Source organism: Streptomyces sp. NPDC058464 (genome assembly GCF_042721035.1).
Lineage (GTDB): Bacteria > Actinomycetota > Actinomycetes > Streptomycetales > Streptomycetaceae > Streptomyces.
In genome coordinates this window covers 1-54,022 of the sequence record NZ_JBHXMA010000046.1, presented here as the reverse complement: position 1 = coordinate 54,022, position 54,022 = coordinate 1, and the positions used below count along the sequence as shown (strand labels likewise).

53 protein-coding genes and 1 pseudogene (1 of these 54 cut by a window edge) are annotated in these 54,022 nt (G+C 71.2%); 23 read left to right on the top strand and 31 right to left on the bottom strand.

Annotation, left to right across the window (positions count from 1 at the left end; genetic code table 11):
* On the top strand, window positions 1-711 hold the 3' portion of the coding sequence (locus ACFWPQ_RS42170) for a zinc-binding dehydrogenase (protein WP_384047505.1). The gene continues 318 nt to the left of window position 1, outside the view; the window shows 711 of its 1,029 coding nt (coding positions 319-1,029); the start codon falls outside the window, past its left edge; the stop codon is at window positions 709-711.
* Between the two features lie 348 nt (window positions 712-1,059).
* Here ACFWPQ_RS42170 and ACFWPQ_RS42165 read toward each other — a convergent pair whose 3' ends face one another.
* Window positions 1,060-1,857, bottom strand: a complete 798-nt coding sequence (locus tag ACFWPQ_RS42165) for a sensor histidine kinase (RefSeq protein WP_384047502.1) — start codon at window positions 1,855-1,857, stop codon at window positions 1,060-1,062.
* Here ACFWPQ_RS42165 and ACFWPQ_RS42160 point away from each other — a divergent pair.
* Window positions 1,850-1,987, top strand: a complete 138-nt coding sequence (locus ACFWPQ_RS42160; protein WP_384047499.1) for a hypothetical protein — start codon at window positions 1,850-1,852, stop codon at window positions 1,985-1,987. The genes ACFWPQ_RS42165 and ACFWPQ_RS42160 overlap by 8 nt on opposite strands.
* Before the next feature lie 77 nt (window positions 1,988-2,064).
* On the opposite strand, the gene ACFWPQ_RS42155 is transcribed toward ACFWPQ_RS42160, so the two are convergent.
* Window positions 2,065-2,760 (bottom strand): GntR family transcriptional regulator, encoded by a 696-nt coding sequence (locus ACFWPQ_RS42155; protein WP_384047496.1) that lies wholly within the window; start codon window positions 2,758-2,760, stop codon window positions 2,065-2,067.
* A gap of 481 nt (window positions 2,761-3,241) precedes the next feature.
* Here ACFWPQ_RS42155 and ACFWPQ_RS42150 point away from each other — a divergent pair, with 481 nt between their 5' ends.
* The 5 genes from ACFWPQ_RS42150 (at window position 3,242) to ACFWPQ_RS42130 (ending at window position 10,051) form a co-directional block, all read left to right on the top strand.
* The gene (locus ACFWPQ_RS42150) at window positions 3,242-4,159 is read left to right on the top strand and encodes a flavin reductase (protein WP_384047493.1); all 918 of its coding nucleotides are present in this window, start codon (window positions 3,242-3,244) and stop codon (window positions 4,157-4,159) included.
* Window positions 4,160-4,191: 32 nt separating this feature from the next.
* On the top strand, window positions 4,192-5,619 hold the full coding sequence (locus ACFWPQ_RS42145) for a purine-cytosine permease family protein (RefSeq protein ID WP_384047490.1): 1,428 nt from the start codon (window positions 4,192-4,194) through the stop codon (window positions 5,617-5,619).
* A gap of 497 nt (window positions 5,620-6,116) precedes the next feature.
* Complete coding sequence (locus ACFWPQ_RS42140) at window positions 6,117-6,758, top strand: hypothetical protein (RefSeq protein ID WP_384047487.1); 642 nt, start codon at window positions 6,117-6,119, stop codon at window positions 6,756-6,758.
* A gap of 207 nt (window positions 6,759-6,965) precedes the next feature.
* Window positions 6,966-7,715, top strand: a complete 750-nt coding sequence (locus ACFWPQ_RS42135) for a glycine betaine ABC transporter substrate-binding protein (RefSeq protein WP_384047484.1) — start codon at window positions 6,966-6,968, stop codon at window positions 7,713-7,715.
* Window positions 7,716-8,014: 299 nt separating this feature from the next.
* Window positions 8,015-10,051, top strand: a complete 2,037-nt coding sequence (locus ACFWPQ_RS42130) for an alginate lyase family protein (RefSeq protein ID WP_384047481.1) — start codon at window positions 8,015-8,017, stop codon at window positions 10,049-10,051.
* 228 nt (window positions 10,052-10,279) lie between these two features.
* Here the strand turns inward: ACFWPQ_RS42130 and ACFWPQ_RS42125 are convergent.
* A pseudogene (locus tag ACFWPQ_RS42125) lies at window positions 10,280-10,654 on the bottom strand (MarR family winged helix-turn-helix transcriptional regulator); the annotation flags it as partial.
* A 37-nt stretch (window positions 10,655-10,691) separates the two neighbouring features.
* Here ACFWPQ_RS42125 and ACFWPQ_RS42120 point away from each other — a divergent pair.
* From ACFWPQ_RS42120 to ACFWPQ_RS42110, 3 genes are all read left to right on the top strand, one after another.
* Complete coding sequence (locus tag ACFWPQ_RS42120; protein WP_384047478.1) at window positions 10,692-11,060, top strand: VOC family protein; 369 nt, start codon at window positions 10,692-10,694, stop codon at window positions 11,058-11,060.
* Between the two features lie 313 nt (window positions 11,061-11,373).
* On the top strand, window positions 11,374-12,876 hold the full coding sequence (locus tag ACFWPQ_RS42115) for a metallophosphoesterase family protein (RefSeq protein WP_384047475.1): 1,503 nt from the start codon (window positions 11,374-11,376) through the stop codon (window positions 12,874-12,876).
* A gap of 77 nt (window positions 12,877-12,953) precedes the next feature.
* Complete coding sequence (locus tag ACFWPQ_RS42110) at window positions 12,954-13,988, top strand: LLM class flavin-dependent oxidoreductase (protein WP_384047472.1); 1,035 nt, start codon at window positions 12,954-12,956, stop codon at window positions 13,986-13,988.
* A gap of 1 nt (window position 13,989) precedes the next feature.
* On the opposite strand, the gene ACFWPQ_RS42105 is transcribed toward ACFWPQ_RS42110, so the two are convergent.
* Window positions 13,990-14,949 (bottom strand): TauD/TfdA dioxygenase family protein, encoded by a 960-nt coding sequence (locus ACFWPQ_RS42105; protein ID WP_384047469.1) that lies wholly within the window; start codon window positions 14,947-14,949, stop codon window positions 13,990-13,992.
* A gap of 255 nt (window positions 14,950-15,204) precedes the next feature.
* On the opposite strand from ACFWPQ_RS42105, the gene ACFWPQ_RS42100 reads away from it, so the two are divergent.
* On the top strand, window positions 15,205-16,488 hold the full coding sequence (locus tag ACFWPQ_RS42100; protein WP_384047466.1) for a hypothetical protein: 1,284 nt from the start codon (window positions 15,205-15,207) through the stop codon (window positions 16,486-16,488).
* On the opposite strand, the gene ACFWPQ_RS42095 is transcribed toward ACFWPQ_RS42100, so the two are convergent.
* Both ACFWPQ_RS42095 and ACFWPQ_RS42090 read right to left on the bottom strand, forming a co-directional pair.
* Window positions 16,472-18,211, bottom strand: a complete 1,740-nt coding sequence (locus ACFWPQ_RS42095) for an asparagine synthase-related protein (RefSeq protein ID WP_384047463.1) — start codon at window positions 18,209-18,211, stop codon at window positions 16,472-16,474. The genes ACFWPQ_RS42100 and ACFWPQ_RS42095 overlap by 17 nt on opposite strands.
* Before the next feature lie 80 nt (window positions 18,212-18,291).
* Window positions 18,292-18,915, bottom strand: coding sequence for a lasso peptide biosynthesis B2 protein (locus tag ACFWPQ_RS42090; protein ID WP_384047461.1), 624 nt, complete (start codon window positions 18,913-18,915; stop codon window positions 18,292-18,294).
* Window positions 18,916-19,186: 271 nt separating this feature from the next.
* On the opposite strand from ACFWPQ_RS42090, the gene ACFWPQ_RS42085 reads away from it, so the two are divergent.
* On the top strand, window positions 19,187-20,017 hold the full coding sequence (locus ACFWPQ_RS42085; protein WP_384047458.1) for an aldo/keto reductase: 831 nt from the start codon (window positions 19,187-19,189) through the stop codon (window positions 20,015-20,017).
* 140 nt (window positions 20,018-20,157) lie between these two features.
* Window positions 20,158-20,592, top strand: coding sequence for a cupin domain-containing protein (locus ACFWPQ_RS42080; RefSeq protein ID WP_361298537.1), 435 nt, complete (start codon window positions 20,158-20,160; stop codon window positions 20,590-20,592).
* A 13-nt stretch (window positions 20,593-20,605) separates the two neighbouring features.
* On the opposite strand, the gene ACFWPQ_RS42075 is transcribed toward ACFWPQ_RS42080, so the two are convergent.
* The 6 genes from ACFWPQ_RS42075 to ACFWPQ_RS42050 form a co-directional block, all read right to left on the bottom strand.
* Complete coding sequence (locus ACFWPQ_RS42075) at window positions 20,606-22,966, bottom strand: SpoIIE family protein phosphatase (RefSeq protein WP_384047455.1); 2,361 nt, start codon at window positions 22,964-22,966, stop codon at window positions 20,606-20,608.
* A 58-nt stretch (window positions 22,967-23,024) separates the two neighbouring features.
* Window positions 23,025-23,492: a peroxiredoxin gene (locus tag ACFWPQ_RS42070; RefSeq protein ID WP_384047452.1), complete on the bottom strand. Its 468-nt coding sequence runs from the start codon at window positions 23,490-23,492 to the stop codon at window positions 23,025-23,027.
* Complete coding sequence (locus ACFWPQ_RS42065; protein WP_384047449.1) at window positions 23,493-23,870, bottom strand: DoxX family protein; 378 nt, start codon at window positions 23,868-23,870, stop codon at window positions 23,493-23,495. It lies immediately after the preceding gene.
* Window positions 23,871-23,984: 114 nt separating this feature from the next.
* Window positions 23,985-24,521: a MarR family winged helix-turn-helix transcriptional regulator gene (locus ACFWPQ_RS42060; protein WP_384047446.1), complete on the bottom strand. Its 537-nt coding sequence runs from the start codon at window positions 24,519-24,521 to the stop codon at window positions 23,985-23,987.
* Window positions 24,522-24,560: 39 nt separating this feature from the next.
* Window positions 24,561-25,337: a polysaccharide deacetylase family protein gene (locus ACFWPQ_RS42055; protein WP_384047443.1), complete on the bottom strand. Its 777-nt coding sequence runs from the start codon at window positions 25,335-25,337 to the stop codon at window positions 24,561-24,563.
* Between the two features lie 61 nt (window positions 25,338-25,398).
* On the bottom strand, window positions 25,399-26,850 hold the full coding sequence (locus ACFWPQ_RS42050) for a glycosyltransferase (protein ID WP_384047440.1): 1,452 nt from the start codon (window positions 26,848-26,850) through the stop codon (window positions 25,399-25,401).
* A 193-nt stretch (window positions 26,851-27,043) separates the two neighbouring features.
* Between ACFWPQ_RS42050 and ACFWPQ_RS42045 the strand changes: the two genes are divergently transcribed.
* The 3 genes from ACFWPQ_RS42045 to ACFWPQ_RS42035 all read left to right on the top strand — a co-directional run bounded on the left by ACFWPQ_RS42045 (window position 27,044) and on the right by ACFWPQ_RS42035 (window position 29,538).
* The gene (locus ACFWPQ_RS42045; protein ID WP_361298555.1) at window positions 27,044-27,457 is read left to right on the top strand and encodes a BlaI/MecI/CopY family transcriptional regulator; all 414 of its coding nucleotides are present in this window, start codon (window positions 27,044-27,046) and stop codon (window positions 27,455-27,457) included.
* Window positions 27,458-27,461: 4 nt separating this feature from the next.
* A complete protein-coding gene (locus ACFWPQ_RS42040; protein ID WP_384047436.1) occupies window positions 27,462-28,472 on the top strand; it encodes a M56 family metallopeptidase in 1,011 nt (336 codons plus the stop codon).
* Between the two features lie 139 nt (window positions 28,473-28,611).
* Window positions 28,612-29,538 (top strand): alpha/beta hydrolase fold domain-containing protein, encoded by a 927-nt coding sequence (locus ACFWPQ_RS42035; protein WP_384047433.1) that lies wholly within the window; start codon window positions 28,612-28,614, stop codon window positions 29,536-29,538.
* A 22-nt stretch (window positions 29,539-29,560) separates the two neighbouring features.
* On the opposite strand, the gene ACFWPQ_RS42030 is transcribed toward ACFWPQ_RS42035, so the two are convergent.
* From ACFWPQ_RS42030 to ACFWPQ_RS42005, 6 genes are all read right to left on the bottom strand, one after another.
* Window positions 29,561-30,793, bottom strand: coding sequence for an alpha/beta hydrolase family protein (locus ACFWPQ_RS42030; RefSeq protein WP_384047430.1), 1,233 nt, complete (start codon window positions 30,791-30,793; stop codon window positions 29,561-29,563).
* A gap of 75 nt (window positions 30,794-30,868) precedes the next feature.
* Window positions 30,869-31,930 carry an Ldh family oxidoreductase gene (locus ACFWPQ_RS42025; protein ID WP_384047427.1) on the bottom strand — a complete coding sequence of 354 codons (1,062 nt, stop codon included), beginning with the start codon at window positions 31,928-31,930 and terminating at the stop codon, window positions 30,869-30,871.
* Window positions 31,931-31,950: 20 nt separating this feature from the next.
* Complete coding sequence (locus ACFWPQ_RS42020) at window positions 31,951-33,651, bottom strand: thiamine pyrophosphate-dependent enzyme (RefSeq protein ID WP_384047424.1); 1,701 nt, start codon at window positions 33,649-33,651, stop codon at window positions 31,951-31,953.
* 13 nt (window positions 33,652-33,664) lie between these two features.
* Window positions 33,665-34,525: an amidohydrolase family protein gene (locus tag ACFWPQ_RS42015; protein ID WP_384047421.1), complete on the bottom strand. Its 861-nt coding sequence runs from the start codon at window positions 34,523-34,525 to the stop codon at window positions 33,665-33,667.
* Between the two features lie 140 nt (window positions 34,526-34,665).
* Window positions 34,666-35,865 (bottom strand): L-2-hydroxyglutarate oxidase, encoded by a 1,200-nt coding sequence (gene lhgO / locus ACFWPQ_RS42010; protein WP_384047418.1) that lies wholly within the window; start codon window positions 35,863-35,865, stop codon window positions 34,666-34,668.
* Window positions 35,858-37,318, bottom strand: a complete 1,461-nt coding sequence (locus ACFWPQ_RS42005; RefSeq protein WP_384047415.1) for an aldehyde dehydrogenase family protein — start codon at window positions 37,316-37,318, stop codon at window positions 35,858-35,860. The genes lhgO and ACFWPQ_RS42005 overlap by 8 nt, the downstream gene beginning before the upstream one ends.
* 189 nt (window positions 37,319-37,507) lie before the next feature.
* Here ACFWPQ_RS42005 and ACFWPQ_RS42000 point away from each other — a divergent pair, with 189 nt between their 5' ends.
* Window positions 37,508-37,795, top strand: a complete 288-nt coding sequence (locus ACFWPQ_RS42000; RefSeq protein WP_384047413.1) for a putative quinol monooxygenase — start codon at window positions 37,508-37,510, stop codon at window positions 37,793-37,795.
* Window positions 37,796-38,189: 394 nt separating this feature from the next.
* Here the strand turns inward: ACFWPQ_RS42000 and ACFWPQ_RS41995 are convergent, their stop codons facing one another.
* A complete protein-coding gene (locus ACFWPQ_RS41995; protein WP_384047410.1) occupies window positions 38,190-39,176 on the bottom strand; it encodes a helix-turn-helix domain-containing protein in 987 nt (328 codons plus the stop codon).
* A 56-nt stretch (window positions 39,177-39,232) separates the two neighbouring features.
* Here ACFWPQ_RS41995 and ACFWPQ_RS41990 point away from each other — a divergent pair, with 56 nt between their 5' ends.
* Both ACFWPQ_RS41990 and ACFWPQ_RS41985 read left to right on the top strand, forming a co-directional pair.
* Window positions 39,233-39,628 (top strand): SDR family oxidoreductase, encoded by a 396-nt coding sequence (locus ACFWPQ_RS41990; RefSeq protein WP_384047407.1) that lies wholly within the window; start codon window positions 39,233-39,235, stop codon window positions 39,626-39,628.
* Window positions 39,629-39,636: 8 nt separating this feature from the next.
* Window positions 39,637-40,899, top strand: coding sequence for an MFS transporter (locus ACFWPQ_RS41985; RefSeq protein WP_384047404.1), 1,263 nt, complete (start codon window positions 39,637-39,639; stop codon window positions 40,897-40,899).
* On the opposite strand, the gene ACFWPQ_RS41980 is transcribed toward ACFWPQ_RS41985, so the two are convergent.
* Window positions 40,817-41,119, bottom strand: a complete 303-nt coding sequence (locus ACFWPQ_RS41980) for a Tn3 family transposase (RefSeq protein WP_384047401.1) — start codon at window positions 41,117-41,119, stop codon at window positions 40,817-40,819. The two genes, ACFWPQ_RS41985 and ACFWPQ_RS41980, sit on opposite strands and share 83 nt — an antisense overlap.
* Before the next feature lie 21 nt (window positions 41,120-41,140).
* The gene (locus ACFWPQ_RS41975; protein ID WP_384047399.1) at window positions 41,141-41,911 is read right to left on the bottom strand and encodes a methyltransferase domain-containing protein; all 771 of its coding nucleotides are present in this window, start codon (window positions 41,909-41,911) and stop codon (window positions 41,141-41,143) included.
* Window positions 41,912-41,939: 28 nt separating this feature from the next.
* On the opposite strand from ACFWPQ_RS41975, the gene ACFWPQ_RS41970 reads away from it, so the two are divergent.
* Complete coding sequence (locus tag ACFWPQ_RS41970; RefSeq protein ID WP_384047396.1) at window positions 41,940-42,452, top strand: MerR family transcriptional regulator; 513 nt, start codon at window positions 41,940-41,942, stop codon at window positions 42,450-42,452.
* 191 nt (window positions 42,453-42,643) lie between these two features.
* Here ACFWPQ_RS41970 and ACFWPQ_RS41965 read toward each other — a convergent pair whose 3' ends face one another.
* From ACFWPQ_RS41965 to ACFWPQ_RS41925, 9 genes are all read right to left on the bottom strand, one after another.
* Window positions 42,644-43,648 (bottom strand): methionine synthase II (cobalamin-independent)-like protein, encoded by a 1,005-nt coding sequence (locus ACFWPQ_RS41965; RefSeq protein WP_384047394.1) that lies wholly within the window; start codon window positions 43,646-43,648, stop codon window positions 42,644-42,646.
* Window positions 43,649-43,652: 4 nt separating this feature from the next.
* Window positions 43,653-44,117: a heme-binding protein gene (locus ACFWPQ_RS41960; protein WP_384047391.1), complete on the bottom strand. Its 465-nt coding sequence runs from the start codon at window positions 44,115-44,117 to the stop codon at window positions 43,653-43,655.
* Window positions 44,114-44,899 (bottom strand): alpha/beta fold hydrolase, encoded by a 786-nt coding sequence (locus tag ACFWPQ_RS41955; protein WP_384047388.1) that lies wholly within the window; start codon window positions 44,897-44,899, stop codon window positions 44,114-44,116. The genes ACFWPQ_RS41960 and ACFWPQ_RS41955 overlap by 4 nt, the downstream gene beginning before the upstream one ends.
* 25 nt (window positions 44,900-44,924) lie before the next feature.
* Window positions 44,925-45,296, bottom strand: coding sequence for a VOC family protein (locus ACFWPQ_RS41950; protein WP_217548338.1), 372 nt, complete (start codon window positions 45,294-45,296; stop codon window positions 44,925-44,927).
* Window positions 45,293-46,063, bottom strand: coding sequence for a fumarylacetoacetate hydrolase family protein (locus ACFWPQ_RS41945; protein ID WP_384047385.1), 771 nt, complete (start codon window positions 46,061-46,063; stop codon window positions 45,293-45,295). The genes ACFWPQ_RS41950 and ACFWPQ_RS41945 overlap by 4 nt, the downstream gene beginning before the upstream one ends.
* The gene (locus tag ACFWPQ_RS41940) at window positions 46,060-47,508 is read right to left on the bottom strand and encodes an NAD-dependent succinate-semialdehyde dehydrogenase (RefSeq protein WP_384047383.1); all 1,449 of its coding nucleotides are present in this window, start codon (window positions 47,506-47,508) and stop codon (window positions 46,060-46,062) included. Before ACFWPQ_RS41940 ends, ACFWPQ_RS41945 begins: the two co-directional genes overlap by 4 nt.
* A gap of 32 nt (window positions 47,509-47,540) precedes the next feature.
* Window positions 47,541-48,461 carry a VOC family protein gene (locus ACFWPQ_RS41935; protein WP_384047380.1) on the bottom strand — a complete coding sequence of 307 codons (921 nt, stop codon included), beginning with the start codon at window positions 48,459-48,461 and terminating at the stop codon, window positions 47,541-47,543.
* A 140-nt stretch (window positions 48,462-48,601) separates the two neighbouring features.
* Window positions 48,602-49,513: a LysR family transcriptional regulator gene (locus tag ACFWPQ_RS41930; RefSeq protein ID WP_384047377.1), complete on the bottom strand. Its 912-nt coding sequence runs from the start codon at window positions 49,511-49,513 to the stop codon at window positions 48,602-48,604.
* Between the two features lie 111 nt (window positions 49,514-49,624).
* Window positions 49,625-50,188 (bottom strand): carboxymuconolactone decarboxylase family protein, encoded by a 564-nt coding sequence (locus ACFWPQ_RS41925; protein WP_384047567.1) that lies wholly within the window; start codon window positions 50,186-50,188, stop codon window positions 49,625-49,627.
* 217 nt (window positions 50,189-50,405) lie between these two features.
* Here ACFWPQ_RS41925 and ACFWPQ_RS41920 point away from each other — a divergent pair, with 217 nt between their 5' ends.
* The 3 genes from ACFWPQ_RS41920 to ACFWPQ_RS41910 all read left to right on the top strand — a co-directional run bounded on the left by ACFWPQ_RS41920 (window position 50,406) and on the right by ACFWPQ_RS41910 (window position 52,322).
* Window positions 50,406-50,810 carry a cupin domain-containing protein gene (locus ACFWPQ_RS41920; protein WP_384047374.1) on the top strand — a complete coding sequence of 135 codons (405 nt, stop codon included), beginning with the start codon at window positions 50,406-50,408 and terminating at the stop codon, window positions 50,808-50,810.
* A 130-nt stretch (window positions 50,811-50,940) separates the two neighbouring features.
* The gene (locus tag ACFWPQ_RS41915) at window positions 50,941-51,363 is read left to right on the top strand and encodes an SH3 domain-containing protein (protein ID WP_384047371.1); all 423 of its coding nucleotides are present in this window, start codon (window positions 50,941-50,943) and stop codon (window positions 51,361-51,363) included.
* 194 nt (window positions 51,364-51,557) lie between these two features.
* Window positions 51,558-52,322, top strand: coding sequence for a DUF2690 domain-containing protein (locus ACFWPQ_RS41910; protein ID WP_384047368.1), 765 nt, complete (start codon window positions 51,558-51,560; stop codon window positions 52,320-52,322).
* A gap of 55 nt (window positions 52,323-52,377) precedes the next feature.
* On the opposite strand, the gene ACFWPQ_RS41905 is transcribed toward ACFWPQ_RS41910, so the two are convergent.
* Window positions 52,378-53,703: an MFS transporter gene (locus ACFWPQ_RS41905; RefSeq protein WP_384047365.1), complete on the bottom strand. Its 1,326-nt coding sequence runs from the start codon at window positions 53,701-53,703 to the stop codon at window positions 52,378-52,380.
* Window positions 53,704-54,022 lie beyond the last annotated feature (319 nt).

Genomic DNA, 54,022 nt, shown 5'->3' with positions numbered 1-54,022 from the left:
CCCCACATGGCGATGTACGGCGCTCCGCTCGGCGGCAGCTGGGGCGGGCTCTTCTCCGACCTGGTCCGTGTGCCGTACGCGGACGCCATGCTGGTTCCGCTGCCGGACGGCCTGGACCCGGTCGCCATGGCCTCGGCCAGCGACAACTGGTCGCTGGCCTGGCGGCTGGTCGCTCCCCACCTGAAGAACAAGCCGGGAGCCCGTGTCCTGGTCGTCGCCCGCGGCAGCATCGGCCTCTACGTCTGCGACATCGCCCGCGCGCTTGGCGCCTCCGACGTGCTGTACGTCGATCCGGACCCGGAGCACCGAGAGATCGCCCGCGGTTACGGGGCGGCCACCGCCGAAACCCTGGAGCCGATCCCGCACGGCTTCGACCTCGCCGTGGAAGCGACGGGGCGCGTCGACCAGCTCGCCCTCGCCCTCAAGTGCCTGGTTCCGGAAGGGTTCTGCGAGTCCGCCGGCAACCACTTCCGACCCGGCGAGCTGCCCCTGCTCGACATGTATCTCACCGGCGTCACGATGCGCATCGCCCGCGACAACGTCCGGGGCCACATTCCCGACGCCCTCGATCTGGCACTCTCGGGCAAGGTCGACCCCGCACGGGTCGTCTCCCATGTCATCGATTGGGAGGACCTGCCCGAAGCGCTGCCCGAGCGCCGCCTCAAGCCCGTCTTCGTACGGGCCGACACCACGTCCCACGCGCCCGGCTGATGCCCCGGCCGAACCATGCACCGGCGCCCGGCGTACCCCGGAATCCCCATGAAGTGTCTGTTTTCATCCGACACCCTGCGCGGTGTCGCCCACACGGTACGGGGACTCGTCGCGCAACTGACGGGACGCCGCCGGGCGCGTGCGGAATCCCCGAGGCGGCCGACTTCCCGGGCGGGACACGTGTGTACGGCCCCGTCACCGGCGCCGGGAGTCCGCTCGCACCACCGATGAGTGTGACTCGGACGGCGGGGCCGTATGAGCGCCACAGCCGGACGAACTGATGGGCTCGGCGCGCGTCCCACGTGGGCGGCCGGATCGTCACCGAGGCCGATGCGATGAGGTCGCTGGTCACCGGCAGGGTGTCGGCGCGGCCGAAGCGTCCTCTGCTGCGGGGAGGGTGAGGACGAGGCACGCCCCCGAGCCCGTCGGCTGAAGCGCCAGAACGAGTCGGCCGACTTGACGGGTCGCCAGATCACGGGCGATGGCGAGGCCGAGACCGGTGCCGTGCGCCGCACGCGTGCGGGATTCGTCCAGGCGAGTGAATCGCTCGAATATCCGTTCCCGATCCGTCGCCGGGACGCCGATTCCGTCATCGCGGACGGTGCACACGACCGAAGGACACCTGGCCCGGTCCCGGGCCACGGTCAGCAGTACTCGGCCGGCGGCGTGGCGCATGGCGTTGTCGAGCAGGTTCCGCAGGATCCGTTCGACGTCGCCGGGGGCCGCGAACACCGTCGCGGTGTCCGGTCCGTCGGCCAGGAGATCCACCCTCGGGGAGCCGCCGGTGAGCTCCTTGTACTCCTCACCGAGCCGGCTCGCCAGTGCCGCCAGATCGATCCGTTCCGCGGGGGCCGCGGGAGCACCCGCGTCGAGCCGGGCGAGCAGCAGCAGTTCCTCCGCCAGGCCGCTCAGCCGCCGTGCCTGCCGGAGGGCCGAGGACACGACAGCGGGCCAGTCGGTCCGGTCGGGGTAGACGACGGCCACCTCCAGTCCCGCGAGCAGGGTGGCGAGCGGGCTGCGCAGTTCGTGCGCGGCGGCCGCGACGAACCGTCGCTGCGCGGCGGCCGCTTCCTCCAGCCGCTGCAGAGTGGCGTTGATGGTCAACGCCAGTTCCGCCACCTCGTCACCGGTGTCGGGTATGTCCACCCGTTCACGGGGGTCCGTCGCGGTCACCGACGCGGTGCGTACCCTGATCGCCTCGACCGCGAGGGCGATGATCGTCAGGCGCCGGTGGCCCGCTCTCGCCGGCGACCGGCCCGCCGAGCAGGGCGAGTAGTGCCTGGAGACGGCCCGTCGTTGGCACGTGCATCACGGATCCCGGCGCGGGCCGCCGGACTCCGGCGGAGGGTCCCTTCAGCTCTGCTGCCGGCGTTCGTCCATCCCTGCCAGCAGTGCCTGGTGGCTGCGCCGGACGTGTTCGCGCATGACACGTTCGGCACCGTCGCCGTCCTTGGCGAGGATCAGGTCGAGCACGTGGTGGTGTTCGTGGTCGGACTCGCTGAGGCGGCCCGGCTGGGACAGCGAGGTGCGGACCAGCCGTGCGTAGGCGAGCTGGTTCATCAGGGTGCGGTAGTGCGCCTCCAGCTTGGTGTTGTCGGCTCCCGCGACGATCAGGTCGTGGAAGTCGTGGACGAGCCGCGCGTACCGTTCGGCATCGCCCGCGCGCACCGCCTCGTCCGCCTCGCGCATGTTGTCCTCGAGGTGGCCCACCTCGGGCACGTTCCCCCGGAAAGCGAGCAGCCGGGCCGCCGCGCCCTCCAGCAGCTCCTTCATCTGGAAGAGCTCGGTGATCTCCCGTCGCGAGGGGACCGCGACGAAGGTGCCGACCCGCGGCCGTACCTCCACCAGCCCCTCGATCTGCAACTGCTTGAGAGCCTCGCGGATCGGAGTCCGGCTGACCCCGAACGTCTCCGACAGCGCCATCTCGGACAGGCTGGACCGCGGCGGCAGCTCGCCGGTGATGATCATCTGGCGTAGCTCTTCGGCGACCCGGGCCTGCATGCTGGTCTGCTGCAGTGGTTTCCGAACACGTCCTTTGGGATGTTGCATGGTACGTGAAGGTAATGTGCCGGGTGCGCTGCGTCAACCGCTGGACATGGCACTAGTGCTGCCATGCAAGCTTCCCGGCCACGAGCGCAGGTGGAAAGGGCAGCGGTCGGTTCCTCGCCTGTGTTGACCCACACGCTCTTCAGCCATGTGCCCTCCTGGATGACCTCGGTGGCGTGCCCGGCACCCGTTCCGTCGCCCTGGGAGCCGGACCGAGGGCGGACGCGCCGAGCCGACCGGGCGCTCCGAGATTACGGAATGACGTGAACCGCATAGAATGTCCCTTTCGCTTCGGCTCTGCCATGCAAGCGAGGCTAGGAGTGTGGATCGGACCAGTCAAGGGTTCACCTCGTCGAAACAAGCATGACCTGTGTATTTGACGCGCCCACCTGGATGGATCGGGCTTTTGTGTCGAGGGTGTTGACACGGTAGTGCGGTGTACTTACCGTCCTCTGCCATGCAAGAGCTGACCGATAGGACGGCTATGACCCACACTCTTGACCGCACCTCCCTCCTCCGCTTCGCCTGGCGGGCCGCCTGGGACCAGGGGAGGGTCGACGCCCTGGACGATCTCCTCAGTCCCACCTACGTCCGCCGCCGCGGGCCCGCCGGCGCCACCCAGAACCGCGACCAGTTCAAGGACTCCATCCATGCGGTGCGGCAGGCCTTCCCCGATCTGCGCACCGAGATCGAGGAGGTCGTCGAGGACGGCGACCGGCTGGCGGTCCGCTGGCGCAGCACCGGACGCCACACCGGCCCGTTCCTCGGCGTGCCGCCCACCAGGAGGCCCGTCGAGGTGTCGGGCGCGACCTTCGCCCGCTTCGACGGGCCGGCCGTCGTCGAGGAGTGGGTGACCTTCGACTCCCGTCAGATGCTCGAAGCGCTCGGGATCATCACCACCGCGCCGCAGGCCGCCGTCGATCCGGACCTGGTGCGCGGGGTGCACCGCAAGTTCACCACCGGCGTCACCGTGGTCACCACGGACGACGACGGCATGCCCCGCGGGCTGGCCTGCAACGCCTTCTCCAGCATCTCCCTGGATCCGCCGATGGTGCTGGTCTGTGTCCAGCGCGGCTCCGCCACCCATCCCGCCCTGCACCGGGCGAGCCATCTGGGCATCAGCGTCCTCGCCGCCGACCAGCTCGACGTCGCGAAGGTCTTCGCTGCGAAGGGTGACGACAAGTTCGCCCGGATCTCCTGGACGCCTGGTGCTTTCGGCGCCCCGCTGATCGACGGCTCCTGCGCCCAGCTGGAAGTGGAGATCGGCGAGCGCCTGGAGGCAGGCAGCCACACCGTGTTCACCGGCCGGGTGGTCTCCGCCCGCCACGACGACCTCGCCCCGCTGGTCTACGGCGGCGGCGGCTTCTTCGACATCTCGCACACGGCGCCGTTGCCGTGGTGACCTTCCTCCCATAGCAAGAGCAGGAGCACCGCATGACAGATGGAACGCCGGCGCCGGTGTACGGCAGCGCGGTCACGAAGGTCGAGCCGTTCGGTGTCGACCACATCCCCGACAACGAGCGTCACGGCAGGCCCAGTTCGCAGTTCTTCGTCTGGTTCGCCGCCGGCCTCAACTTCCCGATCATCCTGCTCGGCTTCAGCGCGGCCTGGTTCGGACTGAGCTTCGCCTCCGCCGTCACCGCCATCGTGACCGGCGCCGCACTCGGCTCCGTCCTGATGGGCGTCATGTCCCGGATGGGCGTACGCCTCGGCGTGCCCCAGCAGATCCAGGCCCGCGGCCCCCTCGGCTTCTTCGGCAACTTCCTGCCCGTCGCCTACATCAACGTCTTCGCCGGCATCGGCTGGGCAGCCGTCACCGTCATCCTCGGCGGCAAGGCCATCGCCGAACTCACCCACCTGCCCTACTGGCTGTGCGCGGCCGCCCTCACCGCCGTCGAACTGGTCGTGTCCATCTACGGCTACAACATGATCAACTACCTGCAGAAGGTCCTCACCTACGTCCTCACCCCCCTGTTCCTGCTGATCACCGTGGTCGCCGTGATACGCGGCGGCAGCTTCTTCCACGCCGACCCGCACGCCTCCGGATACATCGGCGCCACCGGCGGCTGGATCACCTTCGGCGGCTGGTTCCTCTCCTTCCTCGTCGCCTGGGCCCCCTTCGCCTCCGACTACTCCCGCTACCTCCCCGACACCCCCCAGGTCATCACCCGCACCGCCTGGTACACCGGACTCGGCAACTTCGTCACCATCTGCTGGCTCGGCATCCTCGGCGTCATCGTGGGCGGCAGCGCCACCAGCTCCGACTCCATCACCGCCCTCCACGAACTCGCCGGCCCCTTCGCCGTCCCCGCCCTCATCGCCGTCGGCCTCTCCGCCCTCGCCCAGAACTTCCTCAACGTCTACGGCGGCGCCATCTCCGTCCAGACCCTCAAGATCCCCGTCACCCGCGCCCAGGCCGTCACCGCCATCTGCCTCCTCGCCTACACCATCAGCCTGTGGGGCAACTCCGGCACCGAAGCCAAGTTCAAGGTCTTCCTCAACCTCACCGCCTACTTCATCGCCCCCTTCGCCGCCGTCCTCCTCCTCGACTACTACCTCGCCGGCCGCTCCGACCCCACCCGCATCGCCGAACTCTACGACCGCCACCGCATCCTCGACTGGGGCTTCATCGCCTGGGCCGGCGGCGTCGCCGCCTCCGTCCCCTTCTGGCAGTCCAGCTTCTACACCGGCCCCTTCTCCAAGGCATATCCCGGCGCCGGAGACCTCAGCATGTTCATCGCCGCAGCCGCCGGCACCCTCCTCTACCTCCTCACCTACCGACTCAAACCCCTCTGGACACGCGACGGCGCAGCCTCACCTGTGCCGTCCACCCAGAGCCCAACGGCCTTCACAGGGTCCTGACCGGGAGCCTGTCGAGCACACAACCATCTCTTATCAGTGAAGAAGAGTTACCGGGGTCTTTCCTTTAGGGAAAGACCCCGGTAACTCGTTTTACCCACCTCTGCATGGCCGCCCACTGAGGCATCAGGAAACCAAAGCAGACCAACCCTGCCGATGCGTGACGGGAGTTGTTCAGCCCTGCGACCTGGTTGCTGAACAATCCCGCTCTCCCCAGGCTGGTCCCGCAGCGGAACGCCGCACGCCCAGACTCCGGGCAGGCGACAGTCCTGGGCACGCGAAAAGGGGCGGCCCCTCACACGCGGGGAACCAGCCGATTTCGACGGACCATAAGTCCGAGCAGCATCACCGGCGGACCGGTCGAATTCAATTCGATCAGTTCACCCACTTTTAATTCCCGCTTCACCCGGCAGTCCCAAACCGTCCGGGACGGACTGCCGGCATCAATGGCCAGTCAACTGGCCGCACACTTCCGGCATCCACCTCATTGGAGTGAGTCGATGCAATTCGTGCGCAACAAGAGAAGCTCTGCCAAGGGTGCCCTGCGCGCCGCGGGCGTGGTCGGTGCCCTCGCCCTGGGAGCCTCTCTCATGGCGGTCCCGCAGTCCTACGCCGACAGCAGCCCCAGCGTGTCGGAGCTCCTGAACGCCTGCAGCTGGGCCGATCTGTGCCAGTTCCACCCGCAGAGCTACACGGCCTACGTCGGTCCCAAGCACCAGGTCGGCACCACCGCCTACAACTGCGCGAGCCAGACCAACCAGCACCGGATCGACTGGTCGGACACGACCGGTGCCACCAACTCGGTCGGCGTCTCGATCAGCGCGAGCGTGAAGTTCTGGGAGGTCTACGAGGCCTCGGTCACCGCGTCCTACGGCCACACGTGGGAGTCGTCGCACACCACCACCGAGAGCGACACCGTCAACATCCCGTCCGGCTACAAGGGCTGGATCGAGCGCGGCACCAGCAAGCAGCAGGCCACGGGCTGGTACGAGATCCACTTCGGCAAGCGCTACTACGGCCACTACTACTGGTACATCAACAACTACAAGTCCTCCGCCTTCAACACCGACAACCCCAACGGCGGTTACGTCAACTTCAAGGACGCGAAGATGTCGTCGTCCGAGCGCAGCGCGCACTGCTGAGTTCTCCCCCGATCCGCGGGCGGCGCGCCTCGACACTCTGCCGAGGAGCGTCGCCCGCCCCGTCAGAAGTGGTCCGCAGTGATCTCAGGAATCCGCCTCCGGCTTCTCGCCGCGACAGCAGCAGCCTGCTCCCTGGTGCTCACCGGCTGCTCCAACGTGAACCCAACCGGTCCTCAGGCCGGTTCCGCGGACGGCCCGGGACCGATCGTGATCGGCACCGACACCTCCGCCGGCAGCCGCGTCGTGGCGGCGCTCTACGACGAGCTCCTGACCAGGGCGGGAGCCACCGTGCGGATGACGCACACCCGTTATACGAGCGCCGCCGACACCGCTCGGGCCGTCACGACGGGCCGGCTCGGTCTCGCACCGGCGTACGAGACCACCGCCCTCCGTGCCCTGCGGGCCACTCAGTTCGTGTCCGGCGACATGGCGGCGACCCTGAGCATGGCCCTGCCCCCGGGGGTCATCGCCCTCTCCCCGGCGAAGGCGCAGCGCGGTCTGGTCCTCGCGGTCACCCGGGCCACCGCCCGCAAGCGCACCCTGCACACGCTCGCCGACCTGGCCGGGGTCCATGGCCGTCTCACCCTCGGCGGCCCCGCCGCCCACGACACGGACGCGCCCTCCACCGCCGAACTCCACCAGGCCTACGGCGCCGACCTCACCGCGACCGGTACGTCGACGACTGCCGACGTGCTCGTCCTGCACGGTACCGATCCCGCGCTGACCCGCGACAACCTGGTCGTCCTGACGGATCCGAAGGGTGTCGTACCGCCCGAACACGTCTTCCCGCTGATCGCCGCCTCCTACGCGGACCTGACCGCCAGAAAGGCGCTGGCTCGACTCAACTCGCGACTCACTACACAGCAGTTGACCATCCTGACCGCCTCCGTCGCCGATGGCGTGTCCCCCACGCGTGCGGCAGACGGCTGGCTGCGCGACAACGGCCTGCTCCCCTGAGGACATCCACCGGGATCCGCAAACGCCCCGCGGCGGCAGAACCCGACCGTGGGACTGCATCCGGGCGTCCCGTCCCTACGGATGCGCTCGTCGCAGCACCAGTTGGCGGATTCAAACAGGTCCACCGAGCACTGAAAGTTTCATGGGCCGCCGGCAGTTGCCAAAGCGACCTGCGCATCCATGATCATGGAACTCTCCGCAGGACAGCGGGTATCGAGTGAGAGAGCGCGACGGTGCTTCACATACAGAACAGGCGCGGGCACAGGGCGTCGAAGCGGGTGCGGCGGGTTCTGACGACGGTGGCTGCCGTCGTCGGAGCGGGAGCGGTGGCTCTCGGCGGAGCCGTGGCCTGGGCCGGGCTCAGCACCACGGACGGCACGTCCAAGTCGACGAAGGCCACGTCGACGGTGGACGTGGCACCGGCGCGGTTCAGCCACCCTGGCATCACTTTCGACAAGGCCGATCTGGCCGGGCTGAAGCACAACGTCAAGCGAGCCCCGTGGAAGGGCGCCTACGCGTCGCTGCTGTCGGACTCCCGCTCGTCCCTCTCGTACACCATGCAGGGCCCGTACGCGGAGGTGGGCCGTAACCCGGACGTGCACCGGGGCGCGTACGAGAACGACATGCAGGCCGTCTACAACCTCACCCTGCGGGGCTACATCTCGGGCGACAGCGCGTACAGCGCGAAGGCGACGAAGATCATGACGGCCTGGTGCGCGACCCAGACGAAGTGGTCGGGCGCGGAGGCGGCCTTCACCATCGGCGACTACTCGATCCTGGGCATCGCCGCCGCCGACACCCTGCGCGGCACGTACTCGGGCTGGACCAAGGCGGACACCCGCCTCTGCCAGAAGAACTTCAACGACGTCTACTGGCCCCAGCTCGGTGTCGGCCTTGGAGCCAACGGCGCCGGCAGCCACCTGCTGAACGCCAACCAGGGCTCGTTGCAGCTCCAGGGCGCCATGGCGATCGCCGTCTTCGACGACGACCGGGTGAAGTTCGGCGAGGTGGTCGACGCCTATCTCACCGAGCCGATGGGCGGACTGTCCGACACGCTGCCCAACGGCGAGGTGGGTGACACCGGGCGCGACGGCGGCCACGCGTACGGCCAGTGGATGCACCTCGCCGCGGTCGCCGAGACCGCGTGGAAGCAGGGCGTCGACCTCTATTCGGCGAAGGGCGACCGGCTGTTGAAGGCCGCCGAGTACTTCAGCCGCTACAACCTCGGCGGCAACCCCGAGTTCACCCGCTTCGGCTCCGGCTACGCCCTCTATTCCAGCATCGCCTCCGACGACGACGGCACCCGCTGGGTGTCCAACGCCGGTGCTCCTGGCCTGGACCTCGTCTACAACGCCTACGTGGTGCGCATGCATCGCACGGCGCCCTACACCGCGCGGCTGCGCGCGAAGGTCGGCCAGATCGCCAACTCCATGATCTACGACCGCACCGGCGACGCCTCCCGCGCCACCCGGACCCCCACCGCCTGGACCGCGCCCACGGCTTCGCAAGCCGTCAACACACCGAAGAGCGCGGACGTCGGCAATGTCGGCTCCCCTGGCAGCACCACCCACCGAGACGGCTCGTGGACGCTCACGAGCTACGGCCAGGACCAGACCTCCGGCTACCACTACGCCTACCGCACCGTGACCGGGGACGCGACCCTGATCGCCCATGTGGCGTCCGCAATCGGTGGGACGGACCACTCCGAGACAGGTCTGATGATCCGGTCAGCCGTGAACACCAGCAGCGACGTCCCCTACGTCTTCCAGCGCCTGCTCGGCGACGGCAGCGTGGAGACCGAATGGGGGTCCAAGGGCACGGGCAACTCCTGGAGCCATTGGGACAACCTGCCCGACGTGAAGGCCCCGTACTGGCTCAAGATCGTCCGTCGCGGCAGCTACGTCTACACCTACACCTCGCCCACCGGCGCCAACTGGTCGCCCAACGCCAGCGTGCTGCTCACCGGACTGCCCGACACCGTCCGCCTCGGCCTCGCCGTGGCCTCCGGCTCCACCACCGAACCCACCACCGCCGTCTTCGACCACGTCAAGCTGGGCACCGCTGCAGTCAGCAGCCCCGCAGCGCCGAACCGGCCGACGGCCACGAAAACCTCCGGCCGCATCACCCTCCATTGGAAGGCCGCCGCGCGCGCCGTGAGCTATACCGTTCTGCGCGCCACCGGCAATGGCGCCTACAAGGTGGTGGCCGAAGACCTGATCGGTACCCGGTACACCGACACCACCACGCGCTCCGGCATCACCTACCGCTACACCGTGCGAGCCGCCGGCTACTCCGGCTACGGCCCGAAGTCCCGCACAGTCGCAGTCACCCGGTGACCGCGACTGGTCGCTGATCCCCACCGTCACAGCAAGAACGGAACTCACATGGCCAAGAGACGCGTCCACCGGGCCCAGCTTGGCGACCGAACCCAAGGGGCAAGAGGGGCTCATCGCGACAGAGGGTGCAGTCGGGGTCTGTTGGTTTTCGAGGTCGCCGACACGGCTTTCAGGCTCGGCCGCACTCCTGTCCGAAGCGTGACGAGACGTGCGCCGCGGAACGAGCTGTGCACCTGCGTTGTCACCGCGCAGTGAATGGATCATGCTCTGCAGAATCCGGAACGCGGCTGACTGCTCGGTCCCGGTCAGGCCGGCCAGCATTCTGGCCTCGCCGGACCGGACGGCTGCGCTCGCCTTCTCCAGGCTACTGCGGCCGCGAGGCGTGAGCCGCGCGGGAAGCACCTTCCCGACGGGTGCCTCCGCGGGCCTGGCCACGTAGCCGTCCCGCTCCAGGGCCTGGAGCAGTACGTTCATCGTCTGCCGTGTCACGAACGCGCCCCGCGCGAGCTCGGAGTTCGACAAGCCCGGTCGTTGCACCAGGAGTTCGAGGCAGGAGTAGTGCGTCACGCTCATCCCGAGCGGCCGCTGCACCTCCTCCCACGCATGTCAGGAAATTGACACGAAAGGAAGGAGTGTCGTCATGCCCGCCACCGGCCCCGACTTCATCTCGCTCCAAGTGCGCGACCTCGACGCCTCGCAGGCGTTCTACGAGCAGTACCTGGGCCTCGTCCGCTCGCCGGCCGGACCTGCGCACGCCGTCGTCTTCGAGACGAAGCCGATCGCGTTCGCACTCCGCGACGTCGTTCCCGGCACCGACCTCGCATCCGTCGCCCAGCCCGGCATCGGTGCCGCGATCTGGCTCCACGCCACAGGCGTCCAGGCCATTCACGACGCTCTCGTCGCCGACGGCCGGACCGTCGTCTCCGCGCCGATCGACGGCCCGTTCGGCCGGACCTTCACCTTCGCCGACCCCGACGGCTACCAGGTCACCCTCCACGACCGCACCTGATCGACCAAACGCCACCGGACGATCACCAAGGGCTGCGCCCCAAGCTCGTGCGTGACTCCATCTTCTGCCCTGCCGGCCTGACGACGTTCCGCCGGCCGGATGACCTCGGCTTGGAAGTGGTCGGCCAACAGGTGCAACCCGACGACGCCGTGTTGCTCAGTCGAGTGGTCGCCCCTGACGACTGGTGCCATGCCTGCGGCTGTCCGGAGGGGCCGCGCGACAGCGTGCCGCGCCGACCGGCGCACGTCCCGCTCGGCCTGTCCCGTCGAACCCCCGCGCCACAGCCGTCCGTTGATCGTTGTACGGTTCCCGCGTGTCTGACTCCTCACGCGAGACCGCAGAAGGCGCCGGCTGGGGCGAGGCCGAGCGCGGCGCCTACCGCCAACTGATGCCGGACCATGTCGAGAAGCTGTTCTGGTTCGACCCGAGGACCATGTGGGCCGCCCGCAACGGGGTGCTGGCGTCCTGGTTCGGCGATCCGACCGGCCGCACCCGCAGCCGTTGGGTGGCACAGCAGGCCTCCGCCGGGGCACCCGGCGACAAGGTGATCCGGCGGCCGGAGGCGGACCGGTTCTCGTTCATGGTGATCGGCGACACCGGCGAGGGGGACGACTCCCAGTACGCCGTCGTGCCGGGCTTCCTGAAGGCCGGTGAGGACACCGACTTCGCGGTGATCGCGAGCGACGTCATCTATCCGGTCGGGACCACCGACGACTACGGCACCAAGTTCTTCCGGCCGTACCAGGACTATCCGGCGCCGATCTACGCGATACCCGGAAACCACGACTGGTACGAGGATCTCGGCGCGTTCATGCGCGTCTTCTGCGACGACGCCCCGCCGCTCCCGGCCGAGCCGCGGCCCCGCCCGCTGACCCGCGCCTGGTGGCGCGCCCTGCTGTGGCACCGGCCGCGCCCGGCCGACGAGCAACTCCTCGCGCAGGCACGGAAGTTGCGGTCAGCGCCGAGACAGACGGCCGTGCAGCCGGGCCCGTACTGGGCCATTGACGCCGGGCCGGTGCGGATCGTCGGTATCGACACCGGGCTGCTCGGCACCGTCGACGCCGAACAGGGCGCCTGGCTGCGCGAGGTGTCCCGGGGGCCGCGCCCCAAGATCCTCATCACCGGCTCCCCGCTGTACGTGGACGGCGAGCACCACCCGTGCCCGATCGAGGGCGGCGGCACCGTCGACGACATCGTGCGCGACCCGGCCCACCACTATGTGGCGGCGATCGGCGGCGACATACACAACTACCAGCGCTACCCCGTCGACGTGGACGGGCGCACCGTCCAGTACGTGGTCGCGGGCGGCGGCGGTGCCTTCATGCACGCCACCCACACCATCCCGCCGGTGTCGATCGCGAACGTCTCCGAGGACGACTTCCGCTGCTACCCGTTGCGCGGCGACTCCCTGGCCTTCTACAGCCGGCTGTACGGCCGCAGACTGCACCTCCGCCGCTTCTTCACGCTCAGCGAGGCCGAGGCCACGGCCGTGATCGCCGAGCGGCTCGGCATCAGGACCGGCCGTGCGCCCGGCCCGGACACCCGGGTCACCCGCCGCGCCCGCCTGGTCGCGAGCCTGCTCGGCGCCGGCAGCCGCCCGGACCGCGGCTCCCGCTTCCGGCTGCCCGTGAAGAAGATCTACACCCAGCTGTTCTCCCCGGGCTCGGTCACCTACAGCCCGCCGTTCTTCAAGTGCTTCCTGCGCCTCGACGTCAGCCCGGAGGCGGTGCGGCTGCGCTGCTTCGCCGCCACCGGCAACCGCCCCCAGGAGCTGGACCCGCCGGTCGAGGACGAGATCATCATCCCCCTGACCTGATCCGCGGCTGATCACACTCCCGCAATGTTCGGGTGTCACAATCGGGGCAGAACTGACGTACGACCGCTGGAGGACCCGTGCCGTCCACCCCTCGCCCGCTGCGCAGACTGGGCTTCCTCACCATCGGCCTGTTCGACGGCGCGGAGCCGGGCCGGGGGCACGAGTCCACGTTGGAGATCATCGAGCTGGGCGAGCGGCTGGGCTTCGACAGCGCCTGGGTGCGCCACCGGCATCTCCAGTACGGCATCTCGTCCCCGGTCGCCGTCCTCGCGGCGGCCTCGCAGCGCACCAGCCGGATCGAGCTGGGCACCGCGGTGATCCCGCTGGGCTGGGAGAACCCGCTGCGGCTGGCCGAGGACCTGGCAACCGTCGACATCCTCTCCGGCGGCCGCCTCAACCCCGGTGTGAGCGTGGGCCCGCCGATGCACTACGAGCAGGTCAGGGAGGCCCTCTACCCGGACACGGCCGATGTCGAGGACTTCAGCTACGAACGGGTGCGGCGGCTCCTGGACTTCGTCCGGGGCAAGCCGGCCACCGACTTCAGCGGGGTCGAGGGCTTCGAGGTCTTCTCCGATGTCGTCCAGCCGCACTCGGCGGGTCTCGGGCGCCGGCTCTGGTACGGCGGCGGCAGTCTCGGCTCGGCGCGCTGGGCCGGCGAGCACGCCATGAACTTCCTGACGAGCAGTGTCGTCAGGGCCGTGGAGCCGGAAGGGCCGTACGACTTCGCGGAGATCCAGCGCTCGCACATCCGCGAGTTCCGCGCCCACCACCCCGACGGCGAGGCGGCCCGGGTCTCCCAGGGCCTGGTCGTCATCCCGACCGACTCCGCGACGCCCGAGCAGCGCGCCAGGTACGAGACGTACGCCGCCAAGCGGCTGCCCCGTACCACCACCCCGCAGGGTCCGGGGCGGCTGCTGTTCGCCCCGGACATCGTCGGTACCTCGGCGGAGATCGTCGAGCGGCTGCACGCGCACGCCGGGTTCCGCGAGGTCGACGAGGTGGCCTTCGCGCTGCCGTTCACGTTCGAGCACGAGGACTACGTCCAGATCCTCACGGACCTGGCGACCCACCTGGGCCCGGCGCTCGGCTGGCGCCCGGGAACCGCCGTCTGAGTCACCAACGGCGCACCTCCGTCCCGGTGACCGGCTCCGACGGCTTGCCGTCCACCCCGACCGGCACCTCGCCGTGCAGCATCACCCGGTGCATGACGCGCGGAAAGCCGAGGTGGGCGTTGTCGCTGGGCGCGAGGTGGATGGTGGCCCGGTTGTCCCAGAAGGCGACGCTGTCGGGCTCCCAGCGGAAGCGGACCGTGTACTCGGGCCGTACGGCCTGTTCGAGCAGCATCTCCAGGAGTGCGGCGCTCTCCGGACGGGAGACGCCGGCGATCTGCTCGACGTAGTAGCCGTTGACGTACAGCACCCGCTCCCCGCTCACCGGATGGACGCGCACCAGCGGGTGCACCGAGGCCACCTGATGGTCAAGGAGGTGGCGCAGATATGTGTCGTCACCGGGGCGGGGCTGGTAGCCGACGCCGAGGCGGTGTTCGGCGCGGAGGCCGTCGACGAAGGCGCGCACGGGCGCGGAGAGCCCCGCGTAGGCGGCGGCCAGGTTGGCCCAGGTGGTGTCGCCGCCGTACGGCGGGACGGTCTCGGCGCGCAGGACGGTCGCGGCCGGCGGGTCGATCCGTGCCCCGTGGTCGCAGTGCCAGCCGCGCAGCAGGGTGTGCCGGCGCCGCTGGAGCCACTCCTCGTGCTCCATCCCGAACCGGCCGCCGAGCTCCAGCCGGTCGGCGGTGGTCTCCACCTCGGGGAAGCCGGCCGGTGAGGCACTGCCGCGCCGGCCGAGCACGACCGGTTCGCCGAAGCGGCGGGCGAAGGCGACGTGCCCGGCGTGGTCAAGACGCTGGTCCCGGAAGAAAACCACCTTCCACCGCAGCACGGCCTCCCGGATCAGACCGACCAGGGCGTCGTCGAGTTCGCCGGTGAGGTCGACGCCGGTGATCTCGGCCCCGATGTGCCCGGCGACGGGTCTCACCTCGACTGCCGGGTTCCCCGTGCTGCTTTCCGTCGTCATGTGCGCTCCGCTGGTCGTCGGTGATGGCCACTGGAGAAGTACCCCGGCGGGGGGCGCGGTGACGCGTGGGGCACCCACATCCGGATGCACGCGGATGGCGATCCGACGGATCGTCACGGACGATGATCATGAAGTTCTCGGTGGCCGGCGCTTCGGTCTGCCGTGGTCCGCGAAGGAGGCACGCGTGAAAGCCGTTGACACTTGCCCGCGCCGACCGAGCGTCAGGCACAACCTGGGACGCCGGCGGGCGGCATCATGAACCTGCGCAACAACTCGCGCGACGCCTCGCTCCAGCGGGCGAAACGGGCGCTCACACGCAACAGACGGTCGCGTGTGCGCCTGATCGCGATCTTGCTGGTCCTCCTGTCGACTTCCGGGTTGCTGGGCAATTTCGGCCTGAGGGATCTTCTCGGCGCCTTTACCTTTCCCGGCCGCATGGCCGGTGCCGTGCTCGTCGTGGTCGCCTTTACTGCATTGTTGGGCGCAGCCGCTCTGGTGGATCACTGGCAGTGGCACACCTTTGGCCAATCCGGGCTGGTAGCACTCTTTGGTGCGTTCGCAGCCTCCCTGGCCAACCTGTGCCTCTTCATCAAGCTGGTGGCGGATCCCGACTGGTTCTTGTTCCCGACGTTGTTCGGCGCCCTCACGGCGGGTTCGGTATGGGCTGTAGGGGCCGTGTGGCGGACACTGGGTGTGGTTCCCGCTCCGAAGCGGGTGGCCACAGCGCTTCTCGCCACCACCGTCATCGCGCTGGGGAATTTCGGCTACCAGAACCTCTATCTGCCGTCCCAGCGCGAGATCAGGCCGATCATCAAGCTGACCATGGAAAAGGCAGTGGTGAGCAAAGACGGAAAGGCATTCTCCGTACCGGTCAACATCACCCTCGAGAACCATAGCGATGTGAGTTTCGACGTGCTCGGCACCGAATTGCACGCCATGGCACAGAAGGTGGATCTGACCCCGAATGACCAACTCCGCCGGCAGTGGCGAACCGTTGCCAAGCAGTGGAGCTCACTCGAGCGGACGAATCCGCTGTCACGCAGAGAGGTTCACCAGCCGGGTCAGTTGGTGGAGGCCCAACCGTGGATGCGCTACGGAGAACCGATCGGCGCGAACGACACCGTCACCGCCCGAGTCATCGTGCAACTGCCCATGAACACGCCGTACGACCTGGTGGCCTTCTACGCCAGCGCGCACCTCACACGCAAGGACCACGTCTCTCTGGACCACCTGCAACCCGCGGGTTACAGCTGGCATGACCAGGTGCCCGATTGGATGAAGAAGCAGAAGGCCACCGACTCCGTCTTCTACAAGAGCAGGCTTCACGAGAACAACTCGATCGACGAGGAAACGAGGGACCCCAGGTACATCACCGTCTATTGGCAGTTCGGCACGCACGGCGCAAACATCACTGAAACCATCGACGACGCGGACGGCAAGGTCGAGACCCGGGCATCGACGGAAGACCGGTACGGCCTCCGTATCATCGAGGCGGGCCCGGTCGAGCGGATCCTGTGGGACATCAAGAACCCACAATGACCGGCACAGTCACCCCGGGTACCGCTGAGCGCCGGTCCCCCAGCCGCTCCAGCCACGCCACCAGCGCGAGCGAGGCGTTCACGCGGTCCCAGGAGTACGAGTCGCCCATCCCCCACTGAGCCTCGCGCACCGCCCGGCACAGCGTGTCGACGTCGAACATCTCCGCTGTGAGCGGGTGCCGTGCGGAGCGGCAGAGGTCGATGAGTTCGTCGCCGTGTGCCCGCAGACCGCGGACGTAGAGGTCGTTGAAGGGGATCTTGGCCGTTCGGCCGTGGATCCGGGGCGGGAGCAGATCCGCCATGGCCTCGCGCAGCACCGCCTTCGAACGGCCCGCTCGCATCGTGGTCTCGGCGGGGAGGCGCCGCATCGTCGCGATCACCTCCGCGTCCAGAAAGGGGTGCGAGAGGAAGAAGCCGTTCTGCTGTGCGTGGCGCCAGGACAACGGGTCCGGCGCGGCGAGGTAGTTGGCCGCGTCGTAGAGGGACTGCTCCGGCCGGCTCCCGAACACGAAGCGGCTCTCGGCGATGCTGGCCGCCCGATAGCCGTGAGCCCGCGCGAATCCGAGTCGCAACCAGGGCGGCCGAGTGAAGTTGCCGAGTCCCCCGAGTACCGTTCCGCGATGGACGAGCCTCGCGAGCCGTTCGGCCGCCAGCGGAAGCGCCGGCCGCACCACGTGGGTGCCGACGATCTCCCGGATGCCCCGTTCACTGCTCTCGGCATGGGCACGTGCCTGCCTGGTCAGCTCCCGGAGCCTGCCGGAGCGGGCAAGCCGGTGCAGGTGCAGCAGGTTGGTGTCGACGACCGGATCCGCTCCGCAACCGGTCAGAAGGACGTCGCAGCCCAGCTCCGCCGCTGTGGCATGCAGCCGGTTCCAGAACGGGGCGCGGAAGGCGTGGGCGTGCGGCTCGTCCGAGTCTCCCGCGTGATGTTCGAAGTCGTCGAAGTCGGCCACGTCGTCGGCTTCGACGATCACCGGACGGGCCGCTGGTGCAAGCCGGCGGATCGCGTCCACGGCCTCCATGAGATACGGCCGTTCCCCGGCCAGTTCTCCCTCGTCGAAGCGCCCGGCAAGCAGGATGAGGTCGGCGTCGGGGTCCTCGACCTCGGCGAGCAGGCGCGCCGCGAGCAAGGCGACGCTGGTGGAGTCGGTGCCGCCGGAGACGTGGCATGCGGTCGTCCTGCCGAGGCGGCGCCCGACAGCCTGCTCGAGGGCTCGGCGCAGATCCTGCCCGGCCGCACCGGGGCCGAGTCCGTCGAGCGGTGCCGGCGGGTCGCCGGGCCGGCGGGCGCGGAGTACCGACCGGCCGCGCAGCCGCCCGGTGGCCGCGAGCTCCACCACTTCGCCGCCGAGGACACGGTGCACCCCGGCGAACGGGCTCAGATCCGCATGCGGTTGGGCCATGTTCCCGGTCAGGTAGCGGCAGAAGTAGCGGTGTTCCAACTCCGCTGGGTGACCCAGGCCGCGTGCCGCGGTGCTCACGGCGTTCACACGGCCACCGGACTCTCTGAAGAACAGCGGGATGCGGGCCTGCGCGTCCCGCATCAGCAGGACGCGGTCCCGGTACACCAGGACAGCCGCGAAGTCACCGGTCGGCAATGGTGGTTCGGCTCCGGGGCGGTCGAAGGCGTCGAGGAGAGCGCGGGCGCCCGCCTGGCGGTCATGGACCGAATCGGCCCAGCCGACGACCACTGCAGTGCCGGCCGGTGCGGAGACCGATGTCACGAGACCCTGCCGAGCCATCGCCCCCGCGGTCCAGAGCTTCGCCGTGTCCCCGGACCATTCGAGTCGGAGCGCTTCCAATGTCACTCACTTCCGCAGCCGATCGAGAGAACCGGCGTGAAGGCGTGCCCTCGCGGATCGGCGGCGGGAATGCACAGCCCGGCCGCCGACGTCCAGGCGTGCAGGGCGAACGGGTGCTCGCGCACGCCGACATGCAGCGTGGCCTCGAAGCCGCACCGCCGCAGGAGGACGAATGCCGTGACGGCCTCGGCCTTGCAGTCGTCGTCGACGAACCAGCTTCTGCGGCCGTGTGCTTGGACCGCTCGTTTCAGCCGGGCCACATCCTGCGGGGAAGGGGTGTCCGCGCGGGCGTAGCCAGGGGCGGCCAGGGGAAGCAGCCGAAGGGCGCGTCCGAAACCCAAGGCGCGGATCAGCAGATGCACACCGCGAAGCCAGAGCCAGACCTCGGCGTCCGCGTAGGCTTTTCGGCGGACCGTCGCACAGCCGGCTCGGACGAGACCGGTCACGAGTTCGGCGCGTTCCTCGGAGGTGCCGCCGACGAGCTTGCGGACGTCGGCGGTCGTCATGCCGAGAAAACGCGTTCGTCGCCAGTCGGCGATGAGGGCTCCGCCGGACAGTCTGGTGACACGGCAGTGCGGTGAAAGGATGTGCGTCATGGCCACGAGGCCATCGGTGTCCTGAGCCACCGCGTCTCCTCCCGTTCCAGGGGTGCGGCGTGTCAGGACTGGTATCCGTGACCGTCGTAGTCGCCTCCGCTGAAACCCCGGATCAGACGGCCGTTGCCGAGAACGACAAGGCCACGCGGCAGTCGGCGCCGCAGCATTCGGATGAACATCGCCCACCTCCAGTGCCGGGTTGGTGTCGATCATGTCCAGGCTACTCGGCCCCGAACGCCTCGCAACCGCTCGCTCCGTCCGTGACGCTGGAGGGACGACACAGTCGAGGAGAGGTCCCATCGTGACAAGCATTCCGGCGTACCCGCTCAACGACGGGACGACGATCCCCGCCACCGGCCTGGGTACCTGGCCGATGGACGACACGCAGGCCGAACAGGCCGTTCGCCAGGCGCTGGAGCTGGGTTGCCGGCTCGTGGACACGGCGGTGAACTACCGCAACGAGTCCGGGGTCGGCCGCGGTGTCGCGAGCAGCGGCGTGCCCCGCGAGGAGGTGGTGGTGACGACGAAGCTGCCGGGCCGCCACCACGGCTACGAGGAGACCCTCGCGTCCTTCGAGGAGTCCCGGCAGCGGCTGGGCCTGGAGTACGTGGACCTGTATCTGATCCACTGGCCCAACCCCCGGGTCGGCAAGTACGTGGACTCCTGGAAGGCGATGATCAGGCTGCGTGAGGACGGTCTGGTGCGCTCCGTCGGCGTCTCCAACTTCACCGAGGAGCACCTCACCCGGCTGGAGCAGGAGACCGGGGTGCTGCCCTCCGTGAACCAGGTGGAGCTGCATCCGCTGTTCCCGCAGGACGAGTTGCGGGCCTTCCACGCGGCGAAGGGCATCGTGACCGAGAGCTGGAGCCCGCTGGGCCGGGACGTCCGGCTGCTCGACGACCCGGCGGTCGTCGCCGTCGCACAGGCGCTCGGGGTGACGCCCGCCCAGGTGGTGTTGCGCTGGCACGTCCAGCTCGGTGCCCTGCCCATTCCGAAGTCGGCGGACGCGGAACGGCAGCGCGCCAACCTGGACCTCTTCGGTTTCGAACTGGACGCCGCCCACATGGCGGCCGTCTCCGGGCGGGCCCATCGGCGGCTGGGCGGCGACCCGGAGAGCCACGAGGAGTTCTGAGCCGCTGTCAGCTCGAACCGCTGCGGATCGGGCCGCTACGGATCGGGCCGCTGCGGATTGAGCCGTTCCCGCCCCGGCCGGCGGTGCGGGGGCCTATGTTCGCGAAGGTACTCGATCTTCGGTTCAGGAGGCCCCCACACATGCGTACCGCGCTCCGTACCGCAATGACCGGGGCGGTGGCCGTCGGCACTCTGCTGACCTGCGGCACCGCCTACGCCACCCCCGCCGGACCCGGTGTGACCGGCAGGGTGATCAGCCAGACCACCATCGGCGACACGGACTACGTCCTGCGGGAGATCACCGTCCCGCCCGGCCAGACCACCGGCTGGCATTACCACGACGGCCCGGTCTACGGGTACGTCCAGAAGGGCACGTTGAGCCACTTCCACTCCGACTGCAAGGAGGACGGCGTCTACAAGCGGGGCGGCACGGTGTACGAGTCGGGCGGGCCGGGCGACGTGCATCTGGGTGCCAACCTGGGCGACACCGACCTGGTCCTCGACGTGCTCTACGTCCTGCCGCACGGCTCGCCGTACGCGGAGTCGGTGCCGAACCCGGGCTGCGATTTCGAGTAGTCGGCGGCACCGGTCACTCGTCGGTGACCAGGAACGGGCCTTCGGGCAGCGGCTGTTCGGCCCAGATGGTCTTGCCGCTGCCCGTCTGCCTGCTGCCCCAGCGCTGGGTGAGCTGGGCGACGAGGAGCAGGCCGCGGCCGCCCTCGTCGTAGGCGTGGGCCCGGCGCAGGTGCGGTGAGGTCGAACTGCCGTCCGCGACCTCGCAGATGAGCGCGCGGTCGCGGATCAGGCGCAGCTGGATGGGCGGTTCGCCGTAGCGGATGGCGTTGGTGACGAGTTCGCTGACGACGAGTTCGGTGACGAAGGCGGCCTCGTCCAGGCCCCAGGCGGTGAGCTGCTCGGTGGCCGCCTGCCGGAAGTGCGCCACCTGGGCCGGGTCGGGCGGCACGTCCCAGGTGGCGACCCGGTCGGCGCCGAGGGCGCGGGTGCGGACCAGCAGCAGGGCGACGTCGTCGGCGGGCTGTTCCGGCATAACGGCCTTGAGCACGTTGTCGCTGAGGGACTCCAGGGAGTCGGCGGGCGCGCTCAGGGCGCGGCACATCTCCTCGGTGGCACGGTCGACGTCCCGGTCTCGGTCCTCGACCAGGCCGTCCGTGTAGAGGGCGACGACGGCTCCCTCGGGCAGTTCGAGTTCCGTCGCCTCGAAGGGCAGACCGCCGACGCCGAGCGGCGGGCCCGCGGTCATCGGGATCAGCGTGGCCTCGCCGCCCGGCAGCACGATCGCGGGCGCCAGGTGCCCGGCCGCGGCGAGGCTGAGCCGGCGCGAGACCGGGTCGTAGACGGCGTACAGGCAGGTGGCGCCCAGTTCGGCGACCTCCTCGCCGGGGCCGTCCGCGGCGAGGTGGGTCACCAGGTCGTCGAGGTGGGTGAGCAGTTCGTCGGGGGGCAGGTCCACGTCGGCGAGGGTGCGTACGGCCGTACGCAGGCGGCCCATGGTGGCGGAGGAGCGGATGCCGTGGCCGACGACGTCGCCGACGACCAGGCCGACGCGGCTGCCGGAGAGCGGGATCACGTCGAACCAGTCGCCGCCGATGCCGGCCAGCGATCCGCAGGGCAGATAGCGGTGGGCGACCTCGACGGCGGCCTGGCCGGGCAGGCCGCTGGGCAGCAGGCTGTGCTGGAGGGCGAGGGCGGTGGAGCGCTCGCGGGCGAAGCGGCGGGCGTTGTCGATGCAGACGGCGGCACGGCTGGCGAGTTCCTCGGCGAAGACGGTGTCGTCGATGACGTAGTCGTCGGGGTGGCGCATGCGCACGCCCACGACGGCGCCGAGCAGGACGCCCCGGGCCTGCAGGGGTACGGCGATCATGGAGTGGACGCCCCGGCGGTAGGGCCGGCCGGCGGGCGAGAGGGCGTTGCGCTCCTCGACCCAGCGGCGGAACTCCGGGTCGCCGGCCTGGCTGACCACCGCCCGCCGCTCCCGCAGCGCCCGCGCCGGCGGGGAAGCGGCCGGGTGCACCTCGGAGTCGCCCAGCCGTACGGCGGCTTCGGGGGTGCCCGCGGTCACGGAGCCGTGGGCGACGCGGCGCAGGGCGATGTCGCCTTCTGGCACCGTGGGCAGTTCCTCGGCTCCGAGGACCCAGTCGAGGAGGTCGACGCTGGCGAAGTCGGCATAGCGGGGCACGAGGAGCTCGACGAGTTCCTCGGCGGTGCGCACCACGTCCAGGGTGGTGCCGATGGCGGTGGCCGCCTCGTTGAGGAGGGCGAGCCGGAGCCGGGCCAGGTACTCCTCGGTGCTGTCGAAGGCGGCCAGGGCGACGGCGGTCAGCTCGCCGGCGGGGTCGCGCAGGGGCCACATCTCGATGTTCCACGCGTGGTCCTGGTTCAGGGCCGGGCCCCCGGTGGAGGTCTCGTAGCGGACGGGTCGGCCGGTCTCGACGACCTGGCGCAGATGGCGCAGGAATCCCTCGCTGTGCGGGGCCTCCTCCACGGTGTCCAGCAGGAAACGGCCGAGCAGGGCCTCCTCGGGGACGCCCATGAGGCGGCAGGCGGCATCGTTGGCGCGGAGGTAGTGCTGGCGGACGTCGAAGACCGCCATGGCCGTGGAGGCCTGCTGGAAGGCCTGGCCGGCCAGCGTGGGGTCGGTCTGCCGGGGCCGGTCGGCGGTGAGCACGTGGCCGGTGGTGGTGCCGTCGGGGCCGAGGACCGGGCAGGCGGTCAGGGCGACCTCGACTCGGCGGCCGTCGGCGTGGCGCAGCGCGACGGTCCCGGAGCGGGCGGTCAGCGTCCGGGCGGGGACCGCCTCGGCGAGGAGGTCGGCGGCGGGCTTGCCGACGACCTCCTCGGGCCGGTGCCCGGTGAGCATCCGGGCACCCTCGCTCCACCCCGTCACCCTGCCCAGGGCGTCGATGACCGCGGTGGCAGCGACACGCTCCATACGCCCCAGGATGGGACCTGTGCCCCGGCGCATCAAGCGCGGGCCGGGGACCGTCCGCTCAGCCCTGGTGGGCGCGCAGGGCGGCCAGTGCCCGGTCGGCGTGGGTGTTCATGCGCAGCTCGCTGCGGACGATCTCCAGGACCGTGCGGTCCTGGGCGATGACGAAGGTGGCCCGCTTGGTCGGGGCGAGCGAGAAGCCCCGCTTCACACCGAACAGCTCCCGGACGGCGCCGTCCGCGTCGGAGAGCAGCGGCATGCCGAGCGTGTGCTTGCCGGAGAACTCCTGCTGGCGTTCCACGCTGTCCCCGCTGATGCCGACGGGGCGGGCGCCGGCGGCGGCGAACTCGGCGGCCAGGTCCCGGAAGTGGCAGGCCTCGGCGGTGCACCCGGCCGACAGGGCGGCGGGGTAGAAGAACAGCACGACCGGCCCGTCGGCCAGCAGCTCCGTGAGGCTCCGCGTCGTACCGGTCTCGTCCGGCAGCGCGAAGTCCTCGATCTTGCTTCCCACCTCGACGGTTGCCGTCATCTATCGGCCCTCCTCGTCACGTGCGACCTCACGCGCCCACAGCACCAGGGGGATCTGGAGCGGCAGCCGGGCGAGGGCCGCGGTCCTGAGCGGCTCGGGCCGCTTCTGCCAGTCGACGGCCATCTGCACGTTGGCCGGGAACACACCCACGAAGAACGCGGCGGCCGCCCGGGCCGCCACCGCGCGGGTCCGCGGCAGGGCGATCCCCGCGGCCAGCGCCAGCTCCACTGCCCCGCTGCCGTACGTCCATGCTCTCGGCGACCCCGGCAGCGCCTTGGGGATCGTCGCGTCGAACGACTTCGGTGCCGCGAAGTGCGCGACGCCGGCCGCCGCCAGCAGCCCCGCGAGCAGCAGGGGTGAACGTTCGGACCGGGCCACGCAGCCTCCTCTGACGACCTGCCGCCGGATATTACCGGGCGGTACCGCCCCGTTCCCCGCCGGGTCCCGCTCCCACCGGACCGCCGGTCCGGCCGCGCGTACCGGCGCGGCGCCTCAAACGGCCCGGGAGGCCGGGGGCACCGTCTCGGTGGTCTCCTTGCCGGGTTCGTCCTCGACCGCGTGCGTCAGGAAGTCGTCGACCATGCGGTGGAAGAGGACGGCCAGTTGCCGCAGCTCCTCGGGCGCCCAGTCCCCCAGGGCCAGCTGCATGCCGCGTGCCCCGGCGTCCCGGACGCGGTCGACGGCCTCCCGGCCGGTATCGGTGAGTTCGATCCGCTGGGCGCGGCGGTCGTCGGGGTCGGGGACGCGGGTGACGTAGCCCGACCTCTGGAGCTGCTGCACCGTACGCGTCACGTGGGAGGCCTCGACGCCGAGCCGCTGTGCCAGCTCCCCCGGGCGCAGCGGCTCGGAGTCCGCGACCTGGCGCAGCAGGGCGACCGCGGCACGGTCCAGCGGGACGCCGGCGAGGGCCATCAGCCGCTCGTGCTGCCGGGCCCGGGTGCTCAGATAGGTGATACGGGTCAGCGCACGCTCGATCTCGACGACCTCCGGCGTGGCGGCGGGGACGGCTGGCAGCGGTTCTGTGGGCATACCGGCCAGTTTACCATCTCATTGCGTAACTCAAGTAACTTACTGCCTGGGTTTACCCGCCGTACTGCGCCGCGCGTACCCGCCGGTCGTCGATGCCCCGTGCTCACACAGCGGCCCGACGGCGAGACCTCGCCGGTCACAGGTGTCCAGGATGCGCGGCAGCGCGCCCAGGGCCGAGCGCCAGGCGCCCGGCGCCGAGGTGCAGTCGGAGTCGTGCAGGAGGATCGTGCCGCCGCCGTCCAGGTCCCGGGTGACCGTGCGGTGCACGGAGTCCGGGGTGGCGCGGGCGGTCCAGTCCTCGCCCCAGCAGGTCCACAGCACCGGCGTGAGGCCGAGCCGGCGAGCGGCCAGATGGGCCGCGGTGGACATCACTCCGTACGGCGGCCGGAACAGCCGGGGAGCCTGTCCGGTGAGGTCGCCGACGATGTCGCGGGCCCGGGCGAAGTCGTCGTGGGTGGCCCGGGGACCGCGGAGCAGGAGCGGTCGGTGCAGCCAGCCGTGGATCCCGATCTCGTGCCCGGCGGCGGCGATCTCGCGGACCAGGCCGGGCGAGCGGCGGGCCTGGCTGCCGAGCAGGAAGAAGGTGGCCCGGACGCCCCGTCGGTCCAGGGCGCGCAGGAAGAACGGGGTCGACAGCGGGTCCGGGCCGTCGTCGAAGGTGAGGGCGACGTGGTCCGCCCGGCCCCGGCCGGCGAGCCGGGGCATGGCGCGGTTGCGCAGTGGGCCGAACGTGGAGACCACGGGCGCGGCGTGCAGGGCGAGCGCCGGGAGGGTGGCGACGGCGGCCGCGCGGAGGAGGGGTGCGGTGGCGGTCACGGGCGGGGCCCTTCCGTCGGGCGGGCGGGGTGCGGGGTCGTACCGGAGCCGGGTGCGGGGGTCACGAGTGGTGGTCCGGCTGCTGCGGGGAACCGAGGTGGGCGTCGTCGTCGAGGTCCAGGGTGTGGCCGATGGCGTGGATGACTCCCGAGCCGCTGCCGGTCGTGGCGACCGCGGTGCCGACCGCACCGGCCCAGACGGCACAGGCCACGGCGACACTGGCGGCGAGGCGCCGGACGGCCGGGCGGGGCCCGCGCGGTGCGGGCGCGATGCCAGGGGTGTTCGCGGCCGAGGGTGACGACCGGTCGAGGCCGAGCGGGGCCGGCAGCGGGCCGGTCGCACGGCAGGCGCGGGCTATCTCGTCCGCGGGGCCCGCTCCGGCGGCGGCGAACAGGGCGCGGCCCGCCTCGCGCTGCAGCAGGCCGCGGGGGCCGTCGATCAGGTCGCCGAGCACGCCCTTGAGCTGGTCCGGGTCGCGGATCCAGGCGGCGACCCCGGCCTCGTCGAGCGCCGCCGCGTTGGTGAGGCCGTGGCCCGGGATGCAGCGGTAGCTGGCGACGGGCAGTCCGGCGGCGAAGGCCTCCAGCGAGGTCAGCCCGCCGGCGTTCTGCACCAGCACGTCGGCCGCGTGCATCAGGCCCGGCATGTCGTCGACCCAGCCGTAGGCGTGCTCGATGCCGTCGGCGCGCAGTTGCTCGGCAAGGGCCTCGTTGCGGCCGCAGACGACGACCGGTGCCGCCGCGCCGCAGTCGCGCAGTTCCAGGGCCACCTGCCGGACCGGGCCGACCCCCCAGGAGCCGGCGACCAGCAGCGCCAGCGGGGTGTCCGCGGGCAGCCCGAACCGGGCCCGGGCCGCCCGGCGCCGCTCGGCGTCGGCGGGACAGAAGCGCGGGTCGGCCACCGGGCCGCCCACCCGGACGTCCCGGGCGCCCAGGGCGCGGGCCTGGGCGGCGGGCACGGCGTGGGCGGCGAGGTGCACGTCGACGCCCTCGGCCACCCACAGCGGGTGCACCGAGAAGTCGGTGAGATAGGTGAACACCGGTGCGCCGAGGCGCCCGCCGAGCCGCAGTCTGCCGAGGACGCGGCTGGCGCCGGGGTAGGTGGAGACGACGGCGCCGGTGTCGTCGGGGAGGGCCTCGAGCATGCGGTTCTCGGCGGTGCGCAGCAGCGCGCGGGCCAGCGGGCCGCCGCCTCCGGCGCGTTCGGTGCTGGAGTAGACGCGCTGGTAGATCCAGGGCGCCCGGACGAGCATCCGGTGGTAGCCGTCGCGGACGGTCCGGCCGAGCCGGGCGGGCAGCAGGTCGAGCAGGTCGTACCGCTCGACCGTGACACCGGCCGCCGTCAGCCGGCGCTCCAGTTCGCGAGCGGCGCCGTCGTGGCCCGCGCCGATGCTCGCGGAGACGATCACGACGCGCTCGGCGGGCGTCGCGCACCGGGACACCGGGGCCGGGCGGGGACGCAGGGCGGCGGCCGCAAGGGCGCGCAGATGCACCGTACTTCCGAGGTGGGGCATGGGTGGGTTCCTCCGCAGAGACTCCGCAGGTGGAGTGGAGCGGCGAAACTCTACAACATGTAGTAGGTAATCTCGTACAACTTGTAGTAGCCCGCTTTCGCGCAGCTCACGGCCGCGCAGCCCCGGTTCTACATGCCGTAGTAGCAGTCCCGGTAGGCTGTGACCTCGAACGCTGGTTGAAGGACGGTGAACGGTGCACGACCGGAAGATCGACGAGACCGGCGAGGCAACCGGCCGGCGGGCCCGCGGTGAACTGGAGAGCGGCGTGCTGGCCGCCCTGTGGGCCGCTTCGGAGCCGCTGACCGCCCGGCAGGTCCAGGACCGGCTGCCGGGGGACCTCGCCTACACGACGGTGCTGACGATCCTGTCCCGGCTCCACGACAAGGGCACCCTGGTACGGCACCGGGCGGGCCGCGGCTACGCGTACGCACCCGTGCGGGACGAGGCGTCCGACACCGCCCAGCGCATGCACACCCTGCTGGAGCGCGGTTCCGACCGGGAGGCCGTGCTCGCCCGGTTCGTCTCCGAACTCTCCGAGGAGGACGAGCAGTTGCTGCAGCGCCTGCTCGGGGAACACGACGGCGGCCCCGCCGACGAAGGACCGTGAGCCGATGACCGTCAGCGTCTACGTCCCCTTCCTGGTCACCGTGGTCCTCGCGGTGGTCGCGCCCCGGCTCGCCCGGCGGTTCGCGCCGCGCCCGGCGGCGTGGGCGCTGGCCGGCGGCGCGCTGGTGACGGCGCTCGGCTGGCTGGGTTCGCTGGCGCTGCTGGCGTTCACCGGGCTGGCACAGATCCCCGAGGTCGCGGAGGAGGGCCGCTGGTCGGTGACGGCGCTGCGCGCGGACGACCCCGTGTACCTCACGGTGTCCGCGCTCGCGACGGTCACCCTGCTCGCCTCCCTCACCGGCCTCGCGGTCGCCGCCGTACGGCAGGTACGGCATCTGCTCTGGGCGCGCCGGGAGTGCGCACGGCTGCCCGGGGACCTGGAGCTGGCCGTGCTCGACGACGCGTCGCCGCACGCCTTCGCGCTCCCGGGGGCGCCGGGCCGGATCGTGGTCTCGCACGGGATGCTGCGCTGCCTCGGCGACGCCGAGCGGGAGGCGCTGCTCGCGCACGAGCGGGCCCATCTGCGCGGCCGCCACCATCTCTTCCAGACCGCCTGGCGGCTCACCGCGGCCGCCTGCCCGCTGCTGCGGCCGCTCGCGGAGACCGGCGGTTTCGTGCTGGAGCGCTGGGCCGACGAGGAGGCCGCCGCCCACCTCGGGGACCGCACGGTCGTGGCACGCGCGGTGGGCCGGGCGGCCCTCGCCTCGGCCAAGGCCCCGGCCCGGGCCTCGCTGGCGGCGACCGGGGGCGCGGTGCCGCAGCGGGTCCGGGCACTGCTCGCCCCGCCGCCACCGCGCCGTGCGCTGCCGCTGGTCGCGGGCGCCGCGCTGCTGGCGGTGTCCTGCGCGAGCCTGGCCGAGGCCGCCTCCGACAGCGAGCACATGATCGAGGGCGCCCAGTTCGCCGCGTGCGTGACCTCCCTCAGGGACACGGGGCTGCCGGTACCGCCGCCCGAACACGGCCCCTGCGGCCACCCGCCCCGCGACCACGACGGGCCGGACCGGCACGATCGCTGATCGCTGATCGCTGCGGGGCTTGACACCGCGCTCGCAACGGGGGTTATCGTCACCCGACGATCGCCAGGATTCCTGATGGTCGATCCGTCGCCCGCCGGGTGCCGCCCCCGTGGTGCCGGCCCCTCCCGATCGGAGCCCCATGTCCCTCCTGGCCCGCCCCTCGGCCGCCGCGCTCGCCGCGAAGACCCTGCAGCGCCTGACCGGGGTCGCCAGCCGGCGCCCGAGCGGCCCGGGCTCCGACGCCGCCTCGCACGCCCGGTTCCCCGAACTCCCCCGCACGGTGCGCGCGTTGACCATCCCGACGGCCGTCGCTCCGGCCCGTGCCACGGTGTACCTGCCGCCGGTCACGGACCCCGCTCCCCCGGTGCACGTCAACTTCCACGGCGGCGGCTACGTCATGTCGCTCACCGAACTCGACGACCCGCTCTGCCGGTTCCTGGCCGCCGAGGCCGGGGTGGCCGTCGTCAACGTCGACTACGTCGTCGCCCCGCAGCACCCCTTCCCGGCTCCGCCGCGCCAGGCCTACGAGGTGGTCCGCTGGGTCGCCGAACACGCGGCCGAACAGGGCTGGGACGGCGCCCGGCTGACCGTCGGCGGGCAGAGCGCGGGCGGCGGCCTCGCGGCGGCGGTGGCCCGGCAGGCGCTGGCCGAGGGCGGCCCCGCGATCGCCCTCCAGGTCCTCCACTATCCCCCGCTGGACCTGGTGACGGACGCCGCCGACAAGCACGCCGCCGTCGCCAGGCCCATGCTGCGCCCCTGGATGGCCGACGTGTTCAACTCGGCGTACGTCCCGGAGCCGAAGAGGCGTGCCGACCCGCTGGTCTCCCCCGCTCACCCGTCCGACACGGCCGATCTGACGGGGATCGCCCCCGCGCTGGTGATCACGGCCGAGTACGACCTGTTGAGGGCGGAGGGCGAGCGGTACGCCGCGCGGCTGGAGGCGGTGGGGGCGCTGGCGGAGTACCACGAGGTGGCGGGGGTGGACCACGGGTACGACGGCAAGGACGACGGCAAGGCGCGGGAGGCGTATGCGCTCGTCGCGCGTCATGTGCGGGCGGTGCGGTAGGGCCCCGGCGGCCTCCCCGGCCTCAGTCCTGCCGGGCGAACCAGTCCAGCACCTGCGGGATCGCGCGGATGACCGAGCCGACGTGGTCGGTGTCGCCGACGTCGACCAGCGGCACGTCCGCCCCGTGGGCGCGCAACTGCCGCCGGCAGTGCAGTGCGTTGGCGAACACCGCGTCCCGGTCGCCCTCCGCGGCATACAGGCGGACCGGGACGTCCGGGTGCCACTGGCAGGTCGTGTCGTTGTCGCGCAGCGCGGCCAGCAGCGCGCCGGTGGGGTGCAGCAGCCGCCGGACATACTGCGGAGTCAGCAACTCGGCCGGACTGTCCGGCAGTTCGGCGGCGATGCTCTCCTCGGTGTGGTCGCCGTCGTACAGCCCCTCGACGAGGGTGTCGTACGGCGCCCGGAACACCTCCGACGGCGCGTCGTACAGGTGGTGCAGCCGGTTCATGGACACCGTCCAGTAGCCCATGTAGAAGGCCGCCTCGGCCGGATCCATGCCGCCGGTCAGGAACATCGCGGGGATCTCCGCGCGCCGTACGTCGTACGGGCCGCTGACGGGGGCCAGTGCCGCCGGTTTCCAGTACGGGTCGGCGCCGTGCTGGAGGGCCCTGCCGGTGGCCATCGCCGCCGTGCCGCCCTGGGAGAAGCCGGTCAGGAACACGCCGGGGTCGAGGCGGTGGCCGTGCCGGGAGGCCAGCGTGCGGCTCGCGCGCAGCATGTCGATCCAGGCGGTCGCCTCGGTGGCCGTGTCCATGTACGGATGGGTCCCGGGCCCGGTGCCCAGGCCCAGGTAGTCGGGTGCGACGGCGGCGTACCCGGCGGAGGCGAAGTACTCGACGGCCTCCCGGTCGCCGTTGCCCGCCACCATCGACGCGACACCGCCGCGGTAGGCCTGGGTGCCGTGGCCGTAGGAGATGACCCGCAGCTGGTGCCGGCCGCCGTCGGGCAGTTCCACCAGCCCGCTGGCGGTGGTCGGCCGGCCGGCGGCGTCCACGGTGCGGTAGGTGATGCGGTAGCCGGTCACGCCGTGGCGGACGGGGGCGGTGTCGAACGGGATCGACGCGACGGCCGCGACGACCTCGGAGCGGGAGAGGTGCCCCACCGGGGTGACGGACAGCAGTTCTCCGCGCGCCGAAGCGCCGGTCGCCGATGCGGCCGCGGCCGACGGGGCGGTGACGACGGCGCCGAGGAACGCGGCACAGGCGACAGCCGCCAGTCCGATACGTAATGCTCTTCCGGGCGTGTTGGTGGTCATGCCTTCAGAGTCGGGGCGCGACGGCGGGCCGACCATCCGGCAGCCCACCGTGTCCGGGGTGGTGCAGACCCGCCCCTAACCCGCGAGCTCCGGCACCTCCACCCCCAGCTTCTCGGCGCGCTCGGTCAGTTCGCGCCACACCTTCGGAGCGACCGGGATGCCCTTCGCCCCCCGCTCCTCGGCCACCGCCGCGCTGCGCTCGCCCGGGTAGAACACACCGGACGCGCCGTCCGCCGCCGGCAGACCCTTCAGGGTGCTCAGCGTGTCGTCCACCGCCCCGACGAAGGCCTGCGGGTCGCCGAAGGCCGCCGGGTCCACGGCGATGAGGAGCGCGTTCTGGCGGTGCTTGCGGCCCGCCGGGTCGTCCGAGTGGAAGGCCGCGAAGATCGGCGCGCCGACAAGGACGCTGGTGAGGAGTTCGAAGGCGAGGGACATGCCGGAGCCCTTCGCGCCGCCCAGGGGCAGCGGCATGACCGCCAGCTCCGGGTCGGTCGTCGGCGTGCCGTCCTCCGTCGCGGCCGCGCCCTCCGGCAACGGCGTGCCGCTCGCCTTGGCCTGGCGGATCTTGCCGAGGGCGATGGTGGCGGTGGCCATGTCGAGGAGCAGCGGGGCGTGTTCGCGGGCCGGTACGGCGATGGCGAGGGGGCTGGTGGCGACGGCCGCGCCCTTGACGCCGGTGTAGCCCATGTTGGGCATGCCGGCCACGAACCCGAGCCCGACCAGGCCCTGTTCGGCGATCCGGGACACGTAGTAGCCGATGGCGCCGGTGTGGACGGTGCGGCGGACGCCGACCGAGGCGATGCCGGTCTCCCGGGCCCGCCGTACCGCTTCGTCCGCGGCGGCGGTCAGGGCGACCGGGCCGGGGGCGCGGTCAGCGTCGAGGACGGCGGCGGCCGGGGCCGTCGACTCGACCGTCAGCTCCGGGTGCGCGTTGGCGACGCCCTTGGCGAGCAGGTCCAGGTAGGCGGGGACGCGGGCGGTGCCGTGCGAGTCGACGCCGCGCTGCGCGGCCCAGACGAAGACGTCTGCGGTGGTCCGGGCGTGCTCGGCGCTCAGGCCGCCCTTCTCCAGGAGGGCGGCGGAGAAGGCGCGCAGGTCGTCGGCGGGCACCAGGATCTTGGCGGGGGTGTTGGACATGGTTGCGGTGTGTCTCCTGGCTAGCGGGTGACTAGGACGTCCACGACGGCGGTCGTGCCCTCGGCCACGGCCTTGAGGGCGCGTTCCAGCGCCGGCGCGAGCGCCTCCGAGGTGTCGACGGTCTCGGTGTGCATGCCGAACGGCTCGGCGAACCCGGCGAGCCGGGGCAGCCGGTGCAGATCGGTGCCGAGCCACTCGCCGGTCTCGGCGGCCGCGCCGTCCGGGTAGAAGCGGCGGTGGTTGAGATTCATCGACTTGTAGACGCGGTTGTTGAACACGACGATCAGCAGCGGCAGTTCGTACGCGTTCGACGCGTCGTACGAGGGGATCACCGGGTTGTAGGTGAAGGCGCCGTCGCCGATGGTGAGGACCACCGGCCGTTCCCGTGCGGCGAGTTTGACGCCGAGGGCGACCGCGATGCCCTGGCCGAGTCCGCCCTGGACGTAGAAGTAGGAGTCCGGGTCCGCGGTCTGGACATGGCGCTTGACGACCCGGCTGTGGGTGATGGTCTCGTCGACGACGATCGCGTCCTGCCCGTGCAGCAGCGTGCGCAGGGTGGCGGCCACCAGCACCGGGTCGACGCCCTTGGCCTCGGCCGCCTTCGCCTCGGCCGCCGCGATCGCGGACCGCTCGGCGGCGTGCCGTTCCTCCTGCGCCGCCCGGCGCACCTCGACCGCGCGCTCGTCGAGGTCCTTGGCCCGCTTCGTCAGCTGGCGCAGCGTGTTGGCGACGTTGCCTTCCAGGTACCTGTCGGCGAAGAGCACTTGGTAGACGACGTGCGGGCGTTGCGGGACCTCGTCGATGACGACGATCTTCGCCTGGGAAGGGCGACGGGAGGGCGGGTAGAAGGGCGCCCGGCAGTTGACGAGGAGGATCAGGTCCGCCTCGTCCATCCAGGGGCCGATGTCGCTGCCCGCGTGCAGCGGGTGGGTGCGCGGGAAGTTGCCGCACACCGCCGAGTCCGGCTCCACGACCGGGATGTTCCAGGCCTCGGCGAAGGCGACCAGCGCCTCGAAGCCGCCGGCCTCGCGCCCCGCCGTCTCGGTGACGATCACGGGGTTGGCCGCCTCCCGGATCAGCTGCGCGACCGGGTCGACCTCCTCCGGCGAGCTGTGCGTCGAGCCGGGCGGCACGACGGGCTTGGCCTCGCGGCCGTCCCACTCCTCCAGGAGGATCTCCAGGGGAATGTTCAGGTAGGCCGGTCCGGCCGGGGCGCGCCAGGCCAGCTCCGCCGCCCGGGTGATCATGACCGGGAGGGTGTGCACGCTGGCGGCCTCGGTGGACCACTTGGTGAACGGCTGGGCGATGCCGTGCGGGCCACCCACGATCGACAGGTTGCGGTACCACTGGCCGCCCGGGTCGTGCCCGGGGGCGTCGCCGTACGTCGTCGACTCCGAGGAGGCGACCACCATCGGGACGCCGGCCAGCAGCGCGCCGTGCACGGCCATCGAGCCCTGGAGCAGGCCGGGCGCCGCGTGCAGCAGCACGCCCTGCGGGCGGCGCTCGATCAGCCCGTAGCCGGTCGCCATGCCGACGGCGACCGTCTCGTGGGTCAGGTCGAGGTAGCGCGGGGCGGGCTCGCCGTCGCGGTGGCGGCGGGCCAGCGCCTCCCACACCGGGGCCCATTCGGACCCCGAGGAGCAGAAGACGTAGTCGGCGCCCGCCGCGTTGAAGGCGGAGACGACGGCGTCCCCGCCGTCGATCCGTGGGTTGTTGGTCATCGCCGGTGTTTCCTCAGCCCTCGATCGGCCAGTTCAGGACCTCGGAGATACCGCGGCCCATGATCCATTCAAGCTCCTCGGCCGTGAAGTCCCAGTGCTTGGTGAACTGCTCGATCGTGTCGGTGTAGGTGATGCCGTGGCCGAGCAGCCGGGTGATGTCGGTGCCGTAGAAGCAGCGCTGCGGGCCCATCTTGTCGACCATCTCGCGCACGTACTTCTGGATGTTGTTGTTCGGGAAGGGCTGGGTGGAGTAACCCGGCAGCGCGGACACCTTGACGTAGATGTTGGGGTGGACGTGCAGGTCGGCGGTCTCCGAGACCCAGTAGCCGATCGCGTCGTCGACGCAGCGGGCCATGATGCCCATGTGGTCGATGATGATCTTCAGCTCGGGGTGCTTGGCGGCGATCTCGCCGAGCTCGCGCTTCCAGATCGGCGCGTGGACCATGGTCGGGATGCGCAGCTCCTCGGCGATCGGCCAGTACCAGTCGTTGGTGCCGTCGATCATCCAGTTGCGGTCCTGCGGCCGGTGGAAGGTGAGCCGGGTGCCCTTCACGTGCGGGTTCTGGGCGAAGTCCTGGAGCATGGCCTTGCCCTCTTCGGGCTTGTTCTGCGGGATGCGGGCCATGATGCCGAACCGGTCCGGGTGGGCCTCGCAGGCCTCCAGGGCGTAGTCGATGCGGTCGCCCTCCCAGGACGGCGGCAGGATCAGCGCGCGGTTCACGCCGGCCTCGTCCATCAGCTCCAGGGCCTCCTCGTAGGAGAAGGGGTCCTCGCGGTGGCCGTTGAGCCGGATCCGCTCCCGGGCGCCGGGCACCCAGGGGCGGTCCGGGGTCTCTTCCTTCCAGATGTGGATCTGCGTGTCGACGACGAACATGTCCGAACTCTTTCTCTCGGAGGGGGTGGTGGGGCGGTGTGGAAGGAACGCTAGGCGGCCGGTGCGCTCTTGCGGAGATCCCGGAGCGCAAGCTGTTGTTGCGCGGAAGTGCGCAGTTCGCGGGGCATGCGGCCGCCGTGTCAGGCGTCGTCGAAGACGGCCGCGGTGATGTGTTCGGCGATCGCCATGGAGGCCGTCGCGGCCGGCGAGGGGGCGTTGCGTACGGCCGTGATCCGGCCGACCCGGTGGATGCGGAAGTCGTCGACGAGCGTGCCGTCGCGGTCCAGCGCCTGGGCCCGTACGCCCGCGCCGCCGCGCACCACGTCACGGACGCCGACGCCCGGGACGTACAGCCCCGCGTCCTTCATGAAGGCGGCGGCGGAGAAGGAGCCGCGGTACTCCTTGATGCCGGTGCGCCAGTGCTGGGCGGCCATCCGCCAGGCGCCCGGGTAGGAGGCGAGGGCCAGCAGGTCCCGGGGCGACACCCTGCTGCGCCGGTAGCCCTCCTTGGCGAGGGCGAGGACGGCGTTGGGGCCGACCTCCACCGAGCCGTCGACACGCGGGGTGAAGTGCACGCCGAGGAAGGGGTAGCGCGGGTCGGGCACCGGGTAGACGAGGCCGCGCACCAGATGGGTCCGGTCCGGCTTGAGCAGCATGTACTCGCCGCGGAAGGGGATGATCCGGGGCTCCCGCCCGTCCTGCGCGAGCCTGGCGACGGAGTCGGACTGGAGGCCGGCGCAGAGGATCAGCCGGTCCACGCGGACCAGGTCCTGGCCGGAGGCGACCTCGATGCCGCCGGGCACGGTGGTGATCGAGGTGACCGGGAAGCCGAGGCGCACCTCGCCGCCCGAGTCGACGACGTCCTTGGCGAACGCGCGGGCGACCGCCGGGTAGTCGGTGATCGCGGTGCGCGGGGAGTGCAGGGCCGCGACACCGCCGACGTGCGGCTCCAGCTCCTTGATCTGCTCGCGCGAGATCTTCCGGAGTTCCGGCACGTGGTTGTTCTTCGCCCGCTCGTACAGGTTCTGCATCCGGCCGAGCTCGTCGTCGCGGACCGCCACGACCAGTTTGCCGATCTCGTCGTAGGGCAACTGCCGGTCCTGGCAGTACTCGCGCAGCAGGGACACGCCCCGCACGCACAGGTCGGCCTTGAGGCTGCCGGGCGTGTAGTAGATGCCCGCGTGCACCACACCGGAGTTGTGGCCGGTCTGGTGCCGTGAGACCTCCGGCTCCTTCTCCAGGACCACGACCCGGGTGCCGGGGCGGCGCAGCACGATCTCGCGGGCCGTGGCCAGGCCCACGATGCCGGCGCCGACGACACCGACCGTCTCGTCAGCCATGGGCCCGCCCCGGGGCGCCGAAGTGGACGGCCACCGTCTTGACGCGCGTGGAGAACCTCAGGACCTCCTCGCCCTGCTCCTTGTAGCCCGTGCCGGAGTCGTGGAAGCCGCCGAACGGCAGGTGGACGTCCCAGCCGGTGGTCGTCGTGTTGACCGCGACCTGTCCGCACTCGGCCTCGTCGGCGAACCGGTACGCCGAGGCGAGGTCGCGGGTGAACACGGCGGCGGCGAGCCCGAAGCCGGAGTCGTTGACCGCGTCGACGGCCGCGTCGAAGTCGTCGACCGCGCGGACGGCGAGGACGGGACCGAAGACCTCCTCCCGCCAGACGGCCATCTGCGGGGTGATGCCCGCGAGGACGGTGGGTTCCACGTAGCAGCCGTGCGGACGCCCGGTGTCCGCCCCGCCTCCCGTGAGCACGGTCGCGCCCTGCTCCACGGCCCTGCCCAGATCGGCGAGGACGCTGTCGCGCTGCTTCGGGCTCGACAGCGGGCACAGGGTGGTCGCCGGATCCGTGCCCGGGCCGACGGCCAGCGCCCGCACCTCCGCGACCAGCAGCGGGACGAACTCGTCGTACACCGGCTGCTCGACGATCACCCGGCTGGTGGCCGTGCAGCGCTGCCCGGCCTGGCCGAAGGAGGCGGCCACGACGGCCTTCGCCGCGGCCGGCAGATCGGCGTCGCGCAGCACCACCGAGGCGTTCTTGCCGCCGAGTTCGCCCTGGAAGCGGACGTTGCGGTCGGTGAGGCGGCGCCGGATGCGGTTGCCCACGGCGTTGGAGCCGGTGAAGGTGATGCCGACGATCCGGGGGTCGTCGAGGAGGGCCTCCTCGATCTCGGCGGTCCGGCCGGTGACGACGTTGAGGACACCGGCGGGCAGGCCCGCGTCGTGCAGGGCCCGGGCGAAGTGCAGCCCCGCCAGGGGGGTCTCGGTGGCCGGCTTGAACACGGCCGCGTTGCCGGTGGCGAGCAGCGGGGCGAGCTTGCGGGCCGGGGTGATCAGCGGGTCGTTCCAGGGGCTGATCACCAGGATCACGCCGATCGGCTCGCGCTGGGTGTGCGTACGGTGGTCCGGGCGCACGTCGTGCAGGAGGGTGCCGTAGCCCTGGCGGGCGAGGCCGGCGTAGTACTCCAGGAAGTCGGCGGCCTTCAGGGTCTCGCCGGTCGCCTCGGCCAGGGTCTTGCCGTTCTCGGCGGTGACGTCGGCGGCGATCTCCCCGGCCCGTTCCCGGATCAGCCGGGCCGCCTCGGTGAGGACCCGGGCCCGTTCGAAGGGGCTGGTGCGCTTCCAGACGGCGAAGCCGCGCTCGGCGTGGTCGTAGGCCCGGGTGACGTCCTTGGCGGACAGGGCGGGGACGCGGGCGAGGGGGGTGCGGACGTCGGCAGGGTCGTGGACGTCGATCCATTCGCCGGTCCTCACCCACTCCCCGCCGGAGAGGGTTTCCAGAGTGCGCATGGAGATCACTTCCTTTGTCGTCCGCGGTGCCGGCCGTGCGGGCCGTCTGCGACGACACACCATGTGGGAGGGGGTTCACCAGCCCCGTGGGGGCAGGCATTGATTGCGCTGTGCGCGAGCCGGCGGGGGCATGATCCGTGCTGGAATCGGGCGGGCCGGACAAGCCCCGAGGAGAAGAGGAGAAAGCGGATGGCGTACACAGTCGTCGCCCACTATCGCTGCGCACCCGCCGACGCGGACGCGGTGCGTGCCGCGCTGCTGAAGGCGCGGGAGGCCACGCGGACGGAGCCCGCGAACCTGATGTACGAGGTGCACGTGGTGGAGGGCGAGCCGGGTGGGTTTCTGTTGTACGAGCGGTATCTCGACCGGGAGGGGTTCGAGGCGCACAAGGCGGCCGAGCACTTCAAGGAGGTCGTGGTGGGGGTGGTGTGGCCGTTGCTCACCGAGCGAACGGTGACTTTTGCGGAGGTGCTTTAGCGTCTGCCGGGCTGGTGTTGTGGAAAGGGCGCGGGTGGACCGTGGTTGCTCGCGCAGTTCCCCGCGCCCCTGAGAACGCGTCACTGAACTTCTCCGGTGAGGCCCGTGAGGTGCGTGCGCGTCCTTGATGTGCACGGTGTCCCCCGGCCGCGCGTGCATGAGCAGCTCGCCGAACAGTCGATGCCGGCCTCGTGAAGGACGAGGTTCTGCCGGGCCGTCGACTGCTGGTCGGTCGACACCTGCTTCCAGACCGGGTTGGCCATGCCGCTCCCCGTCCGTTCTCGTGGTCGCATTCGACCCCAGCTGACGGCAAACCCCGTCATCAGCCGCCATCGGAGCTGAAATGCCTGCCGCTCCTGTCGTCATTCGAACGTTTGCCGACAAGGCGAGCCGGTCAGCGGGCGGTGGTCGTGAGCCGGTCGCCGAGCGTGCTTCTCCGGTACAGCACCTGCCGTCCGGCACGTGTTCGGGTGACCAGCCCTGTGGAGTACAGGACACGCAGGTGTTGGGAGACGGCGCTTGGGGTGACCCTGAGCCGGCGGGCGAGCTCTCCGGTGGGCAGCGGTTCTTCCAGGAGGCCGAGCAGTCTCGCTCGGGATGCGCCGAGCAGGGACACCAGGGCGGTTGCGTCGGCCGCCGGCAGCTCCGAGCCCCACAGCGTGGCCACTCCCCGACTGGGATAGACGAGGCTCGGTGGCTCGTCCGGACTGACGGGGGGCGCGGGCTTGTGTGCGAACACGGACGGCATGAGCAACAGCCCCCGGCCGGATGCCGCAACCCGGTGCCTGCTGATCATCTTGTGGATGTACAGCTCTCCGCCTTGCCAGCGCAGGTTCGGATGCATGTCGGCGAACAGCAGTCGGGCGCCCCCCAGGGCGAGCCGGCGGGCGCGGTAGGTCATGTCGGCTTCCAGCACCAGCCGCATCTGCGGCCACACCGGCTCGACGGCCACCTCCCAGTACTGCCGCAGGAGATCGCAGATGGCGTCGCGGAGTCCTACGACGGGTGCGTCTTCGGCGGCGGTGGCGTCGCGGAGCGCTTCGGGAACAGGGTCGGGCGCGTGCGCGAGCAGGAGGTCGTGGCGGACCCGGGCGCAGGACGCCTGACGGACGACCGAGAGTTCTTCCTCGAAGGCCGGCGCGAAGCCCGCGGGATTCGGGGTCAGGAAGTCGGGGAGCGTGCGCCGCTGGGCGACCAGGGACATCAGCAGACCGGTGTCGAGCGTGCCGAGTCTGCCGAGTACGGACCTGCGCCAGGGCAGGTGCAGCGCGGACAGGCCCGGATCCTGCAGCACGCGCAGGCTGAACAGGGTTTCGTGCAGGGGCGAGAGGGCGAAGCGGGTGTCCGCGAGGTCCTCGACGCCGAGCACAAAGCTGATCATTAAGCCATACGCTACATCGATTGGCGGCGGCACGTCGACGCCGTGGACTTCCTCTCATGACACACAACTCATGTGCAGCGCACGGCGGTTGTCACCGTGCGGCACGGGGCATCGGCGCCGCTGCGGCGAGGCGTCCCGCGGACGACGGCCTGGCAGTCGGCGTGATCGATCCGGACGAGACGGACTGCGGCGACACCGTGGAGGCCATCACAGGTGTCGGCGGCGCAGCGCCGGCCATCGCCGCTGATGTCGCCGACGAGGCAGCGGTCACCGCGGCCGTCGCCCGGATCGCCGCCGCGTTCGGACCGCCGACGGTGCTGGTCGACAACGCCGGCATCAGACCCCGTACCGGCCTTGTGGACATGACCACGCAGCAATGGGACACGGTCTCGCGGGGTTCGTCTCCGGCCAGGTCCGCTACGTCGCGGGCGGGCCGGTGGACTGAAGGATGAGCCGCCGGATGGTCCTGATACTGGCTGTCACGTGCGCCGTGGCAGTGGGCAACATCTACTTTCCGCAGGCCATCGGTCCGCTGGTCGCCGCCGGGCTGCATGTGTCGCCCGATTCGGCCGCTGCGGTGGTGACCGCCACACAGATCGGCTACACGGCCGGGATGGTCTTGCTGGTGCCGCTCGGCGACCGGCTCCCGCACCGCTCGTTCCTCGTCGTCCTCCTCGCCCTGACCGGTCTGGCACTGCTCGCTGCGGGTTGCGCACCGGCTCTGCCGGCCCTCATCGCCGCCGGCACCCTTGTCGGCCTGACCACCGTGGGCGCGCAGATCGTCGGCCCCCTGGCGGCTGGTCTCGTGGCCGCCGACCGCCAAGGAGCGGTGATCGGCACCCTGCTGAGCGGATCGACCGGCGGCATGCTGCTGGCCCGGACCTTCAGCGGCACGCTCGGTGAGTGGCTGGGCTGGCGGGCCCCCTACCTGGTCGCCGCGGTCCTGGCCCTGCTCCTCGCCACCGTCTTGGCGTTCGCGGTGCCGACCACATCCCCGTCCTCCCGCCAGCCGTACGCAGCGCTCCTGGCCGAGCCGCTGCGCCTGCTGCGCACCGAGCCGGACCTGCGCCGCTCGTGCTTCTACCAGGCAACCGTCTTCGCCGGGTTCTCCGCGGTCTGGACCTGCCTGGCGCTCCTGCTCACCGGACCGGCCTACGGGCTGGGTGCCCAGGCTGTAGGAATGATCGCCCTGGTCGGCGCGGCAACCATGGTCTGCACCCCGCTCGCCGGCCGTCTGGTGGACCGCTACGGCCCCGATCCGGTGAACCTGGTCTGCATGCTTGGCGTCCTCGTCTCGGCCGCGATCCTCACTTTCGGTACCCGGGGCGGCACGCTGGGTCTGACCTCTCTGACACTCGGCACGCTGCTCCTCGACACCGCGATGCAGTCCGGCATGGTCGCCAATCAGGTCCGCGTCTACGCCCTGCGCGTCGATGCCCGCAGCAGGCTCAACACCGCCTACATGACCTGCGCCTACCTGGGCGGCAGCGCAGGTTCCTGGCTCGGGATACGCGTCTGGAGCCGGGCCGGCTGGTGGGGCGTGTGCGTGCTCGTCGCGCTGCTTGCCGCACTCGCCCTGGTCCGCCACCTGCTGGCGCTGTACGAATTCGGACGTGATCAGGCATCGTGCGACGCCTCCGTCACCCGGCCTCACCGTCGTCTGAGTCGACGTGCTCGTGGGGGTCACGCAGCGGGCGCAGGCCAGGCGCCGCGGGCCGGGTGAAGGCATGGCGGCCGAGGAACATTTTCCGGGCGAGGCGGTGGCGGGCCTCGGTGACGCAGAGCTGGGCGCCGATCATCCGCCGGCGTCCCTCGTCGGGGACGAACGGGAGCAGGTGCAGGGTCTTGAAGATCCGACCGTCAGTACGGGAGTAGCCCTGAACGACCCGGACCAGGCCGACGAGAACGGTGGAGCCCTCGTGACCGGCGACGTCCGGGGGCATCCGCAGGTGGCCGGACGACTTCTAGGCGGAGGCGGCGGCCACGAAGAACGGAATGGCGATGAGGAAGCGGCCGGCCTCTGCCCGCCGGCGCTGCTCGGTGAGCCACTCGTCGGCCTGGTCGCGGCCGACGGCGCCGCTCTCACAGGCCGGCTCGGCGAGCCTGGTGAGCAGCGGCAGCATCGCCGGGTCCGTGAACACGCTGGTGTGCACCTCGACGGTGACGTCGTCGAAGCCGCCGGCCAGGAGCAGGCTGCGGTACTGGCGGCCGGCGCGGGGCGTGCCCAGGAGGTCGGCGCGGGCGTGCACGATCGTGCGGGTGAGCGCCGCGTCATCCGAGTCGATCATGATGGCGTCCCAGTCCTGACCGACCAGGACGATCCTGCTGCCCGGGCAGAGGACGCGACGCGCTTCCTCCACCGCGCACCCTGGCTCCTGAAGTACGTGGAAGACCTTGTCGGCACGGTAGCCTCGCACGCTTCCGTCGGCGAACGGCAGACCCTCCGCTCCAGCCTCCCGGAACTGGGCCGCCGACCACCGTTCCCGGGCCGCGGCCACCATCCACGGGTCGGGGTCCACGCCCACCGCGTGGACGCCGCGTTCCGTCAGCTCGGCGACGGCGCGTCCGGCGCCGCAACCGACGTCCACGACGGTCGAGCCCGGCACCAGAGACAGCAGTTCGTAGGAGCGGGCCCGCAGCCGGATGGCACTCGGCATCTCGTCCGCCGCGTCGAGGACGGCCAGCAGGGCCTCGGTGTCGCGGTGCTCTTCCACCGCTTTCCGATGCTTGGACATGGACGTCATGCTGCGACTTGATGTCGGCATGAAGTCAAGCGAAGACAGCGACGTCAGCGCGATGAGCATCGGCGCCCTCGCGGCGCGGTTCGGCCTGGCCACGCACGTCCTGCGGCATTGGGAGTCGGTGGGCCTGCTGCACCCCGGACGGGATGCGGGCGGGCGGCGCCGCTACGGTGCGGAGGACCTCACGCGCCTGGCGACAATCCTCATCTGCAAAGAGGCCGGCCTCGGCCGGGACACCGTCAGGAGCCTGTCCGCCACCGTCGACCGCGCCACCCGGCACGAGATCCCGCGTCCCGAGGCCGAGGAGCTTCGATCGAGGATCGCGACGGCCCGGGCCTCGTTGGAACTCATCGAGGGCGGCCTGAACTGCGAGCACGAGGACGTCACCCAGTGCCCGAACTACCGGCGGCTCATCGCCGAGCGGGTCGACTCCCAAGTTCTCCCTCGGAGTGCGCGAGCCGGGACACGTAGTCCCGTGCATTCCTGGGGGCGTGGAGCCACCAGGCCAGACTGCGCTCTACCACCCACCTGCTGACGACCCGCCGTGCGGCATCCTGCCGGACGAGACTCATGACGGCCCCTGGCCAACGCTGTTACGTACAACGGGTCCAAAGACGGGTTCTGAAGGGGCGCTCGTGCAGCGCCCCTTCTTTCAGGGGCGGGGAGCTGCGCGACCAGCCGCGACGGCGACGCAGTCGGCAGATCCCGGCGTTTCCGGCGGAGCACTCAGAACTCGTTGCCCCAGCAGTACCGGGCGATGGTCTCGACCAGCACCAGCTTGCGGCGTTGGTCCTCCGCGGTCAGCAGGGGCCGCGATGCCACGTCCGCGAAGCCCCGGGACGGGGACACCGCGCCGTCCTCCAGGTCCTTGAACTCACCGACCGCGTCGACACGGGACATCACCGTGTCGATGTCCTCCGGCTCCGGCGCCGTCGCGTCGACCACGCCCAGGCAGAAGTCCCGGTCGTCCGGTAGTGCCTTGACCAGGTCCAGTTCGGCCTGGGTGCCCTGGTCGAACGGGAGGATCCAGCGGTCGGCGGCGATGCCCGCGTACAGCTGCTCGGCGCGTGCCCGGTCCACCTCGGGCGGGGCCGACCAGCCGGGGGCGATGCCGATACGGACGCTCTCCGGGCGCTCGTCCAGCCGTACTGCGAGGGAATCGACAGCCAGCGCGTCCGTGAAGGACAGGGCGCCGGGGTCGGCCGGGTCGGTGCTCAACTGGGCTAGCAGAAGCGGGTTGTCGAGCTGGATCAGGCGGACGCCCTTCGAGACCAGGAGCTCGATCTCGGCCCTCACGATCTCCGCGAGGGCCTCGCCCAGTTCCCGGGCCGAGGAGATGCCGAGGCCCGGCCGGAAGGTGGTGGCCGCCAGGTACGCCGGGGAGGGCAGCGTGGCCTTCGGGGCGATCACCGTCAGTTCGGCGAGCTGGGCGGCCCGGTCGGCGAGCAGCGGGCCGTTGGCCTTGGGGAGGGACTCGGCGACCCAGCGGACCAGGCCGTCCGGGTCTGCCTCGTCGGTACGGCGGAAGCCGGTCACGCCGTCGAGGACCGCGCTGCGGAAGTCCTCGCGGGGGAAGTCGCCGTCGGTGACGACGGTGGAGCGCAGCTTGCGCTGGTAGGCGACGGCCTCCCGGACCGCCGTGTCGACGGCCTCCGGGTCGGCGGTGGACAGGCCGGCCGGGCGGACCAGGCTGCCGTGGTGGTCGATGCGGTAGTTGAACGTGTCCGCCATGATGTCAGTCCTTCCCGCCGGAGCCGGCGACGCCCCACGCGGCGAACTCCAGTTCGTAGCCGAGGGCCTTCAGGACGTCCTCGGCGATCCTCTGGTCCTCGTCCGCGGTGCCGCCTGCGATGCCGAGCCCGCCGATGATCTCGCCGTCCTTCTTGATGGTGAGACTGCCCTCGGTGGCCATGATCGGCAGGGCGGCGCCGGGGAGCTGGGAGAGCTGGGAGAAGAAGACCGGCTGGGACTCCTGCCACTTCTTCAGCATCGTGCCGGGGCGCTGCATGATCGCCGCGGTGTAGGCCTTGGCGCGGGCGATGTCGGGGGTGAGCGGGCGGGCGCCGTCGGGGCGGCGGATGGCGATCGGGAAGCCGCCGGCGTCCACGACGGCGACGCTCACCGCCTTGCCGATCTCCTGGGCACGCTGGTGGGCGGCGCCGATGATCTCCTCGGCGGCGGCCAGGGTGAGGCTGGTCATGCTGCTTCCTTCGGTGCGGTGAGGGTGCGGCGGAGCCGGGCGACGGCCGCGTTGTACGGCTGGGGTGTCTCCCAGTACATGGAGTGCGGGGCGTCCGGGACGATCTCCAGGTGCGAGCCGGCCAGCAGTTCGTGGGCGCGGGTGACCGTCTTGACGCTGAGGACGGCGTCCTTCTCCCCGGCGAGGAAGGCGACCCGCACGCCGGAGGCCCGGATCTCGTCCAGGGTCGGGCCGTCGGTGTCGAGGTTGCGCAGGTCCTGCATCCTGGCCACGTTGAAGGTGCCCATCTGCTGGAAGAGGAAGGTGAGGTCGGCCCGCTCCCGCTGGAACGGCTTGGTCAGCAGCCGGTCGATGACGGGCAGTTTCACGGCCTCCGCGCGGTCGGCGGCGGCGAGTTCCTTCAGTTCGGGGTGGCTGATGCCGCCGAGGGAGTGGCCGAGGACGACCGAGGAGACCCGCTCGGGGCGCAGCAGCGCGGCGCGCAGGGCGGCGACGGAGCCGATGGACTGGCCGACCAGCATGGCGTCGGTGATGTCCTCCTGGTCGAGGACGGCGACCACGTCACCGGGGAAGTCCTGGCCGTCGAACTCGGCCATGGACGAGTCGGACTTGCCGAAGCCGCGCAGGTCCACGGTCACGACCGTGAACTCCTCGCGCAGTGCGGCCACTTGCTGCCACCAGGCGGCGTGGTGGCCGCCGCTGCCGTGCACGAACAGGATCGCCGGGCCGCTGCCGTGGCGCTCGTAGTAGATGGAGGTGCCGTCGGAGTCGGCGAGGGGCATGGGGTGAACTCCCGTACTGATGCGCTTAGTTGGGGCGGCGGCTGTGGTAGACGAGTTCGATCATGGTGTGGTCGGGGTCGTGGATGTAGCAGAACTTGGACTGGTTCTCGGGGCGCTCGATCGGCCGGGTGTGCCGGATGCCCAGCTCCTTGAGATGGGCGAGGAAGTCGTCCCAGTCGTCGACCTCGACGGCGAAGTGGTAGGGCGCCATGCGCTCCATCTCTTCGACCGGGGTGAAGTGCAGGTCGAAGTTTCCCCTGGTCATCAGCACCACGCGGGTGTTGGACTTGGGCATGATGCGCTTCATCCCGAAGACCTTGGTGTACCAGGCCGCGGTGCGGTCGGGGTCGGTGGTGGGGAAGTTGACGTGGTGGATGTAGCGGGGTTCCGCGGTCATGAGTGGTTGCCTTCCAGGTGTACGGGGTTGGACAGCGCGCCGATACCGCTGATCGCGACCTCGACGGTGTCGCCGGGCTCGATCTGGCAGGTGGACTCGGCGCCCATCCACAGCACGTCGCCGGGGTGCAGGGTGATGTGCCGGGTGATCTCGACGATGAAGTCGAAGGGGTCGAAGACCATGTCCCCGGTCGGGAACGTGGCGCGCACCTCGTCGTTGACGCTCAGGGTGGTCGTCTGGGCGAGGGCGTCCACCTCGGTCTCGATCCACGGCCCCATCGGCTTGAACGTGTCGCTGTTCTTGCTGCGCCAGAACGTGCGGTCCTGGTGCTGCCAGGTGCGGGCGCTGACGTCGTTGCCGATGGTCCAGCCGAACACCCCCTTGCGGGCCTCGTCGCGGCCGGCGTACCGGAGCGTGCGGCCGATGACGGCGACCAGTTCCGGCTCGGCCTCGAAGCGTCCGGTCACCTCGGCCGGTCTGACGATCGGCGAACGGTGGCCGGTGAGCGCGTTGTTGGCGCGGTAGCCGACCTCGGGACGCTCGGGGGTCGCGGCTCCGGCGTGTGCGATGTGCCGCGGGTAGTTGTAGCCGACGGCGTAGAACACGCCCGGGACGACGGGCGGCAGCCAGACGGCCCCGGTGACGGGGATCGTGCCGAGGACGTCGGGTTCGCCCTCCAGCGGTGACCCGGCGAGCAGTTCGACACGGGTCTCCCGCACCCGGCCCCAGACCGCCCTGCCCTCCACCGAGACTCGCGCGTACCTCATGGCGTCAGCAGGTGGGAGACGCGCTTGGTGACGAGGTAGGCGTCCAGCGCCTCCGGCCCGCCCTCCCGGCCGTACCCGCTGTCCTTGACCCCGCCGGAGGGCGCCTCGTGCACGGAGCCGCCGCAGTGGTTGAGGGAGAGGATGCCGGCCTCCAGTCCGTCGGAGAGCTTCTCGGCGGTGGCGGCCGACCTGGTGAAGCCGTAGGCGGCCAGGCCGTACGGCAGCGAGTTGGCGGTGGCGAGGGCGTCGTCGAGGTCGCTGAAGGGCACGATGGGCGCGAGCGGCCCGAACGGCTCCTCGGACATCAGGTCCGCGTCCGCCGGTACGTCGGTGAGCACGGTCGGTGCGAAGAAGTACCCGGGGCGGTCGAGCCGTTCGCCGCCGGTGCGGACGGTGGCTCCCTTGCGTACCGCGTCCGCCGTCAGTCGTTCGGTCGAGCGCAGCCGGCGTTCGTTGGCGAGGGGGCCCATGGTGGTGCCCTGTTCCAGTCCGTCGCCGACGACGACCGACTCGGCGGCCTTCACGAACTCGGCGGTGAAGTCCTCGACCAGGGACTCGTGGACGAGGAAGCGGCTGGGCGAGGTGCACACCTGTCCGGCGTTGAAGAACTTGGCCTGGGCGGCGCGGCGGGCGGCCTGTCCGGGGTCGGCGTCGGCGCAGACGATGACCGGGGCGTGGCCGCCGAGTTCCATCAGTGAGGGCTTCATGACCTTGCCGGTCTCGGCGGCGAGGAGCTTGCCGACGGGCACCGAGCCGGTGAAGGCGATCATCCGGGTCACCGGGGAGGCGATGAGGTGGGCGGAGACCTCGGCGGGCTCGCCGAAGACGAGGTTGAGCACACCGGCGGGCAGGCCCGCGTCCGCGTAGCACGCCACCAGGGCGGCGGCCGTCGCCGGGGTCTCCTCGGAGGCCTTGATGACGATCGAGCAGCCGGCCGAGAGGGCCGAGGAGATCTTGCGGTTGGGTCCACCGACCGGGAAGTTCCAGGGCACGAAGGCGGCGACGGGGCCGATCGGTTCGCGGCGGACGGTGAGGACCGTGCCGGGCGCGGACGGGACGATACGGCCGTACGCGCGGCGGGCGTCCTCGACGTGCCAGCGCAGGGTGTCGGCGGTCCGCTTGGCCTCGCCCGTCGACTCGGCGAGGGTCTTGCCCTGCTCCAGGGTCATCACGCGGCCGATGGCGGCGGCGCGTTCGGCGATCAGGTCGGCGGCGCGGTCCAGGATCGCGGAGCGCTTGGCGACGGAGGTCGCGCGCCACACCCTGAAGCCGTGCTCGGCGGCTTCGAGTGCGCGGTCGAGGTCGGCGGGGGTGGCGAGGGGGACCTCGCCGATCGTCTCCTCCGTGGCGGGGTTGACGACGGGGGCGGTTTGTCCGGTGCCGCCCTGGCACCACTCGCCCGCTATGTACATGCGGACGGCGGGATAGCCGTGGTCGGTGGTCATGAAGGGGTGCCCTCTCAGGTTCAGGACCAGGGTCAGGACGCGGTGGGGGCTTCCTGGTCGCGGTTGGTGCGCAGGGCCCAGATGTGGTGCGGCGGGGTCGTCTCGTGGACCCGGGTGCCGTACTTCTCGTCGGCCCGGTCCATGTCGGCCGCGTACTCGACGCGGCCGCCGCACGGGGCGTGCAGGAAGCGGAAGACGTTGGAGCCGATGGTGTGCCGGCCGAGCCTGCGGGCCTCCCGCCAGCCGCGCTCGATCATGTGGTTGCCGCCCTCGATCACGTCGTCGAAGCCGGGCACCTCGTAGGCGATGTGGTTGATCCCCGCCCTGTCGGGGCGGTGGCAGAGCAGCATGGTGTGCTGGTCGTCGTCGCCGGGGGCCTGCATGAAGACGCCCATCGGCTCGACCACGTCGGTCGGGCGGAACCCGAGCCGGTCGACGTAGAAGCCGACGGCCGCCTCGCGGCCCTCCTTCTGGATGTTCAGGGCGACATGGCACATCCGCAGCGGGCGGACCCGGGTGATCGGCTCCAGGGCGGTGTTCCAGCGGGTGACGCTGCCGAGGGTGTTGGCCGGGCGGGGCGTGACCGGGGCCGGTGCGGGGCGGGCCAGCGTGAGGCCGACGCCGAAGCCGGTCTCGTCGACGGTGTGGTGGACGCCGTCGGCGCTCTCCCGGACCTCGCGGTCCCGGCCCGCCGCCGCCACCAGCCGCTCCAGCTCCTCGGGCGTGTCGACGCCCCAGACGACCTCGCGCAGCGTCGGCCCGTCCTCGACGGGGGGCGGCAGCGACGGCGACGGCAGGGTGTCGAGGTGGAGGGTCTGGCGGGTACGGGTCTCGAACACCGCGTGCTCGTCGGTCCGTTCCACCATCGACAGCCCGAAGTCGTCGAAGAACCGGACACATACGTCGAGGTCGTCGATGCCGTAGGTGACCGATTCGATTCTCTGGATTCCCATGGATTCCTCGTTTCCGGGTCGCCTCGCGAGCGTAGATTTCTGCTCGCGAGGGGCTCAATGGCCTGAGCTCTACGGAATGCGCAAGCGTTTCTTGCGGCTTGGGCCACTCGGCCGCGGGCCTCGCCTGCGGGCCGCCCGGCCTACGACCGGATCGCGGGAATCGGGTTCTGTGCGAACCACTCGGCGAGGAAGTCCAGGAAGACGCTGATCTTGCGCGGGGTGTCCTGTCCGGGGCCGTAGATCGCGTAGAGCGGGCGGTCGGGTACGGCGAGGTCGGGCAGCAGCACCTGGAGGGCGCCGGAGACGAGGTCGTCGTAGACCGGGCGCTGGGGCAGCAGGGCGATGCCGCGGCCGTGCACCGCCGCCTTCTGCAGGGCGATGTAGGAGTTGGACGAGAACGCGATGTTGCGGATCTTGTGCAGGGTGCTGGCGTGCCCGTGGCCGATACGCCAGACCGGGTCGTTGAGGTGGACCAGGCAGTCGTGGGCGGCCAGGTCGTTCGGGTGGGTGAGCGTCCCGCACCGTTCGATGTACTCCGCGGAGGCGCACAGCACGAACGGCAGTGAGGCGATCTTCTTCAGCCGGACGCTGGAGTCCCTGAGGTCCCGGGTGTGGAAGGCGACGTCGAACCCGCTGTCCAGGAAGTCGTAGGTGCGGTCGGACATCCCGCCGAGTTCGAACCTGACCTGGATCTTCGGATGCGTCGCCGAGAACGCGGCGATGGCGTCCCCGAGGTCGAGGCTGCCTATCCACTTCGGGCAGATGACGCTGAGGGTGCCCTCGGGCCGGTCGTGGAGCTGGGCGATTCCGGCGTCCTCGGCCTCGATCTCGTCGAGAATGCGGGCGGCGAACTCGGCGTACCGCTGGCCCGGCTCGGTGAGGCTCACGGAACGGGCGGTGCGGTTGACCAGGCGTACGCCGATCTGCCGCTCCAGCTCCGCCACGTGCCGGGACACCAGGGAGCCGGACGAGCCCAGTTTCTTGGCGGCCCCGCTGAAACTGCCGACCTGGGCGACGGTCACGAAGCTGTGCATGAGGAGCAAGCGATCCATTTTTCCTCCGAACGCGCGTGCGGCTCGCCCGCGCTGGTCACCCACACAAATCGAATGTCGGCAATCCTGTCAACGCCTCCCGGCTTAAAAGATCGGTCGCGTTTCTCATGGTCAGGCCCCGGATCGGGCTTCCTCCGGGGCGATCCGGCCATAGCCGCGGATGTCCGGGAACGGCGGCTCCTTGTCGGCCTGGAGGTCCACCTGGAAGGTGTTGAGGCACATCCCGAGCATGGTGAAGTTGCCGAGCGCGCCGATCGTGTCGACCAGTCCCTTGGGGCCGAAGTGCGCCAGGGCGCGGGCGAAGGTCTCGTCGGTGACGAAGTGCTCCTCCAGGACCTCCCGGCAGAACTGGTAGAACGCCTGGTCGGCCTCGTCCTCGAAGACCGCCTCGCGCTTCTCGGCGACGGCCTGCACGGCCGCCTCCGGGATGCCGGCCTCGACGGCCTGGTGGACGTGGGCGTTCCAGGAGTACTGGGCGTCCCAGTTGCGGGCGGCCATCAGCAGGGTCAGTTCGCGCAGGTGCTTGGGGAGGCTGCAGTCGAAGCGGGCGAAGGCGCCGAGGGACTCCGCGCGCTCGCACATCTCCGGGCTGTGCAGCCAGACCCGGAACGGGCCGCGCACGGCGCCGCGGCGGCCCGCGATCCGGGCGGCCAGCTCCTGCTGGCGCGGGTCCATGTCGTCTTCGCTGAGAACGGGGAGCCTCATGGGGCCGGTACCTGCCTTCTCTCTCCGGCGGCCGTGGATTGCGAGGTGACGCTACAGCCGCGTCGCGGACGCTCACACCTCCCGGAGCGCAAGGTAAAACTGCACGCCAGGGGGCACCCGTTCGCGCGTGCGCGGCCTACCGTCGGTCGGCGAGTCAGGTACGTCGTACTGGAGAGGAACCCCCCGGATGACCACGATCATCAAGGCCGCGTCCGTGCCCCTGCTGGACCGGGGCGGCGCGGTCGTGACGACACCGCTGATCACCACGCCGTCGGCGGGCGGGGAGAACCTCATCACCAGCGGGATGAGCGTCTACCCGGTGGGCTCCGGGGCGCCGTTGCACTCGCACAACTGCGACGAGCACGTGACCGTCCTGGAGGGCGAGGCGGAGGTGTGGGTGGACGGCGAGGTGACCCGGCTGGAGCGGTTCGACACCACCTACGTCCCGTCCCCCGTCCCCCACCTGTTCCGCAACGTCGGCGACACCCCGCTGCGGCTCCTGTGGGTGTACTCGTCGGGACATGTCACCCGCACCTTCACGGCCACCGGAAAGACGGTCGAGCACCTGTCGGCCGAGGACCAGATGGGCTGAGGCCGGTGTGCCCTGGGACGTCCCAGCCGTTCCAGGGCACGCGGGGACGACATGGTGCCGGTCCGGCACGGAAACGCTCCGACTCGTGATCACGCTTCGTGGTCACGAGCACGACAGCACGGAGGTTTCCATGTCCCGTCGGATCCTGAAGAACGGCCTGCTGGCCACGGTCGCGGTGTTCGCGTTCCTGCCCACGGCCGGGGCCGCCACCGCGAGCGCCGCCACCCCGGTCCCCGCGCCCCAGGGAATCGTGCAGTACTACAACTACACCACCCTGCCGGCGCCGGCGGCCCACCGTCTCCACCACCGCCACTACACCTACCGGACCGTCGGCCGGGTGACCACGCACCGCGTGCGGCTCAACGTGCGCTCCGGCCCGAGCACCCGCTACCGCGTGGTGAGCCACCGCCGCACCCACCACCTCGTCCCGCTGACCTGCAAGACGTACGGCGGCTCGGTGCGCGGCAACCACACCTGGTACCGGCTCCCGCACCACAAGGGCTACGTCTCCGCCCACTACGTCCGGGTCGGCCACGCCGTCCCGTGGTGCTGACGGGCCCCTACCGCCGCACTCGCTGACCGCAGAGGCCTGTTCGGGAACCCGACTTCCCGAACAGGCCTTCGACATGCCCCCCTCGATTCACCGTCTTCACACCTGTTCGCCGGTTGCGGGCCCCGTCCCGATGGGAAGCCATTCCGACAACAGGGGCGAAACGCCCATAGCGTAATGAAGTCGAGGCACGCACCATGCCGCACTCCGAAGGAGCGAGAACCACCCCACCGGACGAGTCGCCGGCGGCGAGCCTGCGCGAGCTGAAGGAGCGTACGGGACTGAGCCTCGCGGCGCTGGCCGCCCGCACCCCGTACAGCAAGTCCGCCTGGCACCGCTATCTCTCCGGCGACAAACGGCCGCCACGCCCGGCGGTGGAGGCCCTGGCCCGGCTCGCGGGCGTGGATCCCGTCGCCGTACTGGCTCTGTGCGAGGCCGCCGAGGAGCCGCCGGCCGTGCAACCGGTCCAGGAGAGGCCGCCGGCGAGGCGGTGGTGGCGGCTGCCGCTGACCGCGCTCGCGCTGCTCGCCGTTGCCGGGGTGACGGCGGCGGCCGTGACCGTCACGGACCGGCGCGGTACGCCGGGTGCGCAGCCGGTGTCGGCGGCGCCGCGCTGTCACGGCCGGTCCTGCCAGGGCGAGTTGCCGGACGCGTCGGCGTGCGACCGGGACGCGCGGACCAAGAGCCGTGTCACCGGCGTCGCCTACGACGTCCGGCTGCGCTGGTCCCCGGCCTGCGGCACCGTCTGGTCCGAGGTGCGGCTGCACGCGCCGCACGCCCGGGAGGTCTCGGTCCGCGCCGGGCAGGACGTGCTCTCGGCGAGCTACCCCGCCGAGGACTCGGTCGGCTACACCAGCCCGATGCTCGCGGTGCCGGCGCCCCGGGGCGTGGAGGCGTGTGCGGAGGTCGGGGGACAGCTGGCGTGCACCGGGCTGGAGGCGGAGCCCGCCGGCGAGCAGTAGGAAGGCGCCGCGCCCGTGGAAGGGGCGCGGCGCCGGACCGGTCCGGGCGGACCGGTCAGTGGGCGGCGACCAGCTTCTCCTGGTCGTTGCTGGCCTGCGGCTGCCGGGCCGAGCGCAGGGCGGCGATGCCGATGAACACCATCGAGGAGACACCGGCGAGCGCGAAGGCGGTGAAGCCCCAGTCGCCGTTGCCCGCGGCGAGCAGCTGGCCGCCGAGCCAGGGGCCGAAGACGGCGCCGAAGCGGCCCATGCCGGAGGTCCAGCCGACGGCGGTGGCGCGGTTGTCCGGGGTGGAGCGGATGGAGACCGTCGCGTAGATCATCGTCTGGGCGCTGTTGAGGAAGACGCCGGTCAGGAAGACGACCAGGGTGGTCACGCCCATCGGCATGTGGACGCTGAGCAGGTAGACGCCGGCGGCGGTGAGGGCGAACCAGATCGCCGCGATGCGCGGGGCGCCGAACCGGTCGGCGGCCCGCCCGGCGACCAGCATGCCCACGATGCCGCCGATGTTGAAGACGACGACGAAGGTCAGGGCGTTGGCGAGTTCGTAGCCCTCGGTGCGCATCAGGGTCGGCAGCCAGGTGGCGACGCCGTAGACCAGCAGCAGGCCGCCGAAGGAGGCCAGCCAGTACAGCAGGGTCTGCAGCCACTCGCCGCCGCGGAACAGGTCGAGCAGCGCGTCCCAGCGGTCGGCGGTCGTCTTCTTGGCGGCGACGGCGGGCAGTTCGACCTCGTAGCGGTCGGCCAGGGCGGTGGCCTCCTCGGTGCGGCCCTTGGCGACCAGGAAGCTCAGCGACTCGGGCAGGAGCTTCAGCAGGACGGGGACGAAGAGCAGCGGGAGCACGCAGACCCAGAAGGCGGAGCGCCAGCCGTACGGGTCGACCAGCCACTTGGCGACGTACGCGGAGAGGATGCCGCCCGCGTGGTGGGCGGTCATCAGCACGCCGATGGTGATCGCGATCCGGCCGCCCCTGGCGTAGTCGGAGACCATGCTGATCGCGGTCGGCAGCAGTCCGCCGAGGCCGATGCCGGCCAGGGTGCGGCCGAGGCCGAAGACCGTGAGGCTGCCGGAGATCGCGCAGATGCCGGAGGCGAGCGAGAAGAGCGTGACGCAGGCGATCATCAGCTGCTTGCGGCCGATCCGGTCCGCGATCGTGCCCGCGGTCAGGGCGCCCACCAGCATGCCGAAGGTGGCGTAGGAGCCGAGGTCGCCGGCCTTGTCCGGGGTGATGCCGAAGGTCTTCGTCTCCAGCAGGTGGGGCAGCACCGAGCCGTAGATGAACATGTCGAGGCCGTCGAAGAGCACGGCCAGCCAGCACAGGCCGATGACCAGCTGGGCCAGTTTGCTGCCGCGAGCGGACAGGGCGGGTGAGGAGGACATCTTTGTTTTCCTCTCGTCCAGGATGCGTTCCCTGGAGGGGAAGCGGTAGAGGGGGTCGACGCGGCTCGTGCTGCTGACCCGTGGTGCGTAGACGCTAAGGATTGGTGAGCAAAAACGTCAACACTTTTGTCAACAATCACAGCAACAATCCGGACACCGCCGGGCCGTCGCCGTGACGGGGGAGAAAAACCCCAGGTGGCAAAGGGGGGTGGGGGGGGCGCCCCGTCACCGGCGCCCCCCCCCCCCCCCCCCCAAACGGCGCCCCCCACCCCCGGCGGCCCCAGCGGTGGGACGGGCGAGCCGAGAAAGTACACCCCCC

Excerpts from the sequence above, each read along its gene's own strand:
- ACFWPQ_RS42160 (WP_384047499.1), top strand. The coding sequence starts at position 1,850 with ATGTCCACCCGTTCACGGGGGTCCGTCGCGGTCACCGACGCGGTGCGT.
- ACFWPQ_RS42155 (WP_384047496.1), bottom strand. The coding sequence starts at position 2,760 with ATGCAACATCCCAAAGGACGTGTTCGGAAACCACTGCAGCAGACCAGC.
- ACFWPQ_RS42150 (WP_384047493.1), top strand. The coding sequence starts at position 3,242 with ATGACCCACACTCTTGACCGCACCTCCCTCCTCCGCTTCGCCTGGCGG.
- ACFWPQ_RS42145 (WP_384047490.1), top strand. The coding sequence starts at position 4,192 with ATGACAGATGGAACGCCGGCGCCGGTGTACGGCAGCGCGGTCACGAAG.
- ACFWPQ_RS42140 (WP_384047487.1), top strand. The coding sequence starts at position 6,117 with ATGCAATTCGTGCGCAACAAGAGAAGCTCTGCCAAGGGTGCCCTGCGC.
- ACFWPQ_RS42120 (WP_384047478.1), top strand. The coding sequence starts at position 10,692 with ATGCCCGCCACCGGCCCCGACTTCATCTCGCTCCAAGTGCGCGACCTC.
- ACFWPQ_RS42105 (WP_384047469.1), bottom strand. The coding sequence starts at position 14,949 with ATGACGACGGAAAGCAGCACGGGGAACCCGGCAGTCGAGGTGAGACCC.
- ACFWPQ_RS42100 (WP_384047466.1), top strand. The coding sequence starts at position 15,205 with ATGAACCTGCGCAACAACTCGCGCGACGCCTCGCTCCAGCGGGCGAAA.
- ACFWPQ_RS42080 (WP_361298537.1), top strand. The coding sequence starts at position 20,158 with ATGCGTACCGCGCTCCGTACCGCAATGACCGGGGCGGTGGCCGTCGGC.
- ACFWPQ_RS42075 (WP_384047455.1), bottom strand. The coding sequence starts at position 22,966 with ATGGAGCGTGTCGCTGCCACCGCGGTCATCGACGCCCTGGGCAGGGTG.
- ACFWPQ_RS42070 (WP_384047452.1), bottom strand. The coding sequence starts at position 23,492 with ATGACGGCAACCGTCGAGGTGGGAAGCAAGATCGAGGACTTCGCGCTG.
- ACFWPQ_RS42060 (WP_384047446.1), bottom strand. The coding sequence starts at position 24,521 with ATGCCCACAGAACCGCTGCCAGCCGTCCCCGCCGCCACGCCGGAGGTC.
- ACFWPQ_RS42050 (WP_384047440.1), bottom strand. The coding sequence starts at position 26,850 with ATGCCCCACCTCGGAAGTACGGTGCATCTGCGCGCCCTTGCGGCCGCC.
- ACFWPQ_RS42040 (WP_384047436.1), top strand. The coding sequence starts at position 27,462 with ATGACCGTCAGCGTCTACGTCCCCTTCCTGGTCACCGTGGTCCTCGCG.
- ACFWPQ_RS42035 (WP_384047433.1), top strand. The coding sequence starts at position 28,612 with ATGTCCCTCCTGGCCCGCCCCTCGGCCGCCGCGCTCGCCGCGAAGACC.
- ACFWPQ_RS42030 (WP_384047430.1), bottom strand. The coding sequence starts at position 30,793 with ATGACCACCAACACGCCCGGAAGAGCATTACGTATCGGACTGGCGGCT.
- ACFWPQ_RS42025 (WP_384047427.1), bottom strand. The coding sequence starts at position 31,930 with ATGTCCAACACCCCCGCCAAGATCCTGGTGCCCGCCGACGACCTGCGC.
- ACFWPQ_RS42020 (WP_384047424.1), bottom strand. The coding sequence starts at position 33,651 with ATGACCAACAACCCACGGATCGACGGCGGGGACGCCGTCGTCTCCGCC.
- ACFWPQ_RS42015 (WP_384047421.1), bottom strand. The coding sequence starts at position 34,525 with ATGTTCGTCGTCGACACGCAGATCCACATCTGGAAGGAAGAGACCCCG.
- lhgO (WP_384047418.1), bottom strand. The coding sequence starts at position 35,865 with ATGGCTGACGAGACGGTCGGTGTCGTCGGCGCCGGCATCGTGGGCCTG.
- ACFWPQ_RS42005 (WP_384047415.1), bottom strand. The coding sequence starts at position 37,318 with ATGCGCACTCTGGAAACCCTCTCCGGCGGGGAGTGGGTGAGGACCGGC.
- ACFWPQ_RS42000 (WP_384047413.1), top strand. The coding sequence starts at position 37,508 with ATGGCGTACACAGTCGTCGCCCACTATCGCTGCGCACCCGCCGACGCG.
- ACFWPQ_RS41995 (WP_384047410.1), bottom strand. The coding sequence starts at position 39,176 with ATGATCAGCTTTGTGCTCGGCGTCGAGGACCTCGCGGACACCCGCTTC.
- ACFWPQ_RS41990 (WP_384047407.1), top strand. The coding sequence starts at position 39,233 with ATGACACACAACTCATGTGCAGCGCACGGCGGTTGTCACCGTGCGGCA.
- ACFWPQ_RS41985 (WP_384047404.1), top strand. The coding sequence starts at position 39,637 with ATGGTCCTGATACTGGCTGTCACGTGCGCCGTGGCAGTGGGCAACATC.
- ACFWPQ_RS41980 (WP_384047401.1), bottom strand. The coding sequence starts at position 41,119 with ATGCCCCCGGACGTCGCCGGTCACGAGGGCTCCACCGTTCTCGTCGGC.
- ACFWPQ_RS41975 (WP_384047399.1), bottom strand. The coding sequence starts at position 41,911 with ATGTCCAAGCATCGGAAAGCGGTGGAAGAGCACCGCGACACCGAGGCC.
- ACFWPQ_RS41970 (WP_384047396.1), top strand. The coding sequence starts at position 41,940 with ATGAAGTCAAGCGAAGACAGCGACGTCAGCGCGATGAGCATCGGCGCC.
- ACFWPQ_RS41965 (WP_384047394.1), bottom strand. The coding sequence starts at position 43,648 with ATGGCGGACACGTTCAACTACCGCATCGACCACCACGGCAGCCTGGTC.
- ACFWPQ_RS41960 (WP_384047391.1), bottom strand. The coding sequence starts at position 44,117 with ATGACCAGCCTCACCCTGGCCGCCGCCGAGGAGATCATCGGCGCCGCC.
- ACFWPQ_RS41955 (WP_384047388.1), bottom strand. The coding sequence starts at position 44,899 with ATGCCCCTCGCCGACTCCGACGGCACCTCCATCTACTACGAGCGCCAC.
- ACFWPQ_RS41950 (WP_217548338.1), bottom strand. The coding sequence starts at position 45,296 with ATGACCGCGGAACCCCGCTACATCCACCACGTCAACTTCCCCACCACC.
- ACFWPQ_RS41945 (WP_384047385.1), bottom strand. The coding sequence starts at position 46,063 with ATGAGGTACGCGCGAGTCTCGGTGGAGGGCAGGGCGGTCTGGGGCCGG.
- ACFWPQ_RS41940 (WP_384047383.1), bottom strand. The coding sequence starts at position 47,508 with ATGACCACCGACCACGGCTATCCCGCCGTCCGCATGTACATAGCGGGC.
- ACFWPQ_RS41935 (WP_384047380.1), bottom strand. The coding sequence starts at position 48,461 with ATGGGAATCCAGAGAATCGAATCGGTCACCTACGGCATCGACGACCTC.
- ACFWPQ_RS41930 (WP_384047377.1), bottom strand. The coding sequence starts at position 49,513 with ATGGATCGCTTGCTCCTCATGCACAGCTTCGTGACCGTCGCCCAGGTC.
- ACFWPQ_RS41925 (WP_384047567.1), bottom strand. The coding sequence starts at position 50,188 with ATGGACCCGCGCCAGCAGGAGCTGGCCGCCCGGATCGCGGGCCGCCGC.
- ACFWPQ_RS41920 (WP_384047374.1), top strand. The coding sequence starts at position 50,406 with ATGACCACGATCATCAAGGCCGCGTCCGTGCCCCTGCTGGACCGGGGC.
- ACFWPQ_RS41915 (WP_384047371.1), top strand. The coding sequence starts at position 50,941 with ATGTCCCGTCGGATCCTGAAGAACGGCCTGCTGGCCACGGTCGCGGTG.
- ACFWPQ_RS41910 (WP_384047368.1), top strand. The coding sequence starts at position 51,558 with ATGCCGCACTCCGAAGGAGCGAGAACCACCCCACCGGACGAGTCGCCG.
- ACFWPQ_RS41905 (WP_384047365.1), bottom strand. The coding sequence starts at position 53,703 with ATGTCCTCCTCACCCGCCCTGTCCGCTCGCGGCAGCAAACTGGCCCAG.